The 56,634-nt window shown below is 72.6% G+C and carries 53 protein-coding genes and 2 tRNA genes (2 of these 55 only partly in view); 46 read left to right on the top strand and 9 right to left on the bottom strand.

Annotated elements, in window-relative coordinates:
• On the top strand, positions 1 to 259 hold the 3' portion of the coding sequence (locus ACFVU3_RS18000) for a TIGR02611 family protein (RefSeq protein ID WP_390067166.1). It extends 164 nt beyond the left edge of the window; 259 of the gene's 423 nt are visible here — the last part of the coding sequence; its start codon lies off the left edge, out of view; the stop codon is at positions 257 to 259.
• A gap of 54 nt (positions 260 to 313) precedes the next feature.
• Positions 314 to 388 (top strand) — tRNA-Val (locus ACFVU3_RS17995).
• A 63-nt stretch (positions 389 to 451) separates the two neighbouring features.
• On the opposite strand, the gene ACFVU3_RS17990 is transcribed toward ACFVU3_RS17995, so the two are convergent.
• Positions 452 to 2,878, bottom strand: a complete 2,427-nt coding sequence (locus ACFVU3_RS17990; RefSeq protein ID WP_390067164.1) for an SCO7613 C-terminal domain-containing membrane protein — start codon at positions 2,876 to 2,878, stop codon at positions 452 to 454.
• A gap of 80 nt (positions 2,879 to 2,958) precedes the next feature.
• Here ACFVU3_RS17990 and ACFVU3_RS17985 point away from each other — a divergent pair, with 80 nt between their 5' ends.
• Positions 2,959 to 3,405, top strand: a complete 447-nt coding sequence (locus tag ACFVU3_RS17985) for an SRPBCC family protein (protein WP_390067163.1) — start codon at positions 2,959 to 2,961, stop codon at positions 3,403 to 3,405.
• Positions 3,406 to 3,450: 45 nt separating this feature from the next.
• Positions 3,451 to 3,522 (top strand) — tRNA-Val (locus tag ACFVU3_RS17980).
• A 57-nt stretch (positions 3,523 to 3,579) separates the two neighbouring features.
• Here ACFVU3_RS17980 and ACFVU3_RS17975 read toward each other — a convergent pair.
• Positions 3,580 to 4,308: a 3'-5' exonuclease gene (locus ACFVU3_RS17975; protein WP_390067162.1), complete on the bottom strand. Its 729-nt coding sequence runs from the start codon at positions 4,306 to 4,308 to the stop codon at positions 3,580 to 3,582.
• A 121-nt stretch (positions 4,309 to 4,429) separates the two neighbouring features.
• Between ACFVU3_RS17975 and ACFVU3_RS17970 the strand changes: the two genes are divergently transcribed.
• The 3 genes from ACFVU3_RS17970 to thrS all read left to right on the top strand — a co-directional run bounded on the left by ACFVU3_RS17970 (position 4,430) and on the right by thrS (position 8,394).
• The gene (locus ACFVU3_RS17970) at positions 4,430 to 4,996 is read left to right on the top strand and encodes a DUF4365 domain-containing protein (RefSeq protein WP_390067160.1); all 567 of its coding nucleotides are present in this window, start codon (positions 4,430 to 4,432) and stop codon (positions 4,994 to 4,996) included.
• On the top strand, positions 4,996 to 6,288 hold the full coding sequence (locus tag ACFVU3_RS17965) for a hypothetical protein (protein WP_390067159.1): 1,293 nt from the start codon (positions 4,996 to 4,998) through the stop codon (positions 6,286 to 6,288). Before ACFVU3_RS17970 ends, ACFVU3_RS17965 begins: the two co-directional genes overlap by 1 nt.
• A gap of 129 nt (positions 6,289 to 6,417) precedes the next feature.
• Positions 6,418 to 8,394 (top strand): threonine--tRNA ligase, encoded by a 1,977-nt coding sequence (gene thrS / locus ACFVU3_RS17960; RefSeq protein ID WP_390067157.1) that lies wholly within the window; start codon positions 6,418 to 6,420, stop codon positions 8,392 to 8,394.
• 13 nt (positions 8,395 to 8,407) lie between these two features.
• Here thrS and ACFVU3_RS17955 read toward each other — a convergent pair whose 3' ends face one another.
• Positions 8,408 to 9,112 (bottom strand): potassium channel family protein, encoded by a 705-nt coding sequence (locus ACFVU3_RS17955; protein ID WP_390067155.1) that lies wholly within the window; start codon positions 9,110 to 9,112, stop codon positions 8,408 to 8,410.
• A 65-nt stretch (positions 9,113 to 9,177) separates the two neighbouring features.
• Between ACFVU3_RS17955 and ACFVU3_RS17950 the strand changes: the two genes are divergently transcribed.
• Positions 9,178 to 9,741 (top strand): HIT family protein, encoded by a 564-nt coding sequence (locus ACFVU3_RS17950; protein ID WP_390067154.1) that lies wholly within the window; start codon positions 9,178 to 9,180, stop codon positions 9,739 to 9,741.
• A gap of 49 nt (positions 9,742 to 9,790) precedes the next feature.
• Here ACFVU3_RS17950 and ACFVU3_RS17945 read toward each other — a convergent pair whose 3' ends face one another.
• Both ACFVU3_RS17945 and ACFVU3_RS17940 read right to left on the bottom strand, forming a co-directional pair.
• Complete coding sequence (locus ACFVU3_RS17945; RefSeq protein WP_390067152.1) at positions 9,791 to 11,449, bottom strand: hypothetical protein; 1,659 nt, start codon at positions 11,447 to 11,449, stop codon at positions 9,791 to 9,793.
• 175 nt (positions 11,450 to 11,624) lie between these two features.
• Positions 11,625 to 13,832, bottom strand: coding sequence for an elongation factor G-like protein EF-G2 (locus ACFVU3_RS17940; RefSeq protein ID WP_390067151.1), 2,208 nt, complete (start codon positions 13,830 to 13,832; stop codon positions 11,625 to 11,627).
• Between the two features lie 265 nt (positions 13,833 to 14,097).
• Between ACFVU3_RS17940 and pgsA the strand changes: the two genes are divergently transcribed.
• The 16 genes from pgsA to ACFVU3_RS17860 all read left to right on the top strand — a co-directional run bounded on the left by pgsA (position 14,098) and on the right by ACFVU3_RS17860 (position 29,850).
• Complete coding sequence (gene pgsA / locus ACFVU3_RS17935) at positions 14,098 to 14,763, top strand: phosphatidylinositol phosphate synthase (RefSeq protein WP_390067149.1); 666 nt, start codon at positions 14,098 to 14,100, stop codon at positions 14,761 to 14,763.
• Positions 14,760 to 15,665, top strand: a complete 906-nt coding sequence (locus ACFVU3_RS17930; RefSeq protein WP_390067147.1) for a phosphatidylinositol mannoside acyltransferase — start codon at positions 14,760 to 14,762, stop codon at positions 15,663 to 15,665. The genes pgsA and ACFVU3_RS17930 overlap by 4 nt, the downstream gene beginning before the upstream one ends.
• Entirely contained in the window at positions 15,662 to 16,816 is a 1,155-nt protein-coding gene (locus ACFVU3_RS17925) for a glycosyltransferase family 4 protein (protein WP_390067145.1), read from the top strand. The genes ACFVU3_RS17930 and ACFVU3_RS17925 overlap by 4 nt, the downstream gene beginning before the upstream one ends.
• A 75-nt stretch (positions 16,817 to 16,891) precedes the next feature.
• Entirely contained in the window at positions 16,892 to 17,527 is a 636-nt protein-coding gene (locus ACFVU3_RS17920; RefSeq protein WP_390067143.1) for an MBL fold metallo-hydrolase, read from the top strand.
• Positions 17,528 to 17,538: 11 nt separating this feature from the next.
• Complete coding sequence (locus ACFVU3_RS17915; protein ID WP_390067141.1) at positions 17,539 to 18,081, top strand: hypothetical protein; 543 nt, start codon at positions 17,539 to 17,541, stop codon at positions 18,079 to 18,081.
• A 135-nt stretch (positions 18,082 to 18,216) separates the two neighbouring features.
• On the top strand, positions 18,217 to 19,125 hold the full coding sequence (gene pdxS, locus ACFVU3_RS17910; RefSeq protein ID WP_383457307.1) for a pyridoxal 5'-phosphate synthase lyase subunit PdxS: 909 nt from the start codon (positions 18,217 to 18,219) through the stop codon (positions 19,123 to 19,125).
• 6 nt (positions 19,126 to 19,131) lie between these two features.
• Positions 19,132 to 19,722, top strand: coding sequence for a pyridoxal 5'-phosphate synthase glutaminase subunit PdxT (gene pdxT, locus ACFVU3_RS17905; protein ID WP_390067140.1), 591 nt, complete (start codon positions 19,132 to 19,134; stop codon positions 19,720 to 19,722).
• A gap of 63 nt (positions 19,723 to 19,785) precedes the next feature.
• Positions 19,786 to 20,538 carry a YebC/PmpR family DNA-binding transcriptional regulator gene (locus tag ACFVU3_RS17900; RefSeq protein WP_200428255.1) on the top strand — a complete coding sequence of 251 codons (753 nt, stop codon included), beginning with the start codon at positions 19,786 to 19,788 and terminating at the stop codon, positions 20,536 to 20,538.
• A 133-nt stretch (positions 20,539 to 20,671) separates the two neighbouring features.
• On the top strand, positions 20,672 to 21,202 hold the full coding sequence (gene ruvC, locus ACFVU3_RS17895) for a crossover junction endodeoxyribonuclease RuvC (protein ID WP_376602404.1): 531 nt from the start codon (positions 20,672 to 20,674) through the stop codon (positions 21,200 to 21,202).
• On the top strand, positions 21,199 to 21,831 hold the full coding sequence (gene ruvA / locus ACFVU3_RS17890) for a Holliday junction branch migration protein RuvA (protein ID WP_390067138.1): 633 nt from the start codon (positions 21,199 to 21,201) through the stop codon (positions 21,829 to 21,831). The genes ruvC and ruvA overlap by 4 nt, the downstream gene beginning before the upstream one ends.
• 38 nt (positions 21,832 to 21,869) lie before the next feature.
• Positions 21,870 to 22,949: a Holliday junction branch migration DNA helicase RuvB gene (ruvB, locus tag ACFVU3_RS17885; RefSeq protein ID WP_390067137.1), complete on the top strand. Its 1,080-nt coding sequence runs from the start codon at positions 21,870 to 21,872 to the stop codon at positions 22,947 to 22,949.
• A gap of 202 nt (positions 22,950 to 23,151) precedes the next feature.
• A complete protein-coding gene (yajC, locus tag ACFVU3_RS17880) occupies positions 23,152 to 23,595 on the top strand; it encodes a preprotein translocase subunit YajC (RefSeq protein WP_390067285.1) in 444 nt (147 codons plus the stop codon).
• Positions 23,596 to 23,742: 147 nt separating this feature from the next.
• Positions 23,743 to 25,518 (top strand): protein translocase subunit SecD, encoded by a 1,776-nt coding sequence (secD, locus tag ACFVU3_RS17875; protein ID WP_390067136.1) that lies wholly within the window; start codon positions 23,743 to 23,745, stop codon positions 25,516 to 25,518.
• A 1-nt stretch (position 25,519) separates the two neighbouring features.
• Complete coding sequence (gene secF, locus ACFVU3_RS17870; RefSeq protein ID WP_390067135.1) at positions 25,520 to 26,599, top strand: protein translocase subunit SecF; 1,080 nt, start codon at positions 25,520 to 25,522, stop codon at positions 26,597 to 26,599.
• A complete protein-coding gene (locus ACFVU3_RS17865; protein ID WP_390067134.1) occupies positions 26,596 to 27,147 on the top strand; it encodes an adenine phosphoribosyltransferase in 552 nt (183 codons plus the stop codon). The genes secF and ACFVU3_RS17865 overlap by 4 nt, the downstream gene beginning before the upstream one ends.
• Before the next feature lie 252 nt (positions 27,148 to 27,399).
• Entirely contained in the window at positions 27,400 to 29,850 is a 2,451-nt protein-coding gene (locus ACFVU3_RS17860) for a RelA/SpoT family protein (RefSeq protein WP_390067133.1), read from the top strand.
• A 75-nt stretch (positions 29,851 to 29,925) separates the two neighbouring features.
• Here ACFVU3_RS17860 and ACFVU3_RS17855 read toward each other — a convergent pair whose 3' ends face one another.
• Together ACFVU3_RS17855 and ACFVU3_RS17850 are read right to left on the bottom strand one after the other, a co-directional pair.
• Entirely contained in the window at positions 29,926 to 31,155 is a 1,230-nt protein-coding gene (locus tag ACFVU3_RS17855) for a DUF349 domain-containing protein (protein WP_390067132.1), read from the bottom strand.
• 227 nt (positions 31,156 to 31,382) lie between these two features.
• Positions 31,383 to 32,135: a peptidylprolyl isomerase gene (locus tag ACFVU3_RS17850; protein ID WP_390067131.1), complete on the bottom strand. Its 753-nt coding sequence runs from the start codon at positions 32,133 to 32,135 to the stop codon at positions 31,383 to 31,385.
• Positions 32,136 to 32,289: 154 nt separating this feature from the next.
• Here ACFVU3_RS17850 and ACFVU3_RS17845 point away from each other — a divergent pair, with 154 nt between their 5' ends.
• From ACFVU3_RS17845 to rpsD, 5 genes are all read left to right on the top strand, one after another.
• Positions 32,290 to 33,000 carry an MBL fold metallo-hydrolase gene (locus tag ACFVU3_RS17845; protein ID WP_390067130.1) on the top strand — a complete coding sequence of 237 codons (711 nt, stop codon included), beginning with the start codon at positions 32,290 to 32,292 and terminating at the stop codon, positions 32,998 to 33,000.
• 10 nt (positions 33,001 to 33,010) lie between these two features.
• Positions 33,011 to 34,273, top strand: coding sequence for a histidine--tRNA ligase (gene hisS / locus ACFVU3_RS17840; protein ID WP_390067129.1), 1,263 nt, complete (start codon positions 33,011 to 33,013; stop codon positions 34,271 to 34,273).
• Positions 34,274 to 34,418: 145 nt separating this feature from the next.
• Entirely contained in the window at positions 34,419 to 35,051 is a 633-nt protein-coding gene (locus ACFVU3_RS17835) for a vitamin K epoxide reductase family protein (protein ID WP_390067128.1), read from the top strand.
• Positions 35,052 to 35,096: 45 nt separating this feature from the next.
• Complete coding sequence (locus tag ACFVU3_RS17830; RefSeq protein ID WP_390067283.1) at positions 35,097 to 36,446, top strand: replication-associated recombination protein A; 1,350 nt, start codon at positions 35,097 to 35,099, stop codon at positions 36,444 to 36,446.
• 356 nt (positions 36,447 to 36,802) lie between these two features.
• Positions 36,803 to 37,417, top strand: a complete 615-nt coding sequence (gene rpsD / locus ACFVU3_RS17825) for a 30S ribosomal protein S4 (protein ID WP_043228069.1) — start codon at positions 36,803 to 36,805, stop codon at positions 37,415 to 37,417.
• Between the two features lie 31 nt (positions 37,418 to 37,448).
• Here the strand turns inward: rpsD and ACFVU3_RS17820 are convergent, their stop codons facing one another.
• Complete coding sequence (locus tag ACFVU3_RS17820) at positions 37,449 to 39,608, bottom strand: ATP-binding protein (protein ID WP_390067127.1); 2,160 nt, start codon at positions 39,606 to 39,608, stop codon at positions 37,449 to 37,451.
• A gap of 168 nt (positions 39,609 to 39,776) precedes the next feature.
• Between ACFVU3_RS17820 and ACFVU3_RS17815 the strand changes: the two genes are divergently transcribed.
• The 14 genes from ACFVU3_RS17815 to nusB all read left to right on the top strand — a co-directional run bounded on the left by ACFVU3_RS17815 (position 39,777) and on the right by nusB (position 53,196).
• Positions 39,777 to 40,214 carry a DUF948 domain-containing protein gene (locus ACFVU3_RS17815; protein ID WP_390067281.1) on the top strand — a complete coding sequence of 146 codons (438 nt, stop codon included), beginning with the start codon at positions 39,777 to 39,779 and terminating at the stop codon, positions 40,212 to 40,214.
• Between the two features lie 6 nt (positions 40,215 to 40,220).
• Positions 40,221 to 40,571, top strand: coding sequence for a DUF6167 family protein (locus ACFVU3_RS17810; protein WP_390067125.1), 351 nt, complete (start codon positions 40,221 to 40,223; stop codon positions 40,569 to 40,571).
• Entirely contained in the window at positions 40,571 to 43,240 is a 2,670-nt protein-coding gene (alaS, locus tag ACFVU3_RS17805; RefSeq protein WP_390067123.1) for an alanine--tRNA ligase, read from the top strand. The genes ACFVU3_RS17810 and alaS overlap by 1 nt, the downstream gene beginning before the upstream one ends.
• Before the next feature lie 2 nt (positions 43,241 to 43,242).
• The gene (gene ruvX, locus ACFVU3_RS17800) at positions 43,243 to 43,707 is read left to right on the top strand and encodes a Holliday junction resolvase RuvX (protein WP_390067279.1); all 465 of its coding nucleotides are present in this window, start codon (positions 43,243 to 43,245) and stop codon (positions 43,705 to 43,707) included.
• Positions 43,708 to 43,808: 101 nt separating this feature from the next.
• Entirely contained in the window at positions 43,809 to 45,590 is a 1,782-nt protein-coding gene (gene mltG / locus ACFVU3_RS17795; protein WP_390067122.1) for an endolytic transglycosylase MltG, read from the top strand.
• On the top strand, positions 45,574 to 46,416 hold the full coding sequence (locus tag ACFVU3_RS17790) for a shikimate dehydrogenase (RefSeq protein WP_390067120.1): 843 nt from the start codon (positions 45,574 to 45,576) through the stop codon (positions 46,414 to 46,416). The genes mltG and ACFVU3_RS17790 overlap by 17 nt, the downstream gene beginning before the upstream one ends.
• Before the next feature lie 179 nt (positions 46,417 to 46,595).
• Complete coding sequence (gene aroC, locus ACFVU3_RS17785; RefSeq protein ID WP_390067118.1) at positions 46,596 to 47,780, top strand: chorismate synthase; 1,185 nt, start codon at positions 46,596 to 46,598, stop codon at positions 47,778 to 47,780.
• The gene (locus ACFVU3_RS17780; RefSeq protein ID WP_390067116.1) at positions 47,777 to 48,295 is read left to right on the top strand and encodes a shikimate kinase; all 519 of its coding nucleotides are present in this window, start codon (positions 47,777 to 47,779) and stop codon (positions 48,293 to 48,295) included. Before aroC ends, ACFVU3_RS17780 begins: the two co-directional genes overlap by 4 nt.
• On the top strand, positions 48,292 to 49,389 hold the full coding sequence (gene aroB, locus ACFVU3_RS17775; RefSeq protein WP_390067114.1) for a 3-dehydroquinate synthase: 1,098 nt from the start codon (positions 48,292 to 48,294) through the stop codon (positions 49,387 to 49,389). Before ACFVU3_RS17780 ends, aroB begins: the two co-directional genes overlap by 4 nt.
• Positions 49,386 to 49,838: a type II 3-dehydroquinate dehydratase gene (aroQ, locus tag ACFVU3_RS17770; protein WP_390067112.1), complete on the top strand. Its 453-nt coding sequence runs from the start codon at positions 49,386 to 49,388 to the stop codon at positions 49,836 to 49,838. Before aroB ends, aroQ begins: the two co-directional genes overlap by 4 nt.
• 225 nt (positions 49,839 to 50,063) lie before the next feature.
• On the top strand, positions 50,064 to 50,957 hold the full coding sequence (locus tag ACFVU3_RS17765) for an AAA family ATPase (RefSeq protein ID WP_390067110.1): 894 nt from the start codon (positions 50,064 to 50,066) through the stop codon (positions 50,955 to 50,957).
• Between the two features lie 79 nt (positions 50,958 to 51,036).
• Positions 51,037 to 52,140 carry a M24 family metallopeptidase gene (locus ACFVU3_RS17760; protein WP_390067277.1) on the top strand — a complete coding sequence of 368 codons (1,104 nt, stop codon included), beginning with the start codon at positions 51,037 to 51,039 and terminating at the stop codon, positions 52,138 to 52,140.
• A gap of 49 nt (positions 52,141 to 52,189) precedes the next feature.
• Positions 52,190 to 52,756 (top strand): elongation factor P, encoded by a 567-nt coding sequence (gene efp / locus ACFVU3_RS17755; RefSeq protein WP_189849825.1) that lies wholly within the window; start codon positions 52,190 to 52,192, stop codon positions 52,754 to 52,756.
• A 2-nt stretch (positions 52,757 to 52,758) separates the two neighbouring features.
• Positions 52,759 to 53,196 (top strand): transcription antitermination factor NusB, encoded by a 438-nt coding sequence (gene nusB, locus ACFVU3_RS17750; protein ID WP_390067108.1) that lies wholly within the window; start codon positions 52,759 to 52,761, stop codon positions 53,194 to 53,196.
• 209 nt (positions 53,197 to 53,405) lie between these two features.
• Here nusB and bldD read toward each other — a convergent pair whose 3' ends face one another.
• The gene (bldD, locus tag ACFVU3_RS17745) at positions 53,406 to 53,906 is read right to left on the bottom strand and encodes a transcriptional regulator BldD (RefSeq protein WP_015032294.1); all 501 of its coding nucleotides are present in this window, start codon (positions 53,904 to 53,906) and stop codon (positions 53,406 to 53,408) included.
• Between the two features lie 257 nt (positions 53,907 to 54,163).
• Here bldD and pyrR point away from each other — a divergent pair, with 257 nt between their 5' ends.
• From pyrR to ACFVU3_RS17730, 3 genes are all read left to right on the top strand, one after another.
• Positions 54,164 to 54,724, top strand: coding sequence for a bifunctional pyr operon transcriptional regulator/uracil phosphoribosyltransferase PyrR (gene pyrR / locus ACFVU3_RS17740; RefSeq protein ID WP_387277851.1), 561 nt, complete (start codon positions 54,164 to 54,166; stop codon positions 54,722 to 54,724).
• A gap of 84 nt (positions 54,725 to 54,808) precedes the next feature.
• Positions 54,809 to 55,795, top strand: a complete 987-nt coding sequence (locus tag ACFVU3_RS17735) for an aspartate carbamoyltransferase catalytic subunit (RefSeq protein ID WP_390067106.1) — start codon at positions 54,809 to 54,811, stop codon at positions 55,793 to 55,795.
• Positions 55,796 to 55,797: 2 nt separating this feature from the next.
• A protein-coding gene (locus ACFVU3_RS17730; RefSeq protein WP_390067104.1) for a dihydroorotase crosses the window boundary here: on the top strand, positions 55,798 to 56,634 show its 5' portion. Its footprint extends 450 nt past the window's final position; only the first 837 of its 1,287 coding nucleotides appear in the window; the start codon lies at positions 55,798 to 55,800; the stop codon falls past the right edge of the window.

Raw genomic sequence — 56,634 nt, 5'->3', positions numbered from 1 at the left:
CATGCTCGTCTTCCCCGGGCCGGGCTGGCTCGTCATCTTCGCCGGCATGGCGATCTGGGCGACCGAGTTCGTCTGGGCGCAGATCGTGCTGCGCTGGACCAAGCGCAAGGTCACCGAGGCCGCCCAGCGCGCCCTCGACCCCAAGGTCCGGCGCCGCAACATCACCCTGACCGTCATCGGCCTGGTGATCATCGCCGCGCTGCTCGGCTGGTACCTGTGGAAGTTCGGCATCGTCATGCCCTGGAAGATCGACGAATGACCCGGAGGTGGTTCGGGAGCCCCGCTGACATGCGGTAATGTTTGCGGTGCGCCCGGGCGATTAGCTCAGTGGGAGAGCACTTCGTTCACACCGAAGGGGTCACTGGTTCGAACCCAGTATCGCCCACCACCCGGCACGAGGGCCCGGAGACGATCACCGTCTCCGGGCCCTCGGCGCGTTCCCGGCCACGGCTCACCGCATCCGGGCCAGCCGCTCCCGAAGCCGCCGCGCCTCCCGCAGCCGGCGCTCGTACGTCGCCCCCACCGCCAGCAGCAGCAGACCCGCGGCCGCCGGCGGCAGCCAGCGCGGCAGCGCGCCGGCCAGCTGCACCACGTACGGCGCCAGCTCGTGCAGCCCCACCAGGGCGAGCACCGCCCCGCCCAGCAGCAGCGGCGCCCGCAGCCGGAACCGCGCCCCCAGCAGCGTCACGGCCAGCGCCCCCGTCCCCAGGAGCAGCGGACGCGCCCAGGACGGGTCCGACCAGACCGCCGCCAGGCTCGGCAGCAGCGTCGCCGCCAGCCCCGGGCCGTACGCCGCCCAGGACGAGGCCGCCGGATCCCGGCGCCGCCGCAGGAGGCCCACCACCAGCGCCGGCACCGTCACCGGCAGCGTGTACGCCTCCGGGACCGTCACCCCCCAGACCGCCAGCCGCACCCACGCCGCGGCCAGGAGCAGCGCCCCCGCCGCCCACGAGCCCGCCCGCCTCCGCTCCGGCCGCAGCGCCGTCGCCGCCGCAACCAGACCGGCCGCCGCCAGCGCCAGGGCGAGCACCGCGGGACGCGGCACCGTCAGGGCCACGCCCACCGCGCCCACCGCCACCCCGGTCACCTCGACCGCCGCCGACCGGAACCGCGCCGCCAGGGCCGCCGTGCCCGCCGGGACGAGCAGCAGCAGGAGCCCGGCCGCGGCCGGGGCGAGCCCCGCCGCCGCGGCCCCGGCACCCACCAGACCCGCCGCCGCGAGCACCGCCGCTCCGGCCGCCGCCCCGCGGACCGCGCCGGCGGCCGCCGCGGCCACCGCCGCGAACAGCCCGAGCAGCACCCCCAGCACCGCGAAGGTCGCCGCCCGCGCGTCCAGCGCGAGGAGCAGGGCGGAGACCGCCGACGCCGTCCCGGCCGCCAGCCCCGTCCAGGCGAACAGCGCACCCGGCTCCACCGGCGCCGCCGGAGCACCGACGGTCCAGGGCGCGCCCACGGCGCCCACCGGACGCTCCGCCACGGGCGCGGGCTCCGGCAGGCCGCGCGCCGGCGCCCCCGGCCGCACCGCGAGCGCCAGCGCCGCGCCCGTCGCCACCAGCCGGACCGCGAGCCCCGCCCCGTACGGCAGCTCCAGGACGACCGGCAGCGCCATGAGCAGCGCCCAGCCCAGCACCACCGCACCCCACCGGCCCCACAGCCGCCCGGTCGCCGCCGCGGCGCCCGCGCCGAGCAGCAGCGTCAGCGCCGCCGTCGCCGGAAAGCCGCCCGGCACCGGCTCCGCGTGCGCCCCGGACCAGACGCCCGCGCTCCGGTCCGCCGGCCCCAGCAGACCGCCCAGCACCGGCGGCAGCGCCCACACCACACCGAGCGCCGCCACCCCGCCCCCGGCGAGCCCGAACCCGGCCCGGACCCCGGCCGGGACCCGTACGCCCGGGACCGGACGCCACAGCGCCGCCAGGGCCACTCCGCAGACCGCGTACACCGGCACCGTCCAGTCCGCCGGCAGCGCGGCCCGCAGCGGCCCGCCCACCGCCGCCACCACCGCCAGACCGGCCACCGCCCCCAGCGCGGGCGCCGCCGGACGGGCCGCCCGCACCGCCACCGCCGCGCCCAGGCAGAGCGCGGCGCAGCCGGCCAGCAGCGGCGCGCCGGTCCACGGGCTCGCCACCGAGAACCAGCCGCCCGTCAGCAGCGCCCAGGCCGTCAGGACGACCGCCGACGCACCCGCCGTGATCCGCACCGCGCGCCCCGCCGGCCGCGCCAGCGCCGGCAGGTCCGCCGCCGCCGTCAGCACCGCCGCCCACGCCACGGCCGCCGGGCCGCCCCCGGCCGCCACCACGCCCAGCGGCAGCGGCAGCTGCGCCGCGGCCACCGCCGCCGGGAACGGCAGCCGCAGCCCCCGCAGCAGCCCGCCGTACGCCGCCCACAGACCCGCCAGGACCGCCGAGGCCGCCGCCGCGTACCCGGTCCCGTCCGTCCCCGGCAGCGCCACCCGGTGCAGGGCGTACGCGTCCAGGACCGTCAGGACGAGCCCCAGCGCGCCCACCGCCTCCGCCGTCGACCCCAGCCCCCGGCGCAGCAGCACCGCCGGCGCGGCCAGCGCCGCCGACGTCACCACCAGCAGCACCGCCGACCGCCCCGCGATCCCCATCGAGCCCCAGCTCACCAGCGTGAACGCGAGCGCCGCGATCACCAGCAGCGTCCCGCCCAGCGTCAGCAGCACGTTCTGCGCCCCGCGCGGCGAGGTCTCCGCCCGTACCGCACCGGCCCGCGGCGGCGCGGCCGGCCGGCCGGCGGGGGAGTACAGCACCCCCAGCAGCCAGGCCCGCCGGGCCAGCAACTCGGCGCGGCGCGCGTCGAGTCGGGCCAGCTCGTGATCGACGAGCCGCAGCTCCTCGACAGGGGGCAGGTTCATGTCCATGACCGGAGTGTCGCGCCGGGCCCGCACCGCGGGAATGCGCGCTGCTACTCAGATCCCGCCCGAGTACCCACACTGGACCCATGGACTGGTGCCGGTACCGCTTCCGCAGCGTCTGGCGGCTCGCCGCCCCGCCCTCCCGCGTCTACGCCGTCCTCGCCCGCGCCGAGGAGTACCCCCGCTGGTGGCCCCAGGTCCGCGCCGTCGTCCCGCGCGACGGCACCACCGGCGCCGCCCGCTTCCGCTCGCTCCTGCCCTACGACCTCCACGTCACCGCCCGCGCCCTGCGCCAGGACCCGGTGGCCCGTGTCCTGGAGGTCCGGCTCGACGGAGACCTGGAGGGCTGGGCCCGCTGGACCCTCACCGCCGACGGCGCCGGCACCCACGCCCTGTACGAGCAGGAGGTCGAGGTCCGCGCCCGGCTGCTGCGCCTCCTCGCCGTCCCCGGCCGCCCCTTCTTCCGCGCCAACCACGCCCTGATGATGCGCGGCGGACGGCGCGGGCTGGCCGCGCTCCTGCGCTCCCGATGAATTTGGAACCCGGCCCGGAAGCCCTGTATGGTTCAACCCGTTCCCGGGCGATTAGCTCAGCGGGAGAGCACTTCGTTCACACCGAAGGGGTCACTGGTTCGATCCCAGTATCGCCCACCGGGAGAGGCCGGTCCGTCATCGCGACGGACCGGCCTCAGCCGTTTCCGGCCGGTCTCACGCGGCCTTCCGCAGCTCCGGACGGAGCGGCCACGCGGGATCCACCAGCTCCGGCGTCCCCTGCCGGGTGAACCACGCCTGGAGGCCCCGCGCCTGCGCCGCGTGCCACACCGCCTGGAGGGTGTGCAGCTCCGCCGGCGACAGCCGCTCCAGCCGGGACGCGAACCGCCGGCCGACCGCCCGCACGACCTCCATCGCGGCCGTGGCGTCCGCCGCCGCGTCGTGCGCCCCCGCCAGCTCCACCTCGTAGTGCGCGCACAGGTCCGTCAGCGTCCGGCGGCCCTTGCGGTACCGGTCCAGATGCTTGTCCAGGACCCGCGGATCCAGCACGCACAGCGAGGTGTGCTCCAGGTACCGGCCCAGCGACGACGCCCGGTGGCGCCTCAACTCGCGGTCCAGGATGGTGAGGTCGAACGGCGCGTTCATCACCACCAGCGGCCGGCCGGCCGCGTTCTGCTCCGCCAGGGCACGCCCCAGCTCCTCCATCACGGGCGACGGCCACCGGCCGTTGCGCTGGAGGTGATCGTCCGTCAGTCCGTGCACCGCCGTGGCGCCTTCCGGCACCGGAACACCCGGATTGACCAGCCACCGGGTCACCCGGGGCCGCGCCCCGGCCGCGTCCTGGACGACGAGCGCGGCGGACACGATCCGGTCCTGCTCGACGTCCACTCCGGTGGTCTCCGTGTCGAAAGAGGCCAGGGGCCCTTCGTACCAGTTCGTCGTCATACCCGAACTCCTCGCACCCGCGCGGCAGATGGCCAACCCCCTGCCCCGAAGCGGTGATACCCGGACTGTTTGCGCCGTACGCGGACCGGTCACAACACTGGTGACGGGGAAGGACGTTCACATGGCGCTCGCCCAGCCCGAGTCGGGAGGGCTGCCGCCCCAGCGGGCGGCCCCGGCACGCGGCTCACTCGCCACCACCGCCTGCATGGAGACCCTCCAGGTGGGATACCTGCACGCCGTCGCCGCCGCGGCGGGCTGCGCGCTCGCGCAGCCCTTCCCGGACAACGGCGTCGACTGGCACGTGAGCCACGGCTCGCCCGGACACACCGTCGACGACGAGGTCACCATCAAGGTGCAGCTCAAGTGCACCTACCAGCTGCCACCGCACCCGACGGGGAGCACCTTCCCCTTCACCCTCGACAACGACCACCTGGTGAAGCTCGCCCGGACCCCCGTGGCCGTGCACAAGATCCTGGTCGTGATGATCGTCCCGAGAGACCCGGAGGACTGGCTGAGAGCGGGCCACGACCGGCTCGACCTGCGGCACTGCTGCTACTGGATGAACCTGGCCGGGCATCCGGTCACCGGACGCCGCCGGACCACCGTGCGCGTCCCCACGGCGCGGATCTTCGACGACCGGGCGCTCTGCGAGATCATGACCCGGGTCGGCCGGGGAGGGAGACCTTGATGCACCGACCGATCGACGAACCCGGACACGGGAAGGGGGACGGGGCCGGGCGCGGCCCCGTCCCCGTACCGCCGCCCTACCGTCCCCACCCGGTGCCCGCCCCCGACGCCGCCGGTCCCTGGACCGCCGGCGACGGCGTGCCCGACCCCGGCCGGGTGGACCCGCGCGTCCTCGGCGCCCTGCTCGCCCGCCACGGCTGGCAGCGCCGCGGCGGGGCCGCCGGCCGGTACGGCCGCTGGACCCCGCCCGGGAGCGCGCCCGGACGGGGCGGCACCAGCCTCCTCGTCCCCGACAGCCTCGCCTTCCCCGACAGCGAGGACCTCATCGGCGAGGCCCTCACCGCCCTCGCCCGCAGCGGCACCCCCTCCGCCCGCGAGGTCCTCACCGGCCTCGCCGTCCCCAGCGACGAGATCCGCTGGTGGCGCGAGGTGCCCCCCGGTCCGGCCGGCACCGTGCCCTGGCCCGTGCAGGAGCAGCTCCGCTCCGCCGCCCACAAGATCCTCCTCGCCGGCGCCCTCGCCGTGCGCGGCCGGGCCGGCTACCACGGCTCCCGGCACCGCGCCGCGGCCCGGGCCGCCCTCGAACCCGTCGTCGTCGGCACCGACCCCGGCGGGCGGGCCCTCACCGCCTTCCTGCCGGTCCCGCCCGGCCGCCCCGTCGCCGTCCGGCTCTACCACGCCCTGCACGCCGCCCGGGAGGCCGTCGACTACCAGCGCGCCACCGGCGGCATGGACGCCTTCGACTCCGCCGTCGAGGCCGGGGTCAGCCGCGAACTCACCGAGGCGCTCGTCGCCCTCGTCCGCGGTACGGAAGGCGTCCGCATCGCCCTCGAATGGGCGCCGGCCGCCGGCATTCCGCACGGGTGCGCCGCCCGCCCCGAGCCCGTCGAGTTCTCGCCCGGCGATCTGCCGGCGCTGCGCGAGGCGAGCGCCCGCTACCTCACCGACGAGCCCTCCGTCCCGGTCCGGATCACCGGCGCCGTCGTCCGGCTCCGCCGCTCCGGGCCGCGCGGCGAGGGCACGGTCAAGCTCCGGGTGCTCGGCGGCGCCGACGTCGGCCACGTCCGGGTCGCCCTCGACGAGGAGGCGTACCGCACCGCCGGCCACGCCCACCTCGTCGGCCTCCCCATCCGGGTCGTCGGCCGGCTGGAGAGCCGCGGCGGCTTCCGTCGCCTCGCCGACCCCTCCGGAGTGGTCCCGGTGCAGGTGGACGAGGCGGAGCGGGACCGGCTGATGAAGTCCCTCCACGAGAACCTCGATTTCTTCGAGGAGGCGTGCGGCCCGGGGGAGTGAGCGTCGGGCGCGGTGGGTGGGGCTCCCCGGGCCCCCGTAAGATCGAGGCTGACGCGGCACCTCGTCTCTGCCGCGCGCCACCGACGCCGGCACCTCGTGTCTGCCGGCGCCCCGATGCATGGAGTACCCGTGTCCGAAGTCCGTGTGACCGTCCCGACCGCCTCAGGACCCGAGGAGAGGACGGTGAGCGCGGGCACCACGGCCGGCGCCCTGTTCGCCGACGACCGCACCGTCATCGCCGCCCGCGTCGCGGGCGAGCTGAAGGACCTCTCGTACGAGCTCGCCGAGGGCGACGTCGTCGAGGGCGTCGAGATCGGCTCCGAGGACGGCCTGAACATCCTGCGCCACTCCACCGCGCACGTCATGGCCCAGGCCGTGCAGGAGCTCTTCCCCGAGGCCAAGCTGGGCATCGGCCCGCCGGTCCGCGACGGCTTCTATTACGACTTCGACGTCGAGAAGCCGTTCACGCCCGAGGACCTCAAGGCCATCGAGAAGAAGATGCAGGAGATCCAGAAGCGGGGGCAGAGGTTCGCCCGCCGCGTGGTCTCCGACGAGGACGCCCGCGAGGAGCTCGCCGAGGAGCCGTACAAGCTGGAGCTCATCGGCATCAAGGGCTCCGCGTCGACCGACGACGGCGCGAACGTCGAGGTGGGCGGCGGCGAGCTGACCATCTACGACAACCTGGACGCCAAGACCGGCGAGCTGTGCTGGAAGGACCTCTGCCGCGGTCCCCACCTGCCCACCACCCGGAACATCCCGGCGTTCAAGCTGATGCGGAACGCGGCCGCCTACTGGCGCGGCAGCGAGAAGAACCCGATGCTCCAGCGCATCTACGGCACCGCCTGGCCGTCGAAGGACGAGCTGAAGGCCCACCTCGACTTCCTCGCCGAGGCCGAGAAGCGCGACCACCGCAAGCTCGGCAACGAGCTCGACCTCTTCTCCATCCCGGACGAGATCGGCTCCGGCCTCGCCGTCTTCCACCCCAAGGGCGGCATCATCCGCCGGGTCATGGAGGACTACTCGCGCAAGCGGCACGAGGAGGAGGGCTACGAGTTCGTCTACTCGCCGCACGCCACCAAGGGCAAGCTGTTCGAGAAGTCGGGCCACCTGGACTGGTACGCCGAGGGCATGTACCCCCCCATGCAGCTCGACGAGGGCGTGGACTACTACCTCAAGCCCATGAACTGTCCGATGCACAACCTGATCTTCGACGCGCGTGGCCGCTCCTACCGTGAGCTGCCGCTGCGCCTGTTCGAGTTCGGCACCGTGTACCGGTACGAGAAGTCGGGCGTCGTCCACGGTCTGACCCGGGCCCGCGGCTTCACCCAGGACGACGCGCACATCTACTGCACCAAGGAGCAGATGGCGGAGGAGCTCGACAAGACCCTCACCTTCGTCCTGAACCTGCTGCGCGACTACGGTCTGACCGACTTCTACCTGGAGCTGTCCACCAAGGACCCGGAGAAGTTCGTCGGCTCGGACGAGATCTGGGAGGAGGCCACCGCGGTCCTCCAGCAGGTCGCCGAGAAGCAGGGCCTGCCGCTCACCCCCGACCCGGGCGGCGCCGCCTTCTACGGCCCGAAGATCTCGGTGCAGGCGCGGGACGCCATCGGCCGCACCTGGCAGATGTCGACCGTGCAGCTCGACTTCAACCTGCCGGAGCGCTTCGACCTGGAGTACACCGCCCCCGACGGCACCAAGCAGCGCCCGGTCATGATCCACCGCGCGCTGTTCGGCTCGATCGAGCGGTTCTTCGCCGTGCTCCTGGAGCACTACGCGGGCGCGATGCCGCCGTGGCTGGCCCCGGTCCAGGCGACCGGCATCCCGATCGGTGACGCGCACGTCGACTACCTGCACGAGTTCGCCGCCAAGGCGAAGAAGCAGGGCCTGCGGGTGGAGGTCGACTCCTCCTCCGACCGGATGCAGAAGAAGATCCGGAACGCGCAGAAGCAGAAGGTCCCCTTCATGATCATCGCGGGTGACGAGGACATGGCCGCCGGCGCCGTCTCCTTCCGCTACCGCGACGGTTCGCAGGAGAACGGCATCCCCGTCGACGAGGCGATCGCCAAGCTCACCAAGGTCGTCGAGGAGCGCGTCCAGGTCTGACGACCCGCGCCGCTCAGGAGGCCCCCGGGGGATCCCCCGGGGGCCTCTCCCCGTTCCCGGGCCGTTCGTCCTCCCGGGTGAACGCCTGGATCAGCCACGACGAGAAGGAACCCGTCACGGCGCCCAGCAGTGCCAGGCCGCAGGCCATCAGGCCGACCGCGACCACCCGGCCGACCGGGGTCACCGGGGTCACGTCGCCGTAGCCGACCGTCGCCAGCGTGGCGCAGGCCCACCACACGGAGTCGCCGAAGGTGACGATCGTGGCGCCGGGGGCGTCCGCCTCGTGGTGGTAGACGGTGAGCGCGGCCGTGAAGCCGAGCAGGGAGACCGAGAGTCCGGAGTAGACCATGACGCGGGCGTAGAGGCTGAGCCGCGGCTGCCCCCGGCGGCGCTGGACCCGGTCGTAGAGGGTCACCATCCGGACCGGGCGCAGCAGCGGCAGGAGCAGCACGACCGTGTCCAGGAGGTGGGTGCGGACGAACCGGAGGGGGTGGAGGCCGCTGAGCCGCATCCGCACCGCGTAGTCGGTGATGAAGACCGCCCAGGCGCCGAGGACGACCCCGACGCAGAGATCCACCCCGAGCCGCGGCAGGTGGTCCCGGGCGAGGACCCGGACCGCGTAGCCGGCGAGGTAGGCGATGGAGGCCACGGCCAGCGGCAGCTCCATGCGGCGGTCCCAGCGTTCCTGGCGGGGCGGTTTCGGGGGCCTGGCGCTCATCGGATCAGGATCACCCGGGGCGGCTTCGCTCGCCCCGGCGACACGTTCCGAACGGGCGACGCAATATGCTGCACAGCATGACGACTGAGCCGGAGCAGCAGATCGGAGTGGGGGCGCCGGACGCGTTCCAGCGCCTGTGGACGCCTCACCGGATGGCGTACATCCAGGGCGAGAACAAGCCGACCGGGCCGGGGGCCGACGACGGCTGTCCGTTCTGCTCGATCCCCGCGAAGTCGGACGAGGACGCGCTGGTGATCGCCCGTGGCGCGAGCGTGTACGCGGTCCTCAACCTGTACCCGTACAACGGCGGGCACCTCATGGTCGTCCCGTACCGGCACGTCGCCGACTACACCGACCTGGACGCGGCGGAGACGGCCGAGCTGGCCGACTTCACCAAGCGGGCGATGATCGCCCTGCGGGCGGCGTCCGGGGCGCACGGTTTCAACATCGGCATGAATCAGGGCGCCGTGGCCGGTGCGGGGATCGCCGCGCACCTGCACCAGCACGTGGTGCCGCGCTGGGGCGGCGACACCAACTTCATGCCGGTCGTCGGCCACACCAAGGTGCTGCCGCAGCTGCTCGCCGACACCCGGAAGATGCTGGCCGACGCCTGGCCCGCCACCGTCTGACCTTCCTCGTCCGTACGGCCCCGGGGCGCGCGCCCCGGGGCCGTCGGCGTCAGGCGTCGTAGACGTCGGCCTTCTTCGGTCCGGGGTCCTGCACGCCCCCGCCGAGGATCAGGGAGCGGTTGGTGAAGCGCTCGGTGTCCACGTTGTGCTCGTCGAGGAACCGGATGGTCGCCGTGTGGACCGCGCGGAGCACGGGCGTGGCCATGCGGATGGCGTCGTCGGCCATGAAGCGGTTCTTCCAGAGCGGGCCGGCCCAGACGTGCCGGAGGCCGAAGGGCTCGGGCAGGTTCATCTTGCCGCCGAGGAACTCCAGGACCGGCGGGTACCAGGTGAGCGGGGCGCGGACGGCGAGCCGGACGATGTCGTCGGTGCCCAGCAGCGGCTGCGGGATCTCCTTGGTCTCCCAGAAGCGGACGGTCTTGGAGACCTCCTTGGTCTTCGCCTTGGGCTTGGTGGTGAACAGACCGTGGACGGGGCCGAGCGCGTGGCCCGTGACCTCGATGCGCAGGGTGTGGTGGAGCGAGGTGACGGTGACCATCATCGTCAGCACCACGTTCCCGTCCCAGAGCGTGAACTGGACGCCCAGGTAGTGGCGGTTGCCGGCGCCGAACTGCTGCTCGTTGCAGATCCGCTGTATCTCGTGCGGCTTGACCTGGAAGTGGACGATGTTGTCGCCCTCGGGGCGGGCGACCTCGTCGGCGCCCTCGCCGACCGGGGAGACGATCCAGTGCTTCACGGTCGGCTTGGGGAAGCCGGTCTTCAGCGAGCCGCGCTCCAGCAGGGTGAGCTGGTCGTGGATCTTGCGGACCAGGTCCCAGGCGCGGAAGTCGTGCATCTCGCGGCCGTCCACGGGGACCAGCTCCTCGGCCAGGGTCCAGCTGCCCCAGCGGGTGCCGAGGCCGAGGACGCCCTTGGGGCCGGCGTAGAACACCATGTTGGACTGCTGCTCGGCGGAGAGCTTCTCCAGGTTGAGCCGCAGCTCCTCGGCCGACTTCTCGCCCGGGTCCGTGGGGACGGACTTGGGGACGTGGGCGCCGACGCCGCCGCCGCTGAGCAGGCCGGTCCAGCGCTCGCGGAGGTCCACGGCGGCGCTGAGGCAGACCCGCCCCGCGAGGTACCAGCCGACGACCGGCGCGACGATCATCGCCCGCAGGTAGTTGGGCAGCAGCCCGTCGAAGGGGAGCCTGAGGAGGACGATCACGGCGCCGATGCCGACCACGAGCAGCAGGGCCGTGCCGAGGAAGCTGGTCCGCTTGTTGTCCGAGCCGGCGGCGGTGCGGCGCAGATGGATCACGCCGAGCCAGAGCAGCAGGCCGGGCAGGAACAGGACGCCGCAGACGAAGGTGATCAGGGTCAGCTTGATGTCGCGGCGGCGGCGGATGTGGGTGGCGGCGAGGCAGTGCTCGACGATCGGCTGCGGTTCGGCGCCGAAGGACTGGATGAGGGGCTTGCGGCCGCCGCCGAGCATGCGGACCTGCACGGCGCGGGAGAACGCCTCGCCGAGGTCGGGGCGGAAGAGTTTCTCCCACTTCCCCTTCTTCAGCGTGGTCTTGTAGTGCTCGTTGTCGGCTTCCTGGATGGTCTCCAGGGGGCTGTCCCGGTACGCGGCCGAGGCCAGGGCGTTCGTCGCCCCGGTCAGCCCGCTGCCGCCCTGGAGCGGGATCTGTGCCCCCGGTCCGAAACCGTCGATCGCCACGTGCGCCCCCATCACCGCGAGTACCTGTGCGGGCTGTTCCCGACTGCCGTGCCCGGCACACCTGCCGAGCTGGGCACCACAGCGTAACCGGGCCGCGTGGTATGCGTCACCGGCTGTGGACAACCGCGACCGGAACCCGTCCGCCCGGTGCGGACCGGACGGACGGCGACCGCTGACGATCCGTCGACTAGGAGCGTTTTCCGGCCTGTTCGCGAAGGCGCTCGGCGAGCTGAGGGGGCATCGGTTCGTGCCGGGCGTAGCTGCGGTCGAAACGGCCCGTGCCGTGCGAGACGGACCGCAGGTCGACGGCGTACCGCCCGATCTCGATCTCCGGGACCTCGGCCCGGACGACCGTGCGGCCGGGCCCGGCCTGGTCGGTGCCGACCACCCGGCCGCGCCGGCCGGACAGGTCGCTCATCACCGCCCCGACGTACTCGTCGGGGACGAGCACCCGCACCTCGGCGACCGGCTCCAGGAGGTGGACGGGGACCTCGGCGGCCGCCTCGCGCAGGGCGAGCGCCCCGGCCGTCTGGAAGGCGGCGTCGGACGAGTCCACCGAGTGGGCCTTGCCGTCCCTGAGGGTGACCCGGACGTCGACCAGCGGGTGCCCCGCGGCGACACCGCGCGCGGCCTGGGCCCGTACGCCCTTCTCGACGGAGCCGATGAACGGGCGGGGCACCGCGCCGCCCACCACCTTGTCGACGAACTCGATGCCGCTGCCCGGCGGGAGCGGCTCGACGTCGATCTCGCAGATCGCGAACTGGCCATGCCCGCCGGACTGTTTGACGTGGCGTCCGCGGCCGGAGGAGGGCGCGCCGAAGGTCTCGCGCAGCGGCACCCGGTACGGGACGGCGTCGACGCGCACCCCGTAGCGGCCGCGCAGCCGCTCCAGGACGACGTCCTGGTGGGCCTCGCCCAGGCACCACAGGACGACCTGGCCGGTGTCCTGGTTCTGTTCGAGGCGGAGCGTCGGGTCCTCGGCGACCAGTTTGGCCAGGCCCTGCGAGAGCCGGTCCTCGTCGGCCTTGCCGTGCGCCTCGACGGCGAGCGGCAGCAGCGGTTCGGGCATGGCCCACGGTGCGATCAGGAGCGGGTCGTCCTTGGCGGAGAGGGTGTCGCCGGTCTCGGCGCGGCCGAGCCGGGCCACGCACGCGAGGTCCCCGGCGACGCAGTGCGCCATCGGCCGCTGCTGCTTGCCGAAGGGGGAGGTGAGGGCGCCGACCCGTTCGTCGACGTCGTGGTCCTCGTGGCCGCGGTCGGCGAGGCCGTGCCCGGAGACGTGCACCGTCTCGTCGGGCCGGAGGGTGCCGGAGAAGACCCGGACGAGGGAGATCCGGCCCTGGTAGGGGTCGGCGGCGGTCTTCACGACCTCGGCGACCAGCGGTCCGTCGGGGTCGCAGGCGAGCGGCGGCCGGGGTTCGCCGGAGGGGGTGGTGACGGCGGGCGGCTCGTGCTCCAGCGGCGAGGGGAAGCCGCGGGTGATCAGCTCCAGGAGTTCGACCGTGCCGAGGCCCTGTCCGCCCCCGTCGGCGGCGGGGGCGGCGGCGAGCACGGGGTGGAAGCCGCCCCGGGCGACCGCCTTCTCCAGATCGCCGACGAGGGTTCCGATGTCGACCTCCTCGCCGCCGAGGTAGCGGTCCATGAGGGTCTCGTCCTCGCTCTCGGCGATGATCCCCTCGATGAGCCGGGCCCGCGCCCCGGCGATCAGGTCGCGGTCGGCGTCGCCGGGCGGGAGTTCCCGCCGCGCGCCCGTGGAGTAGTCGAGGACCCGCTCCGTGAGGAGGCCGATCAGACCGGTCGCGGGGGCGTGGCCGTCGGTGCCCTCGGGGCCGTGGACCGGCAGGTAGAGAGGGAGGACGGCGTCGGGGTCGTCGTGGCCGAAGAGCCCGGCGCAGACCCCGGTGAGCTCCTCGAAGCCGGTGCGGGCGGTGTCGAGGTGGGTGACGACGATCGCCCGGGGCATGCCGACGGCCGCGCACTCCTCCCAGACCATCCGGGTGGAGGCGGCGACCGCGTCGGCCTCCTGGGCGGCCGAGACGACGAAGAGGGCCGCGTCCGCCGCGCGCAGACCGGCCCTGAGCTCCCCGACGAAGTCGGCGTACCCGGGGGTGTCGAGGAGGTTGATCTTGAAGCCCTCCCAGCCGACCGGGACGAGGGAGAGCTGGACGGAGCGGTGCTGCCGGTGCTCGATCTCGTCGTAGTCGGAGACGGTCGCCCCGTCCTCGACCCGGCCGGGTCTGCCGAGCGCTCCGGCCGTCTGGGCCAGCGCCTCGACCAGCGTCGTCTTGCCCGATCCGCTGTGGCCGACCAGCACCACGTTCCGTACCTCCGAGGGCCGGTCGGCCGTCGGTGCCCTGCCGGCGGCTCCGGCGGGGGTGTGCGCCTTGTCGCCCATGGTGGTCCTCCCGGCTGCGAGGCGGTGAGGGGTGAGCGGGCGCGGGGGAGCGGCGTCGCGGCGCCGTTCCGGCGGAGCCCGCGGGGTGCTCCTTCGAGCTTTGCACCGACACCGGGACGCGTCCATACGTCGTACAGCGGTGGGTCCCCAGGGGTACGCCGACGCGACGGGGCGGGTGCGCTCCCGTACGGCGCCACGCGCGTGGCTACGATGGGTGAGCCGGTGGTCATAGGACCGCGCGGCCCGCCGAAACCTCGGGAAGGCCATGCTGAACAAGTACGCGCGTGCGTTTTTTACGCGTGTCCTCACACCGTTCGCCGCGTTTCTGCTCCGCCGGGGGGTCACCCCCGACGCCGTGACGCTGATCGGCACGGCGGGAGTGGTCGCCGGTGCGCTGGTCTTCTTCCCCAGGGGCGAGTTCTTCTGGGGCACGATCGTGATCACGCTCTTCGTCTTCTCCGACCTCGTCGACGGCAACATGGCCCGGCAGGCCGGCATCTCCAGCCGCTGGGGCGCCTTCCTCGACTCGACCCTCGACCGGGTCGCCGACGGGGCGATCTTCGGTGGCTTCGCCCTCTGGTACGCGGGCAAGGGCGACGACAACGTGCTGTGCGCGGTGGCGATCTTCTGCCTGGCGAGCGGCCAGGTGGTCTCGTACACCAAGGCGCGTGGTGAATCGATTGGCCTGCCGGTCGCGGTGAACGGCCTGATCGAGCGGGCCGAGCGCCTGGTGATCTCGCTGGTCGCGGCCGGCCTCGCCGGCCTGCACGCCTTCGGCGTGCCCGGCATCGACGTGCTGCTGCCGATCGCGCTGTGGATCGTCGCCGTCGGCTCGGCGGTGACCCTGGGACAGCGGGTCGTGACGGTACGCAGGGAGTCCGCGGAGGCGGATGCCGCCGCGGCGGCCGGGGGAAGCGGGGCGGCATCGTGAGCACGCTGAAGGACAAGGTCGCCGACGGGCTGTACGGCCTCGGCTGGGCGACCGTGAAGAAGCTCCCGGAGCCGGTGGCCAAGGCCCTCGGGCGGAAGATCGCCGACACCGCCTGGAAGCGGCGCGGCAAGGGCGTGCTGCGCCTGGAGGCCAACCTCGCGCGCGTGGTGCCGGACGCCACGCCCGAGCGGCTCGCCGAGCTGTCGAAGGCCGGCATGCGCTCGTACATGCGCTACTGGATGGAGTCCTTCCGGCTCCCCACATGGAGCAGCGAGCGGGCCGCGAACAGCTTCGCGATCAAGGGCGAGCACGTCCTGAAGGACGCCATAGCCTCGGATCGCGGAGTGATCCTCGCCCTGCCGCACATGGGCAACTGGGACCTGGCCGGGGTGTGGGTGACCCGCGCCCTCGGCACGCCCTTCACCACCGTCGCCGAGCGGCTCAAGCCCGAGTCGCTCTACGACCGCTTCGTCGCCTACCGCGAGTCCCTCGGCATGGAGGTGCTGCCGCACACCGGCGGCGCCGCCTTCGGGACCCTCGCCCGGCGGCTGCGGGCCGGCGGTCTGGTCTGCCTGGTCGCCGACCGCGACCTGTCCGCCTCCGGCGTCGAGGTCTCCTTCTTCGGCGAGGCCACCCGGATGCCCGCGGGACCGGCCATGCTCGCCCTCCAGACCGACGCGCTCCTGCTGCCGGTGACCCTCTGGTACGACGACACCGACGTCATGAAGGGAGAGGTGCACGCGGCCGTGGAGGTACCCGCGTCAGGCACCCGCGCCGAAAAGGCGTCCCTCATGACACAGACCCTCGCCGACACCTTCGCCGGGGCGATCGCGGACCACCCGGAGGACTGGCACATGCTCCAGCGCCTCTGGCTGGCCGACCTGGAGGAGCGCACACCGTGAAGATCGGGATCGTCTGCCCGTACTCCTGGGACGTACCGGGCGGCGTCCAGTTCCACATCCGCGACCTCGCCGAGCACCTGATCCGGCTCGGCCACGAGGTCTCCGTCCTCGCCCCCGCCGACGACGACACGCCGCTGCCGCCGTACGTGGTCTCCGCCGGCCGGGCCGTGCCCGTCTCGTACAACGGCTCGGTGGCCCGGCTCAGCTTCGGCTTCCTCTCCGCCGCCCGGGTCCGCCGCTGGCTGCACGACGGCACCTTCGACGTCGTCCACATCCACGAGCCGACCTCGCCCTCCCTGGGGCTGCTCACCTGCTGGGCGGCGCAGGGCCCGATCGTGGCCACCTTCCACACCTCGAACCCGCGCTCGCGGGCGATGATCGCCGCCTACCCGATCCTCCAGCCGGCGCTGGAGAAGATCAGCGCCCGGATCGCGGTCAGCGAGTACGCCCGCCGGACGCTGGTGGAGCACCTCGGCGGCGACGCGGTCGTCATCCCCAACGGCGTCGACGTCGACTTCTTCGCGGGCGCCGAGCCCAAGGCCGAGTGGCAGGGGGAGACGCTCGGCTTCATCGGGCGGATCGACGAGCCCCGCAAGGGCCTGCCGGTCCTCATGAAGGCGCTGCCGCAGATCCTCACCGAGCGGCCGGGCACCCGGCTCCTCGTGGCGGGACGCGGCGACGAGGAGGAGGCGGTGGCCTCGCTGCCGCCCGAGATGCGCTCCCGGGTGGAGTTCCTCGGCATGGTCAGCGACGAGGACAAGGCGCGGCTGCTGCGGAGCGTCGACGTGTACGTGGCGCCCAACACGGGCGGCGAGTCCTTCGGCATCATCCTCGTCGAGGCGCTGTCGGCCGGCGCGCCGGTCCTCGCCGCCGACCTGGACGCCTTCGCCCAGGTCCTCGACCAGGGCGCGGCGGGCGAGCTCTTCGCCAACGAGGACGCGGACGCGCTGGCGAAGGCGGCGATCCGGCTGCTCGGCGATCCCGCGCGGCGCGCGGAGCTGAGCGCGCGGGGCTCGGCGCACGTGCGGCGCTTCGACTGGTCCACGGTCGGCGCGGACATCCTGGCCGTCTACGAGACGGTCACCGACGGCGCGGCGGCGGTCGACACGGACGAGAAGGCGGGCGGCCTCCGGGCGCGGCTGGGGCTGTAGCCCGCTGCGGGCACCCGTTCCGCCCTGGGCGGAACGCACGCCCCCGGCGGGGGCGCGCGGGCGCAACCTGGTCGCATGATCCACGTCACCCGGCTCGACCTCGGCCGCTTCACCCGCCCCGCCCACGAGTGGGGCGGGCCCCACGCGCGCGTGGAGTCCGCCTTCGCCTACCTCGTCCGGCACCCCGGCGGCACCGTCCTCTTCGACACCGGCATGGGCGAGGGCTCGCCCGAGACCGACGCCCACTACGCGATCGAGCGCCGGCCGCTCACCGTCCGCCCCGGCGAGGCGGACGTCCTGGTCAACTGCCACCTCCACTTCGACCACATCGGCGGCAACCAGCGCTTCCCCGGCACCCCCGCCCTCGTCCAGCGCGGCGAGCTCGCCACCGCGCGGGCCGGCGGCTACACCCTCGACTCCCTCCTCCCCGGCGTCGCCTGGAGGGAGATCGACGGCGAGCACGAGCTCGCGCCCGGGATCCGGATCGTGCCGACGCCCGGACACGTCGACGGGCACCAGTCGCTCGTCCTCGACCACGGCGACCGCGTGACGGTCCTCGCGGGACAGGCGTACGACACGGCGGGCGACTTCGGGACGCCGTACCGGCCCTGGCTGGACCGGCTCGCCGCGCTCGCGGACGGCCGGCCGGTACGTGTCCTGTTCGCCCACGACCACGCCCTTTGGGAAGGTGTGCTGCCGCCGCCCGGGTAGCCTGTGCGCCCGTGACCGAAACCCTGATCTGGACCGTCGTCGCGCTGATCCTCATCGGCGTCTACCTCAGCTGGACCGCCGGACGGCTCGACCGGCTGCACACCCGCATCGACGCGGCCCGCGCCGCGCTCGACGCCCAGCTGCTGCGGCGGGCCTCGGTCGCCCAGGAACTGGCCACCTCCGGCGTCCTCGACCCGGCGGCCTCGATCGTCCTGTACGAGGCCGCGCACGCGGCCCGGCAGGCCGAGGAGGACCACCGCGAGGTCGCCGAGAGCGAGCTGAGCCAGGCCCTGCGGGCCGTCTTCGGCGAGCCGGAGCAGGTGGAGCTCGTCCGGGAGGCGCCCGGCGGCGAGGAGGCCGCGGGCGAACTGGCCGCCGCGGTCCGCCGGGTCCCGATGGCCCGCCGCTTCCACAACGACGCCGTCCGGGCCGCCCGCGCCCTGCGCCGCCACCGCAAGGTCCGCTGGTTCCGGCTCGCGGGCCACGCGCCCTTCCCGATGGCCTTCGAAATGGACGACGAACCGCCGGTGGCCCTGGCCGATCGTCCTTCCTGAGCCCCTGCGGCCTCGGATTCCCGCGAAAAGGATCCACGTCCTGCACATTGGCCCTTGCTGTGGACCGCTCGTGGATTGTTTCCTCGCTCTAGTCGTCAACGTCCCGTTGAACCCGTTGTCACGAGTGAGGTTTCCGTGTCCAGCTCCACCACCCCCCAGTCCCCCGAGACCGGTACCGCCCGTGTGAAGCGCGGCATGGCCGAGCAGCTCAAGGGCGGCGTGATCATGGACGTGGTCAACGCCGAGCAGGCGAAGATCGCCGAGGACGCCGGCGCCGTCGCCGTCATGGCCCTGGAGCGGGTCCCCGCGGACATCCGCAAGGACGGCGGCGTGGCCCGGATGTCCGACCCGAACATGATCGAGGAGATCATTGGCGCGGTCTCCATCCCGGTGATGGCCAAGTCCCGCATCGGCCACTTCGTCGAGGCCCAGGTCCTCCAGTCCCTCGGCGTCGACTACATCGACGAGTCCGAGGTCCTCACCCCGGCCGACGAGGTCAACCACTCCGACAAGTGGGCCTTCACCACCCCCTTCGTCTGTGGCGCCACCAACCTGGGCGAGGCCCTCCGCCGCATCGCCGAGGGCGCGGCCATGATCCGCTCCAAGGGCGAGGCCGGCACCGGCAACGTCGTCGAGGCCGTCCGCCACCTGCGCCAGATCAAGAACGAGATCGCCAAGCTGCGCGGCTTCGACAACAACGAGCTGTTCGCCGCCGCCAAGGAGCTGCGCGCCCCGTACGAGCTCGTCAAGGAGGTCGCCGAGCTCGGCAAGCTGCCCGTCGTCCTGTTCTCCGCCGGTGGCGTCGCCACCCCGGCCGACGCCGCGCTGATGCGCCAGCTCGGCGCCGAGGGCGTCTTCGTCGGCTCCGGCATCTTCAAGTCCGGCGACCCGGCCAAGCGCGCCGCCGCCATCGTGAAGGCCACCACCTTCTACGACGACCCGAAGATCATCGCGGACGCCTCCCGCAACCTGGGCGAGGCCATGGTCGGCATCAACTGCGACACCCTCCCCGAGTCCGAGCGCTACGCCAACCGGGGCTGGTAAGCACCGATGAGCAGCACCCCCGTGATCGGTGTCCTGGCCCTCCAGGGCGACGTACGGGAGCACCTGATCGCCCTGGCCGCGGCGGACGCCGTGGCCAGGCCGGTCCGGCGGCCCGAAGAGCTCGCCGAGGTCGACGGCCTGGTCCTCCCCGGTGGCGAGTCCACCACCATCTCCAAGCTGGCCGTCCTCTTCGGCCTCATGGAGCCGATCCGTGAGCGGATCGCCGCGGGCATGCCCGTGTACGGCACCTGCGCCGGCCTGATCATGCTCGCCGACAAGATCCTCGACCCGCGCTCGGGCCAGGAGACCTTCGGCGGCATCGACATGATCGTGCGCCGCAACGCCTTCGGGCGGCAGAACGAGTCCTTCGAGGCCGGAGTCACCGTCGAGGGCATCGACACCCCCGTCGAGGGCGTCTTCATCCGTGCCCCGTGGGTGGAGTCCGTCGGCGCCGACGTCGAGGTGCTGGCCGAGCACGAGGGCCACATCGTCGCCGTCCGCCAGGGCCGGGTCCTCGCCACCTCCTTCCACCCCGAGCTGACCGGCGACCACCGGGTCCACGAACTCTTCGTCGACATGGTGCGCACGGATCGGTGACGTGATCCCGGTAGGATCTCTGGGGTTCGTTCAAGAAGTTGGTTACGCGAAGGAGACAGGCAGATGTCCGGCCACTCTAAATGGGCTACGACGAAGCACAAGAAGGCCGTGATCGATGCCAAGCGCGGCAAGCTCTTCGCGAAGCTGATCAAGAACATCGAGGTCGCGGCCCGCACCGGCGGCGCCGACCTGGACGGCAACCCGACGCTGTTCGACGCCGTGCAGAAGGCGAAGAAGCAGTCGGTCCCGAACAAGAACATCGACTCCGCGCTCAAGCGCGGCGCCGGTCTCGAGGCCGGCGGCGCCGACTACGAGACGATCATGTACGAGGGCTACGGCCCGAACGGTGTCGCGGTGCTCATCGAGTGCCTCACCGACAACCGCAACCGTGCCGCCTCGGACGTCCGCGTCGCCATGACCCGCAACGGCGGGTCGATGGCCGACCCGGGCTCCGTCTCGTACCTGTTCAACCGCAAGGGCGTCGTCGTGCTCCCCAAGGGCGAGCGCTCCGAGGACGACGTCCTGGAGGTCGTGCTCGACGCGGGCGCCGAGGAGGTCAACGACCTCGGTGAGTCGTTCGAGGTCATCAGTGAGGCCACCGACCTGGTCGCGGTCCGCACCGCGCTCCAGGAGGCGGGCTTCGACTACGACTCCGCCGAGTCCAGCTTCGTCCCGACCATGCAGGTCGAGCTCGACGAGGAGGGCGCGCGGAAGATCTTCAAGCTGATCGACGCGCTGGAGGACAGCGACGACGTGCAGAACGTCTTCGCCAACTTCGACGTGAGCGACGAGGTCATGGAGAAGGTCGACGCCTGATCGCGGGCCGTTTCACACCGTTCCACCGCAGCGGGCCGACGGGGACACACCCCGTCGGCCCGCTGCGTTGTCGGTGGCAGCGGATAGCCTGCACAAACAGACTTGCGACCGGTCGACGACAGGGAGGGGCGGCGTGCGCGTACTGGGGGTGGACCCGGGACTCACCCGGTGCGGTGTCGGCGTCGTCGAAGGCGTCGCGGGACGACCGCTCACCATGCTCGGCGTCGGCGTGGTCCGCACCCCCGCGGACGCCGACATCGGCCCCCGCCTCGTCGGCATCGAGCGCGGGATCGAGGAGTGGATCGACCGCTTCCAGCCCGAACTGGTCGCCGTGGAGCGGGTGTTCAGCCAGCACAACGTGCGGACGGTGATGGGCACCGCCCAGGCCAGCGCCGTCGCCATGCTCTGCGCCTCCCGGCGCGGCATCCCCGTCGCCCTCCACACCCCCAGCGAGGTCAAGGCGGCCGTCACCGGCTCCGGCCGCGCGGACAAGGCCCAGGTCGCCGCCATGGTCACCCGGCTGCTCCGGCTCGCCGCCCCGCCCAAGCCGGCCGACGCGGCCGACGCCCTCGCCCTCGCCATCTGCCACATCTGGCGCGCCCCCGCCCAGAACCGCCTCCAGCAGGCCGTCGCCCTGCACGCCTCGAAAGGCCGCACGTCATGATCGCCTTCGTCAGCGGCCCGGTCGCCGCCCTCGCCCCCACCACCGCCGTCGTCGAGGTCGGCGGCGTCGGCATGGCCGTCCAGTGCACCCCGAACACGCTCGCGGGGCTCCGCGTCGGAGAGCAGGCCCGCCTCGCCACCTCCCTCGTCGTCCGCGAGGACTCGCTCACGCTGTACGGCTTCGCGGACGACGACGAGCGCCAGGTCTTCGAGCTGCTCCAGACCGCCAGCGGCGTCGGACCCCGGCTCGCCCAGGCCATGCTCGGCGTGCACAGCCCCGACGCGCTCCGCCTCGCCGTCTCCACCGGCGACGAGAAGGCGCTCACCGCCGTGCCCGGCATCGGAAAGAAGGGCGCCCAGAAGCTCCTCCTGGAGCTGAAGGACAAGCTCGGCCAGCCCCTCGGCAGCAGCGGGCTCGTCGGCCAGCAGCGCGCCGTCGCCACCGGTCCCGCCCCCTGGACCGACCAGCTCACCGCCGCCCTCGTCGGCCTCGGCTACGCGAGCCGCGAGGCCGAGGAGGCGGTCGCCGCCGTCACCCCGCAGGCCGAGGCCGCCCTCGCCGAGACCGGCTCCGCGCCCGTGCCCCAGCTGCTGCGCGCCGCCCTGCAGACGCTCAACCGCGCCCGCTGACCGCCCGCAGACCCTCCCGTACGAAGGAAGACACCACCGTGAACTGGGACGACGAGACGGCATCCGCCCACGAGGAGCGGATCGTCGGCGCCGCCGCCGAGGGCGACGACCAGGCCGTCGAGGCCGCCCTGCGCCCCAAGGACCTCGGCGAGTTCATCGGCCAGGAGAAGGTCCGCCAGCAGCTCGACCTCGTCCTCAAGGCCGCCCGCCAGCGCGGCGCCACCGCCGACCACGTACTGCTCTCCGGCGCCCCCGGCCTCGGCAAGACCACCCTGTCGATGATCATCGCCGCGGAGATGAACGCGCCGATCAGGATCACCTCCGGCCCCGCCATCCAGCACGCCGGCGACCTCGCCGCGATCCTCTCCTCCCTCCAGGAGGGCGAGATCCTCTTCCTCGACGAGATCCACCGGATGTCCCGGCCCGCCGAGGAGATGCTCTACATGGCGATGGAGGACTTCCGCGTCGACGTCATCGTCGGCAAGGGCCCCGGCGCCACCGCCATCCCGCTGGACCTCCCGCCCTTCACCCTGGTCGGCGCCACCACCCGGGCCGGACTGCTGCCGCCCCCGCTCCGCGACCGCTTCGGCTTCACCGCCCACATGGAGTTCTACGAGCCGCACGAGCTGGAGCGCGTCGTGACCCGTTCGGCGGGCCTCCTCGACGTGACGATCGACCCCGCCGGCGCCGCCGAGATCGCCGGCCGCTCCCGCGGCACCCCCCGGATCGCCAACCGGCTGCTGCGCCGCGTCCGCGACTACGCCCAGGTGAGGGCCGACGGAGTGATCACCCGCGAGATCGCCGCCGCCGCCCTCGGTGTGTACGAGGTGGACAGCCGCGGCCTCGACCGCCTCGACCGGGCGGTCCTGGAAGCCCTGCTGAAGCTCTTCGGCGGCGGACCCGTCGGCCTGTCCACGCTCGCCGTCGCCGTGGGGGAGGAGCGCGAGACCGTCGAGGAGGTCGCCGAGCCCTTCCTCGTGAGGGAGGGACTGCTCGCCCGTACCCCCCGTGGCCGCGTCGCCACGCCCGCCGCGTGGACCCACCTCGGACTGGTCCCGCCGCAGGCAGCGGGCCCGGCGGGGGCGGGATCGGGACAACAGGGGCTGTTCGGCGCCTGAGGCCGCTGTGACGGGTGGGTGACGGCGCGGAGTATCGCCCGACGAGGAACCACGGTGCCATGCTGGGCGTTGTTCCATCGATGCGGACTCGCCTAGACTCCGCCGATGCCGCCCTTTCTGGACGGCGTACCCACCCCCGAAGATCAGGCCGCGGGTTCTCCGTGACCGTGCGAAGGATTTCCGTCCCGTGAATAACATCGGCATGCTCCTCCCGTTCATCGTGCTCATCGGGGCGATGTTCCTGATGACCCGCTCTGCCAAGAAGAAGCAGCAGCAGGCGGCGGAGATGCGCAACCAGATGCAGCCCGGCACCGGCGTACGCACGATCGGGGGAATGTACGCCACCGTCAAGGAGATCCAGGACGAGACCGTCCTGCTGGAGGTCGCGCCCGGCGTGCACGCCGTCTACGCCAAGAACTCGATCGGCGCGGTCCTCGACGACGCCGAGTACAACCGGATCGTCCACGGTGACACCGACGAGGACGCCGCGGCCGACTCCGGCGCCGTCGTCCCGGACGACGCCTCGTCGCTGACCGACGCGGCCGACAAGACCGACGAGGCCCCGAAGGCCGATCTGACGAAGAAGTCGGACGCCGCCGAGGTCGAGAAGGACGGCAAGGCCGACGGCGAGACCGAGGCGAAGTAAGTCGCACCCGGCACCGCGGCCCCCGCGAACAGGCGGGGCCGCGGCCGGGAACGGTCGGACGTCTGCGGGGGATGGTCCCCACACATACTTCGTGGCCTCCGTGCGCCCACCCGGCGCCCGGACGGTTTGGACAGGGAGAAACGACAGGTGGCAGCACCGAAGAAGGGCCGAGGGCCGGCGGGGGGACAGAGCCGGCCTGGGCGCGCCCTGGCATTCATTCTGATCGCCATGGTCGCGCTCACCGGCGGCATGTTCTGGTCGGGACACACCACCCCGCGCCTGGGCATCGACCTCGCCGGCGGCACGTCGATCACGCTCAAGGCCAAGGCGGAGCCCGGCCAGGAGTCCGCGGTCAACGAGACCAACATGAACACGGCGGTCGGCATCATCGAGCGCCGTGTCAACGGTCTCGGCGTCTCCGAGGCCGAGGTCCAGACCCAGGGCCGCGAGAACATCATCGTCAACATCCCCAAGGGGACGAACGAGAAGCAGGCCCGCGAGCAGGTCGGCACCACCGCCCAGCTCTACTTCCGGCCGGTGCTCACCGTCGCGGCCGCCGCCCCCGAGGCCGCGCCCTCCGCGAACCCCTCGGGCTCGGCCACGCCGAAGCCCTCCGCGTCCGCCTCCGTCGGCGAGAAGAAGTCGGCCACGCCGACCGCGACCGCCTCCACCCAGGGCCGCGCGCTCTCCGAGGCCCTCAAGGCCCCGAACGCCACCGGGACGCCCACGCCCACCGGCAGCGCCACCGGCACGCCGAAGGCGACCGCCACCCCGAAGGCGACCGGCACCCCGCAGGCCACGCCCACCCCGGACGCCGCCACCGCCGCGCTCCAGCAGAAGTTCACCACCCTGAACTGCCTGGACCCCAAGCAGCGCACCGCCGCCGCCGCGGGCAGCAAGCCGGGCGACACCATCGTCGCCTGCGGCAAGAACGCGATCGGCCAGTGGGAGAAGTACCTCCTCGGCCCCGCCGAGGTCGAGGGCCGTGACGTCGACGACGCCAAGGCCGCCATCGACCAGCAGAGCGGCCAGTGGATCGTCGACATGACGTTCACGGACGCCGGCTCGAAGAAGTTCCAGTCGATCACTGGCAAGCTCTCGCAGCAGGCCGAGCCGCAGAACCAGTTCGCCATCGTCCTGGACGGCGAGGTCGTCTCGGCGCCCCGCGTCCAGACCACGCTGAGCGCCAACGCGCAGATCTCCGGCAGCTTCAACCAGCAGTCCGCCCAGGACCTCGGCAACATCCTGGCCTACGGCGCCCTGCCGCTCTCCTTCGACACCCAGAGCGTCGACACCGTCACCGCCGCCCTCGGCGGCGAGCAGCTGGAGGCCGGTCTCATCGCCGGCGCGATCGGCCTGGCGCTGGTCATCCTCTACCTGGTCGTCTACTACCGCGGCCTGTCGTTCATCGCGATCCTCAGCCTCGGCGTCTCCGCCCTGCTCACCTACGTGATCATGGCTCTGCTCGGCCCGGCCATCGGCTTCGCGCTGAACCTGCCGGCCGTCTGCGGCGCCATCGTCGCCATCGGCATCACCGCGGACTCGTTCATCGTGTACTTCGAGCGCATCCGCGACGAGATCCGCGAGGGCCGCACCCTGCGGCCGGCCGTCGAGCGCGCCTGGCCGCGCGCCCGCCGCACCATCCTGGTCTCCGACTTCGTGTCGTTCCTCGCCGCCGCGGTGCTCTTCATCGTCACCGTCGGCAAGGTCCAGGGCTTCGCGTTCACGCTCGGCCTGACCACCCTGCTCGACGTCGTCGTGGTGTTCCTCTTCACCAAGCCGGTGATGACGCTGCTCGCCCGCACGAAGTTCTTCGGCAACGGCCACAAGTGGTCCGGACTGGACCCGAAGCGCCTCGGCGCCAAGCCGCCGCTGCGCCGCGCCCGCCGTACCACCGCCCCCGTCGACCCGAAGGAGGCGTGAGATGTCGAAGCTCGGCGATCTCGGCGCCCGGCTCCACCGCGGTGAGGTCGGTTACGACTTCATCGGGAACCGCAAGATCTGGTACGGCCTCTCCGTCCTGATCACCATCACGGCCATCGTCGCCCTGGCCGTCCGCGGCCTCAACATGGGCATCGAGTTCCAGGGCGGTGCCGTCTTCACCACCCCGAAGACGGACGTCACCGTCAGCCAGGCGACGGAGTACGCGGAGGAGGCGTCCGGCCACGACGCGATCGTCCAGCAGCTCGGCAACGGCTCCCTGCGCATCCAGGTCGGCGGTCTCGACACCGAGCAGTCCGACCAGGTCCGCACCGAGCTGGCCAAGGACCTGAACCTCCCCGAGGACAAGATCGCCGCCGAGCTGGTCGGCCCCAGCTGGGGTGAGCAGATCGCCACCAAGGCGTGGACCGGTCTCGGCGTGTTCATGATCCTCGTGGTGATCTATCTGGCCATCGCCTTCGAATGGAGAATGGCCGTCGCGGCGCTGATCGCGCTGATCCACGACCTCACGATCACGGTCGGCATCTACTCGCTGGTCGGCTTCGAGGTCACGGTCGGCACGGTGATCGGTCTGTTGACCATCCTCGGCTATTCGCTGTACGACACCGTCGTCGTCTTCGACTCCCTCAAGGAACAGACGAAGGACATCACGAAGCAGACCCGCTTCACCTACAGCGAGATGGCCAACCGCTCGATCAACGGCACCCTGGTCCGCTCCATCAACACCACCGTCGTGGCGCTGCTGCCCGTCGCGGGCCTGCTCTTCATCGGCGGCGGCGTCCTCGGCGCCGGCATGCTCAACGACATCTCGCTGTCGCTCTTCGTGGGTCTGGCCGCCGGTGCCTACTCCTCGATCTTCATCGCCACCCCGCTCGTCGCCGACCTCAAGGAGCGCGAGCCGGCGATCAAGGCGCTGAAGAAGCGGGTCCTGGCCAAGCGCGCCTCCGCCGCCGCCCGCGGCGAGGACGGCCCGGACGACGACGGCACCGACGCCGCCGAGGCGGCCGTCGTCGGTCCGCGCGCCGCGGCCCGCCGCGGCCGCGCCCAGGAGCGCCGCGGATGACGGCCGAGGCCCAGGACGTGACCGGCCTGCTGCTCAGCCGGATCCGCGACGTCCCCGACTACCCGAAGCCGGGCGTGCTGTTCAAGGACATCACGCCGCTGCTCGCGGACCCGGAGGCGTTCACGGCCCTCACCGACGCGCTCGCCGCGCTCTGCTCCGCGCGGGGCGCGACGAAGATCGTCGGCCTGGAGGCCCGCGGCTTCATCCTCGCGGCGCCGGTCGCCGTCCGCGCGGGCCTGGGCTTCATCCCGGTCCGCAAGGCCGGCAAGCTGCCCGGGGCCACGCTCCGGCAGGCGTACGAGCTGGAGTACGGCACCGCCGAGATCGAGGTGCACGCCGAGGACCTGGCCGCGGGCGACCGCGTCATGGTCATCGACGACGTCCTCGCCACCGGCGGCACCGCCGAGGCGTCCATCGAGCTGATCCGCCGCGCGGGCGCCGAGGTCGCGGGCGTCGCGGTCCTCATGGAGCTCGGCTTCCTCCCGGGCCGCGTCCGGCTGGAGCCCGCCCTCCGGGGCGCTCCGCTCACCGCGCTGATCACCGTCTGAGACGGTCCGGAGAGAACGACGCATGCGCGCCAGGGGCGCCCCGGGAATTCCCGGGGCGCCCCTGGCGTTCGTCCCGGTACGCCCCTCGATGGGGGCCTCCGCAGGCCGCCGCGCCGGCCCCTCGGTCCCCGTCCGTCCCCCGGGCACGTGAGCACGGGGCGGCATGGCTCGATACGATGGCCTTTCCGGGCCTGACCGGGGGACCCGGACCTCCCCCAGACTCCGTCCGGGGGGACCCCAGAGGAGCGCTCTTTGCCAGACGAGGCCCAGTCACTCTCCGCCGCGCAGCCGGACCCCAAGGCCGACAAGGCCGCGCAGGGACCCGGCACGCCCCAGAACAAGCCCGCGGAGAACAGGCCGAAGCCTGCTGCGCCCGCTCCCGCACCGGCCCCCGCGCCCACCCGCTCCGGCGGGTCCTCCAACCGGGTGCGCGCCCGCCTCGCCCGGCTCGGTGTGCAGCGCTCGTCGCCGTACAACCCGGTCCTCGAACCCCTGCTGCGGATCGTCCGCTCCAACGACCCCAAGATCGAAACGGCCACTTTGCGCCAGATCGAGCGGGCCTACCAGGTCGCGGAGCGCTGGCACCGCGGCCAGAAGCGCAAGAGCGGCGACCCGTACATCACCCACCCGCTCGCCGTCACCACGATCCTCGCCGAGCTCGGCATGGACCCGGCGACGCTGATGGCCGGGCTCCTCCACGACACCGTCGAGGACACCGAGTACGGCCTGGAGGACCTGCGCCGCGACTTCGGCGACCAGGTCACGCTCCTCGTCGACGGCGTCACCAAACTCGACAAGGTCCGGTTCGGCGAGGCCGCGCAGGCCGAGACCGTCCGCAAGATGGTCGTCGCCATGGCCAAGGACCCCCGGGTCCTCGTCATCAAGCTCGCGGACCGCCTGCACAACATGCGCACCATGCGCTACCTCAAGCGGGAGAAGCAGGAGAAGAAGGCCCGCGAGACGCTGGAGATCTACGCCCCGCTGGCGCACCGGCTGGGCATGAACACCATCAAGTGGGAGCTGGAGGACCTCGCCTTCGCGATCCTCTACCCGAAGATGTACGACGAGATCGTCCGGCTCGTCGCCGAGCGCGCCCCCAAGCGGGACGAGTACCTCGCCATAGTGACCGACGAGGTCCAGACCGACCTGCGCGCCGCCCGCATCAAGGCGACCGTCACCGGCCGTCCCAAGCACTACTACAGCGTCTACCAGAAGATGATCGTCCGCGGCCGTGACTTCGCGGAGATCTACGACCTGGTCGGCATCCGCGTCCTCGTGGACACCGTCCGCGACTGCTACGCGGCCCTCGGCACCGTCCACGCGCGATGGAACCCGGTCCCCGGCCGGTTCAAGGACTACATCGCGATGCCGAAGTTCAACATGTACCAGTCGCTGCACACGACGGTCATCGGACCCAACGGCAAGCCCGTCGAGCTCCAGATCCGGACCTTCGACATGCACCGCCGGGCCGAGTACGGCATCGCCGCGCACTGGAAGTACAAGCAGGAGGCCGTCGCCGGCGCCTCCAAGGTGCGCACCGACGTGCCGAGGAACACGGGCAAGGACGACCACCTCAACGACATGGCGTGGCTGCGCCAGCTGCTCGACTGGCAGAAGGAGACCGAGGACCCGGGCGAGTTCCTGGAGTCCCTGCGCTTCGACCTCTCCCGCAACGAGGTCTTCGTCTTCACGCCCAAGGGCGACGTCATCGCGCTGCCCGCCGGCGCCACCCCCGTCGACTTCTCCTACGCCGTCCACACCGAGGTCGGCCACCGCACCATAGGAGCCCGGGTGAACGGGCGGCTCGTGCCGCTCGAATCCACCCTCGACAACGGCGACCTGGTGGAGGTCTTCACCTCCAAGGCGGCCGGCGCCGGACCGTCCCGCGACTGGCTGGGCTTCGTCAAGTCCCCGCGCGCCCGCAACAAGATCCGCGCCTGGTTCTCCAAGGAGCGCCGCGACGAGGCCATCGAGCAGGGCAAGGACGCCATCGCGCGGGCCATGCGCAAGCAGAACCTGCCGATCCAGCGGATCCTCACCGGCGACTCCCTCGTCACCCTCGCCCACGAGATGCGGTACAACGACATCTCCTCGCTGTACGCGGCGATCGGCGAGGGCCACGTCACCGCCCAGTCCATCGTGCAGAAGCTGGTGCAGGCGCTCGGCGGCGAGGAGGCCGCCACCGAGGACATCGAGGAGGCGGCACCGCCGACCCGCGGCCGCTCCAAGCGCCGCTCCAACGCCGACCCCGGCGTCGTCGTCAAGGGCGTCGAGGACGTGTGGGTCAAGCTGGCCCGCTGCTGCACCCCGGTCCCCGGCGACCCGATCATCGGCTTCGTCACCCGCGGCAGCGGCGTCTCCGTCCACCGCAGCGACTGCGTCAACGTCGAGTCGCTGTCCCGCGAGCCGGAGCGGATCCTGGAGGTCGAGTGGGCCCCGACCCAGTCCTCGGTCTTCCTGGTCGCCATCCAGGTCGAGGCACTGGACCGCTCCCGGCTCCTCTCCGACGTCACCCGGGTCCTCTCGGACCAGCACGTCAACATCCTCTCGGCGGCCGTCCAGACCTCCCGCGACCGGGTGGCCACCTCCCGCTTCACCTTCGAGATGGGCGACCCCAAGCACCTGGGCCACGTCCTCAAGGCGGTCCGGGGCGTCGAGGGCGTCTACGACGTCTACCGCGTGACGAGCGCGCGCCGGCCGTAGCCGTAGCCGTACCCACGAGGAAGGGCCCCCGGCACACGCCGGGGGCCCTTCCTCGTACCGCTTCGCCGGCGGGGATCAGCCGCCGAACTCCTGCAGGCCCTTCAGCGCCTGGTCGAGCAGGGCCTGGCGGCCCTCCAGCTCCTTGGCGAGCTTGTCGGCCTTGGCGTCGTTGCCCGCCGCCCGGGCCGCGTCGATCTGCTTGCGCAGCTTCTCGACGGCGTCCTGGAGCTGGCCGGTCAGACCCGCGGCACGCGCGCGTGCCTCCGGGTTGGTCCGGCGCCACTCGGCCTCCTCGGCCTCCTGGATGGCCCGCTCCACCGCCTGCATCCGGCCCTCCACCTTCGGGCGGGCGTCGCGCGGCACGTGGCCGATGGCCTCCCAGCGCTCGTTGACGGCACGGAAGGCGGCACGGGCGGCCTTCAGGTCCGTCACCGGGAGCAGCTTCTCGGCCTCGCCGGCGAGCTCCTCCTTCAGCTTGAGGTTCTCGGTCTGCTCCGCGTCCCGCTCGGCGAAGACCTCGGACCGGGCGGCGAAGAAGACGTCCTGGGCACCGCGGAAGCGGTTCCACAGGTCGTCCTCGTGCTCGCGCTGCGCGCGGCCGGCGGCCTTCCAGTCGGCCATCAGCTCGCGGTAGCGGGCCGCGGTCGCGCCCCAGTCGCTGGAGTTCTGCAGCGCCTCGGCCTCGGCGACCAGACGCTCCTTCGCCTTGCGGGCGTCCTCGCGCTGGGCGTCGAGCTGGGCGAAGTGCGCCTTGCGGCGCTTGGAGAAGGCCGAGCGGGCGTGCGAGAAGCGGTGCCACAGCTCGTCGTCGGACTTGCGGTCGAGCCGGGGCAGGCCCTTCCAGGTGTCCACCAGCGCCCGCAGCCGCTCGCCGGCCGCCCGCCACTGCTCGCTCTGCGCCAGCTCCTCGGCCTCGGTGACCAGCGCCTCCTTGGCGGAGCGCGCCTCGTCGGCCTGCTTCGCCTTCTGCGCCTTGCGCTCCTCGCGGCGCGACTCCACCGACTCCGCGAGCTTGTCCAGGCGGGCCGAGAGCGCGGCCAGGTCGCCGACGACGTGGTGCTCGTCGACCTGGTGCCGGATGTGCTCGATCGCCGTCTGGGCGTCCTTCGCCGAGAGGTCGGTGGTCTTCACCCGCTTCTCGAGGAGGCCGATCTCGACCACCAGGCCCTCGTACTTGCGCTCGAAGTAGGCCAGCGCCTCCTCAGGAGTGCCCGCCTGCCAGGATCCGACGACCTCCTCACCCTCGGCCGTCCGCACGTACACGGTGCCGGTCTCGTCGACACGGCCCCACGGGTCGCTGCTCACAGCGCCTCCTCACCATGATGCCCTCGACGGGTGGTGACCCCCGGGCATCGTCCACAGTTCCTGGGCGGGCCTCGCCCGCCTTCCGCCGCGCGGCCGACGGATCGGACCGCGCTGCACAACGCCAATCTAGGCGAACGGCGGCCCGGCTGTCCGCACTCAGCGCGACCGAAATTCCACGGTCACGTGCGTGCGGACCTCCGGGCCGCCGTCCCGCGGAGCGCCGCGCCTCACTTCTTCGCGACGGTCGCCTTCTCGATGGTGACCGGCTTCTTCGGGGCGCCGTCGCCCTGGCCGCCCTCGACCCCGGCCGCGCCGACCTTCTGCACGGCCTTCAGGCCGGCCGCGTCGATCGTGCCGAAGGGGGTGTACTGCGGCGGCAGCTTCGAGTCCTTGTAGACGAGGAAGAACTGCGAGCCGCCGGTGCCCGGCTGCCCGGTGTTGGCCATGGCGACCGTGCCGGCCTTGTACGTGACCTTGCCGTCGGCGCCCGCCTTGCCCAGGGCGTCGAGGTTCTCGTCCGGGATGGTGTAGCCGGGGCCGCCCATGCCGGTGCCCTCCGGGTCGCCGCACTGGAGCACGAAGATCCCGGCGGTGGTGAGCCGGTGGCACTTCGTCCCGTCGAAGTACTTCTTGTCGGCGAGGTGCTTGAACGAATTCACCGTCCGCGGGGTCTTCGCCGCGTCCATCTCGATGGTGACGTCGCCCTCGTTGGTCTTCAGGGCGAAGGCGTACGCGCCCGCGGCCTCGATGCCCATCTTCGGCTCGCCGGTCGCCGCCTCGTTCTCGGTGTTCTTGGCGTCGTCCCCGAGAAACTGCACCGAGGCGTACACCGCCCCGCCGGCGGCGAGCACCACCGCGAGGGAGGCGGCGATCACGGTGGTGCGGCGCTTGGTCTTGCGCTGCGCCTCCGCCCGTCGCTGCTGCTGGCGCGCGTACTTGTCCCTGGCGAGCTGCCGCCGCCGCTGATCGCTGGTGACCACCGGGTCCGCTCCCTCTCGTTCGTCTGTTCCTGTCCTGGCCGGATGTGCCCGTACCGTATACGGGTTGGCTGTGGAATACGCACCGCCGGTAGGCTCTGATCTGCTGCATTCCGCGAGACAGCGGTCAACCGCCGGACGAGATTGAAGGACGATCGTGCTGATTGCCGGGTTCCCGGCCGGGGCCTGGGGCACCAACTGTTACGTGGTCGCCCCCGCCGCGGGTGAGGAGTGCGTCATCATCGACCCGGGCCACCAGGCCGCCCAGGGAGTCGAGGAGACGCTGAAGAAGCATCGGCTCAAGCCCGTCGCGGTGGTCCTCACCCATGGCCACATCGACCATGTCGCCTCGGTCGTCCCGGTCTGCGGCGCCCATGACGTGCCCGCGTGGATCCACCCCGCCGACCGCTACATGATGAGCGACCCGGAGAAGGCCCTCGGCCGCTCCATCGGGATGCCGCTCATGGGCGAGCTGACCGTGGGCGAGCCGGACGACGTGCACGAGCTCACCGACGGTGCCGCGCTGAAGCTCGCCGGCATGGACTTCTCCGTCGCGCACGCGCCCGGTCATACCAAGGGGTCGGTGACCTTCCGGACGCCGGAGACCACGGAGATCCCCTCCGTCCTCTTCTCCGGCGACCTGCTGTTCGCCGGCTCCATCGGACGCACCGACCTGCCCGGCGGTGACATGGCCGAGATGCTCGCGTCGCTGACCCGCGTGGTCCTGCCGCTCGACAACTCGACCGTCGTCCTGTCCGGCCACGGTCCCCAGACGACCATCGGCCAGGAGCGCGCCACCAACCCGTATCTGCGGCAAGTGGCCTCCGGCCTCGGGAGCGACACCCAGGCTCCCCGACGAGGAATGTGACGAGACTTCCGTGAGCACCTTTCAGGCCCCCAAGGGCACGTACGACCTTATCCCCCCGCGCTCCGCCGTCTTCCTGGCGGTCCGCGACACCATCGCCGGCCAGGTGAGGAACGCCGGCTACGGCTACGTCGAGACCCCCGGCTTCGAGGACGTGAACCTCTTCGCCCGCGGCGTCGGCGAGTCCACCGACATCGTCACCAAGGAGATGTACACCCTCACCACGAAGGGCGGCGACCAGCTCGCCCTCCGCCCCGAGGGCACCGCCTCCGTGCTGCGCGCGGCCCTCCAGGCCAACCTGCACAAGCAGGGCAACCTGCCCGTCAAGCTCTGGTACTCCGGCTCGTACTACCGCTACGAGCGGGCCCAGGCGGGCCGCTACCGCCACTTCTCGCAGGTCGGCGCCGAGGCGATCGGCGCCGAGGACCCGGCGCTCGACGCCGAGCTGATCATCCTGGCCGACCAGGCGTACCGCGCCCTCGGCCTGCGCCAGTACCGCATCCTGCTGAACTCGCTCGGCGACAAGGAGTGCCGCCCCGTCTACCGCGAGGCCCTGCAGACCTTCCTGCGCGGCCTCGACCTCGACGAGGAGACCCTGCGCCGCGCCGAGATCAACCCGCTGCGGGTCCTCGACGACAAGCGGGCCGACGTGCAGAAGCAGCTCGTCGACGCGCCGCTGCTCCGCGACTACCTGTGCGACGCCTGCAAGGCGTACCACGAGCAGGTCCGCGAGCTGATCACCGCCGCCGGCGTGGTCTTCGAGGACGACCTCAAGCTCGTCCGCGGCCTGGACTACTACACCCGGACCACCTTCGAGTTCGTCCACGACGGTCTCGGCTCGCAGTCCGCGGTGGGCGGCGGCGGCCGCTACGACGGCCTCTCCGAGATGATCGGCGGCCCCGCGCTGCCGTCCGTCGGCTGGGCGCTGGGCGTCGACCGGACCGTCCTCGCCCTGGAGGCCGAGGGCGTCACCCTCGACCTGCCCGCCGCCACCAGCGTCTTCGCCGTGGCCCTCGGCGAGGAGGCGCGGCGCGTCCTCTTCGGCAAGGTCACCGAGCTGCGCCGGGCCGGGATCGCGGCCGACTTCTCCTTCGGCGGCAAGGGCCTCAAGGGGTCCATGAAGGACGCCAACCGCTCCGGTGCCCGCCTCGCCCTGGTGGCGGGGGAGCGGGACCTCGCCGAGGGCGTGGTCCAGCTCAAGGACATGGAGTCCGGCGAGCAGCGCGCGGTCGCCCTGGACGAGGTCCTGGACGCCGTGCGGGGCCTGCTGGCCTGACGCACGACCCCCGGAAGGGCCCGGTCCGCACCCGCGGCCGGGCCCTTCCTTATGCCCCGCGAACGGCCGATGGAGTACGCCTTGTTGCAGAATGGCCGGGGCCGCGACGGCGGCGGGCGAGGGACGAGCGAGGAAAAGGACGGGCATGACGAAGGCAGCGGCGGACGGGGCCGTGTCCCGCGGGGACGACGGCACGGCCGGGACCATCGGCGCGAGCAAGGGCCTCGCCTGGCTCCTGGTGATCACCGGAGCGGCCGGGCTGCTCGCCGCCTGGGTCATCACCCTCGACAAGTTCAAGCTCCTGGAGGACCCGAACTTCGTCCCCGGGTGCAGCCTCAACCCGATCGTGTCCTGCGGGAACATCATGAAGAGCGACCAGGCGTCGGTCTTCGGCTTCCCCAACCCCATGCTCGGCCTGGTCACCTACGGCATGGTGATCGCCATCGGCGTCGGCCTCCTCGCCGGCGCCCGCTACCGCCGCTGGTACTGGCTGGGCCTCAACGCCGGCGCGTTCTTCGGCGTCGGCTTCTGCACCTGGCTCATGCAGCAGTCCCTGTACGAGATCAACTCGCTCTGCCTGTGGTGCTGCCTCGCCTGGACCGCCACGATCATCATGTTCTGGTACGTGACCTCGCACAACGTCCGCAAGGGCGTCATCCCCGCCCCGGCCGGCCTGCGGACCTTCTTCACCGAGTTCACCTGGGTCCTGCCCGTCCTGCACATCGGGATCATCGGCATGCTGATCCTCACCCGCTGGTGGGACTTCTGGACGAGCTGACCGCTCCCGCCCGCTTGTCGGTGGCGTGACCTAGGCTTCATGGACGTGGAGCCCGACCTCTTTACCGCAGCCGCCGAAGAACGCCAGGAGAAGGATCCGTCCAGCAGCCCGCTGGCGGTCCGGATGCGCCCCCGCACCCTCGACGAGGTGGTGGGCCAGCGCCACCTGCTCAAGCCGGGCTCGCCGCTGCGGCGGCTCGTCGGGGAGGGCGCCGGCCCCGCCGGCGCCTCCTCGGTGATCCTCTGGGGCCCGCCCGGCATCGGCAAGACCACCCTCGCGTACGTGGTCTCCAAGGCGACCGAGAAGCGCTTCGTCGAGCTCTCCGCGATCACCGCCGGCGTCAAGGAGGTCCGGGCCGTCATCGACGGCGCCCGCCGTGCCTCCGGCGGCTACGGCAAGGAGACCGTCCTCTTCCTCGACGAGATCCACCGCTTCTCCAAGGCCCAGCAGGACTCCCTGCTCCCCGCCGTCGAGAACCGCTGGGTCACCCTCATCGCCGCCACCACCGAGAACCCCTACTTCTCGGTGATCTCCCCGCTGCTCTCCCGCTCCCTGCTCCTCACCCTGGAACCGCTCACCGACGAGGACCTCAGCGGCCTCATGGACCGGGCCGTCACCGAGGAGCGCGGGCTCGGCGGCGCCGTCGAGCTCCGGGACGACGCCCGCTCCCACTTGCTGCGGATCGCCGGCGGCGACGCCCGGCGCGCCCTGACCGCCCTGGAGGCCGCGGCCGGCGGCGCCCTCGCCAAGGACGAGCGGGAGATCACCCTCCAGACCGTCGAGGAGGCGGTCGACCGGGCCGCCGTGACGTACGACCGGGACGGCGACCAGCACTACGACGTCGCCAGCGCCCTCATCAAGTCCATCCGCGGCTCCGACGTCGACGCGGCCCTGCACTACCTGGCCCGCATGATCGAGGCGGGGGAGGACCCCCGCTTCATCGCCCGCCGCCTGATGATCTCCGCCAGCGAGGACATCGGCCTCGCCGACCCCCAGGCGCTGCCGCTCGCCGTCGCCGCCGCCCAGGCCGTCGCCATGATCGGCTTCCCCGAGGCCGCTCTCACCCTCAGTCACGCCACCATCGCCCTCGCCCTGGCCCCCAAGTCCAACGCGGCGACCAACGCGATCTTCGCCGCCCGCGAGGACGTCAGGAGCGGCCTCGCCGGACCCGTCCCGGCCCATCTCCGCGACGGCCACTACAAGGGCGCCGCCAAGCTCGGCCACGCCCAGGGGTACGTCTACCCCCACGACGTGCCCGGCGCGATCGCGAGCCAGCAGTACGCCCCCGACGCCCTCCACGGCAGGCGGTACTACGAGCCCACCCGCTACGGCGCCGAGGCGCGCTACGCGGACGTGGTGGAGAAGGTCCGCGAGCGGCTGAAGGGCGGCGGCTGACCGCCGCCCGGGCCCCCGGCCGGTGGCGCTCCGCGGAGCCGGTACACTGGTCGGGATCGCTGCGTCCCGTGTCCGGCCCCAGGCCGGCGCCACCAGAGCGGGACAGTCAGCAGGAGACCCGGCCCCCGGGCAGGGTTTCCAGGAGCGTCGCGCACCTCGAAGGTGTCGCGTGCCACCCACCACCCCCCGGGTTCCCGGGACCGGCGGTGGGTCGTTCGCGTGCTGCACGTACGTGCCCAGACCGGGAAGCGGCTGCCCGACAGGTCCCTCGCGGACCCGACGGGTTTTCCCGGCTGCGGATGCGACCTCCCTAACCACTGGTGAAGCCGTATTCGTTCAGACAGAGAGGTTGGTTCATGCCGAACCAGGCCCGCCCCAAGGTCAAGAAGTCGCGTGCGCTCGGTATCGCGCTGACGCCGAAGGCCGTCAAGTACTTCGAGGCCCGTCCCTACCCGCCGGGCGAGCACGGCCGCGGTCGCAAGCAGAACTCGGACTACAAGGTCCGTCTGCTCGAGAAGCAGCGTCTGCGTGCCCAGTACGACATCAGCGAGCGCCAGATGGCGCGCGCCTACGACCGCGCCAAGAAGGCCGAGGGCAAGACGGGCGAGGCGCTGGTCGTCGAGCTCGAGCGCCGTCTCGACGCCCTGGTCCTGCGTTCGGGCATCGCCCGCACCATCTACCAGGCCCGTCAGATGGTCGTCCACGGCCACATCCAGGTCAACGGTGGCAAGGTCGACAAGCCGTCCTTCCGCGTCCGTCCCGACGACGTCGTGATGGTCCGCGAGAAGTCCCGCGCGAAGACCCTGTTCCAGGTCGCCCGCGAGGGTGGCTTCGCCCCCGACGGCGAGACCCCGCGCTACCTCCAGGTCAACCTGAAGGCCCTGGCCTTCCGCCTGGACCGTGAGCCGAACCGCAAGGAGATCCCGGTCATCTGCGACGAGCAGCTGGTCGTCGAGTACTACGCCCGCTGATCCAGCGGCCGCAGTACCACCCCCGCGGTGTTCAGCCCGCCGCTTCCCCGCCCTTTCCGGTGGGGGAGCCGGCGGGCTTCCGCGTTCCCGGGACCACCGGCGGACGCGCCGTACGGAACGGCCGCGGCGCCGCGGCCCCCGGCCGCCCGTCCCCGGCCCCGCCGGACCGCTCGGCCACCGCCCGCTCCACCGTCTCGTCCAGCGACAGCCCCCGGCCCAGCCGGACCGCCTCCTCGTACCGCTCGGCGCCCAGCTCCTCCACCGCCCGCCCCGCGCACAGCGCCCGCGGCCCGTCGAAGGAGCCCGATCCGAAGAGCCGGAGCCCCACCGCGTCCCAGACCGGAAGCGCCGCGCCCTGGAGCACCGCCGCCTCCACCGGGTCGCCCTCGCCGACCGTCACGAGCGCCAGCAGCTCCACCGCCAGCACCACCCCCACCAGGTCGCGGAAGAGGTGGTTGATCGACACGCACTCGACCAGCAGCTCCCGCGCCTCCGGCAGCGCGCCCCGCGTCCACGCCGAGAACGCCAGCACGTACAGCGCGTACGCCCGTGACCAGCGCTCCCCGCGCTCCTCGCAGACCTCCCGCACCTCCCGGCAGATCGCCGTCGCGCCCTCCAGATCGCCCTGGAAGGCCCGCGCCATCGCCAGCTCCACCTGGGCCATCAGCACATTGCTGTTCAGCTCGCCCAGCTCCCCGTACGCGTCCAGCGCCCGGCCGAGCAGCTCCTCGGCGCGCGGGAAGTCGTCGGACAGCAGCGCCAGACAGCCCATCCGGTGCGTCGCGTACGCCTCCGCCAGCCGGTTCCGCGACGCCCGGGCCTGCTCCCGGCAGGTGTGCAGCGCGGCCACCGCCGCCGTCGGGTCGCCCTGGAGGATCGCCACGTAGCCGAGCACCCACAGCGCCTTCAGCCGCGCCTCCTCGTGCCCCGAGTCCAGGGCCAGCGCCCGGTCCAGCCAGTGCCGCCCCTCCGAGAGCCGCCCGCACCCGACCCACGCGAACCAGAGCGTGCCCGCCAGGTGCTGGGCGAGGTGGGCGTCGTCCGGCAGCTCCAGGCACACGTCGAGCGCCGCCCGCAGGTTCGGCAGCGCCGCGGCCGTCCGGGCCGCCACCTCCGCCTGCCGGGGGCTGAACCACTCCAGCTCGCACCAGGTCGCCAGGCCCATGTACCAGTCCCGGTGCCGCCGGCGCATCCGCTCGGTGTCCCCGAGCGCCGCCAGCCACTCCGCCCCGTACGCCGCCACCGTGTCGAGCATCCGGTAGCCCGGGCCCGCCGCCGTGTCCTCCCGGGCCACCAGCGACTGGGCCAGCAGACCGCCGAGCAGGTCGAGGATCCCCTCCTGCGGCAGGTCGGGCCCGCCGCACACGTACTCCACGGCCTCCAGGTCGAAGGGGCCGGCGAAGACCGAGAGGCGCGCCCAGAGCAGCCGTTCCTCCGGCGTGCACAGCTCGTGGCTCCAGCCGATGGCGGTGCGCAGCGTCCGGTGGCGGGGGAGGACCCCGCGCCCGCCGTCGCCGAGGAGCCGGAAGCGGTCGTCCAGCCGCGCGAGGAGCTGCTCCACCGAGAGCAGCGGCAGCCGGCCGGCGGCCAGTTCGAGCGCGAGCGGGATCCCGTCGAGCCGCCGGCACAGCTCCCGTGCCGCCGCGTCGTCCGCGAGGGCGGGCGCCCCGGCCCGTGCCGCCCGCTCGGCGAGGAGGGTCAGCGCGTCCGGCCCGCCCATCGGCGCCAGCGTGAGGACGGCCTCGCCGGGCACCCGCAGCGGGCGGCGGCCGGTGGCCAGCACGGTCAGTCCGGGGGCCGCCGCGAGCAGGTCGTGGACGAGCGGGGCGCAGACCTCCACCAGGTGCTCGAAGCCGTCGAGCACGAGGAGCAGCCGGCGTCCGGCGAGGTGCTCCCGCAGGACCTCGCGCGGTCCGCGGAGCGTGTGGTCGGTCGGGCCGAGCGCCTCCACGAGGGCGTGCTCGACCAGCGCCGGGTCGCGCAGCGGTGCCAGCTCCGCGAGCCGTACCTCTTCGCCGTAGCGTTTCTGCACCGCTGCGGCGGCCCTCAGAGCCAGCCGGGTCTTGCCGACCCCGCCCACCCCGAGGACCGTGACGAGGCGTGACTCGGCCAGGAGCGCGGCCAGTTCGGCCTGCTCGTCGGTCCGACCCACGAACCGGTCGAGCTCCGCCGGGAGATTGCTGCGTCGCATGGGACACGGAGCGTACTCATCCGCGCGCGCTCCGTACAATCTGATCGCGTAACTCCCGCCCCACGGGCGGTAATGCGGTACGGCGTGACAGCCCGGGCGCGATAGGGTCGGGGGACGACTTTTCGCATGACCCGAACGACCAACGACGACAGCAGAGAGCGGTGCGGCGTGACCGGTGGAGAGGTTGCCGGGATCCTGGTGGCCGTGTTCTGGGCGATCCTCGTCTCCTTCCTCGCCGTGGTGCTGGCGAGACTGGCGCAGACGCTCCGGGCGACCACCAAACTCGTGGCGGACGTGACCGAGCAGGCCGTTCCCCTGCTCGCCGACGCGTCGGCGACCGTCCGCTCGGCACAGACCCAGCTGGACCGGGTCGACGCCATCGCCTCCGACGTCCAGGAGGTCACCGCCAACGCCTCCGCGCTCTCGACGACCGTCGCCTCCACCTTCGGCGGCCCGCTCGTCAAGGTCGCCGCGTTCGGCTACGGGGTCCGCAGGGCGCTCGGCCGGGGCCGGGACCGCGAGGAAGTGCCGCCCGCCACCGGGCGACGTACTGTGATCGTCGGCCGTACCGTGCCTCTCGCACGGCGCCGGAAGCAGAAGGGCTGAGCCGCGATGTTCCGCCGCACGTTCTGGTTCACGGCCGGCGCAGCCGCCGGCGTCTGGGCCACCACCAAGGTCAACCGCAAGATCCAGCAGCTGACCCCCGAGAGCCTGGCGGCACAGGCCGCGAACAAGGCGGTCGAGGCGGGCCACCGGCTCAAGGACTTCGCCCTCGACGTGAGGGCGGGCATGGTCCAGCGGGAGGCCGAGCTGGGCGAGGCGCTCGGCCTCGACGCCTCGCCCCCCGCGGACCGGGAACTCCCGGAGCCCCGCCGCCGGGCCGCCCTCGGCCCCACCCAGCACAAGACCACGACCACGTTTTCGTCGCGCACGATCTCGTACAACCGGAATGAGGACCACTGATGGAGTCGGCTGAAATCCGCCGCCGCTGGCTGAGCTTCTTCGAGGAGCGCGGGCACACCGTCGTCCCTTCGGCGTCGCTCATCGCGGACGACCCGACTCTGCTCCTCGTCCCCGCCGGCATGGTGCCCTTCAAGCCCTACTTCCTGGGTGAGGTCAAGCCGCCCTTCACGCGCGCCTCCAGCGTGCAGAAGTGCGTCCGCACCCCGGACATCGAAGAGGTCGGCAAGACCACCCGCCACGGCACCTTCTTCCAGATGTGCGGCAACTTCTCCTTCGGCGACTACTTCAAGGAAGGCGCCATCAAGCTCGCCTGGGAGCTGCTGACCTCCCCGGTGGAGCACGGCGGCTACGGGCTGGAGCCGGAGAAGCTCTGGATCACCGTCTACCTGGAGGACGACGAGGCCGAGCGCATCTGGCGCGACGTCGTCGGCGTCCCCGCCGAGCGCATCCAGCGCCTCGGCAAGAAGGACAACTACTGGTCCATGGGCGTCCCCGGCCCGTGCGGCCCGTGCTCCGAGATCAACTACGACCGCGGCCCCGAGTTCGGCGTCGAGGGCGGCCCGGCCGTCAACGACGAGCGGTACGTGGAGATCTGGAACCTCGTCTTCATGCAGTACGAGCGCGGTGAGGGCTCCGGCAAGGAGGACTTCCCGATCCTCGGCGAGCTGCCGTCGAAGAACATCGACACGGGCCTCGGCCTGGAGCGCCTGGCGATGATCCTCCAGGGCGTCCAGAACATGTACGAGACGGACACCCTCAAGGTCGTCATCGACAAGGCCACCGAGCTCACCGGCGTCGCCTACGGCAAGGCCCACGACAGCGACGTCTCGCTGCGCGTGGTCGCCGACCACATGCGCACCTCGGTCATGCTCATCGGCGACGGCGTCACCCCGGGCAACGAGGGCCGCGGCTACGTGCTGCGCCGCATCATGCGCCGCGCCGTCCGCAACATGCGCCTGCTCGGCGCCACCGGCCCGGTCGTCGGCGCGCTCGTCGACACGGTCATCACGACCATGGGCGAGCAGTACCCGGAGCTGGAGACCGACCGCAAGCGGATCGAGACGGTCGCCCTCGCCGAGGAGGCCGCGTTCCTGAAGGCCCTCAAGGGCGGCACCAACATCCTCGACACCGCCGTCACCGAGACCAAGGCCGCCGGCGGCACGGTCCTCGCCGGCGAGAAGGCGTTCCTGCTCCACGACACCTGGGGCTTCCCGATCGACCTCACCCTGGAGATGGCCGCCGAACAGGGCCTCGCCGTGGACGAGGACGGCTTCCGCCGCCTGATGAAGGAGCAGCGGGACCGCGCCAAGGCCGACGCCAAGGCCAAGAAGACCGGCCACGCCGACGTCTCCGCCTACCGTGAGATCGCCGACACCTCCGGCGCCACCCAGTTCACCGGCTACACCAACACCGAGGGCGAGTCCACGGTCGTCGGCCTGTTGGTGAACGGCGTCCCGTCGCCGGCCGCCTCCGAGGGCGACGAGGTCGAGGTCGTCCTCGACCGCACCCCCTTCTACGCCGAGGGCGGCGGTCAGATCGCCGACCAGGGCCGCATCCGGCTGCACTCCGGCGCCGTCATCCAGATCCGCGACGTGCAGCAGCCGGTCCCCGGCGTCTCCGTGCACAAGGGTTCGGTGCAGGTCGGCGAGGTGACCGTGGGCTCCACCGCCTACGCCACCATCGACGTCCGCCGCCGCCAGGCCATCGCCCGCGCCCACTCGGCCACCCACCTGACCCACCAGGCGCTGCGCGACGCCCTGGGCCCGACGGCCGCCCAGGCCGGTTCGGAGAACCAGCCCGGCCGCTTCCGCTTCGACTTCGGTTCGCCGAACGCCGTACCCGGCACGGTCCTCATGGACGTCGAGCAGAAGATCAACGAGGTCCTCTCGCGCGAGCTGGAGGTCCACGCCGAGGTCATGCCGATCGACGAGGCCAAGCGGCAGGGCGCCATCGCCGAGTTCGGCGAGAAGTACGGCGAGCAGGTCCGCGTCGTCACCATCGGCGACTTCTCCAAGGAGCTGTGCGGCGGCACGCACGTCAAGAACACCGCGGCCCTGGGCCTGGTGAAGCTGCTCGGCGAGTCCTCCATCGGCTCCGGCGTGCGCCGCATCGAGGCCCTGGTCGGCGTCGACGCGTACCACTTCCTCGCCAAGGAGCACACGGTCGTCGCCCAGCTCCAGGAGCTGGTCAAGGGCCGCGCCGAGGAGCTGCCGGAGAAGATCTCCGCCATGCTCGGCAAGCTGAAGGACGCCGAGAAGGAGATCGAGAAGTTCCGCGCGGAGAAGGTCCTCCAGGCCGCCTCCGGTCTGGTCGACTCCGCCAAGGACATCCGGGGCCTCGCCCTCGTCACCGGCCAGGTCCCGGACGGCACCGGCGCCGACGACCTGCGCAGGCTGGTCCTCGACGTGCGCGGCCGGATCCCGTCCGACCGCCCGGCCGTCGTGGCCCTGTTCACCACGGCCAACGGCAAGCCGCTGACGGTCATCGCCACCAACGAGGCCGCCCGCGAGCGTGGCCTCAAGGCCGGCGAGCTGGTCCGCACCGCCGCCAAGACCCTCGGTGGCGGTGGCGGCGGCAAGCCGGACGTCGCCCAGGGCGGCGGCCAGAACCCGGAGGCCGTCGGCGAGGCCATCGCCGCCGTCGAGCGCCTCGTGGTGGAGACGGCGTGACGATGCGCCGCGGCCGCCGCATCGCGGTCGATGTCGGGGACGCCCGGATCGGGGTCGCCTCGTGCGACCCCGACGGGGTCCTCGCCACGCCGGTGGAGACCGTGCCGGGACGTGACGTCCCGGCGGCCCACCGGCGGCTCCGCCAGATCGTCGAGGAGTACGAGCCGATCGAGGTCGTCGTGGGCCTGCCCCGCTCGCTCAGCGGGCGGGAGGGTCCGGCGGCCACCAAGGTCCGGGCCTTCGCCAGGGAGATGGCGCGCGGGATCGCCCCGGTGCCCGTCCGTCTGGTCGACGAGCGGATGACCACCGTGACCGCGACCCAGGGGCTGCGGGCCTCCGGCGTGAAGTCCAAGAAGGGGCGGTCCGTCATCGATCAGGCCGCCGCTGTGATCATCCTTCAGAACGCTCTTGAGTCCGAACGGGTATCAGGTAATCCGCCCGGCGAGGGCGTCGAAGTGGTCATCTGATCGCGATACGGTAACGTTCCGCGCGATGCGGCCGTGTTCGAACAGCTGCCGCACTACGTAGAGGCGGATCGTCCGGAAGCCTCGCGGCTGTTTGGGGATCGATGACTGAGTATGGCCGGGGCCAGGGCTCCGAACCGTGGCACCCCACGGACCCGCTCTACGGGGACCAGGGGTGGGAAGGTCAGCAGCAGTACCAGCAGCCGCAGCAGCCGACGCCCTACGCGCAGGACGGCCAGGCGTACCAGGACCCGTATGCCCAGCAGGGCTACGGGGCCGACCCGTACCAGCAGCAGGCCGCGTACCCGCAGCAGCAGTATCCGCAGCAGGGCTACGCCGACCCGCACGCGCAGCAGTACGTCGACCAGGGGCAGCTCCACGGCGGGCAGCAGGGGTACGACCAGACCGGCTGGAACCAGCCGTACGACACGCCCGGGCAGCCCGGACAGACGTACGACGGCACCTATGACGGCACCTACGACGGCAACTGGGAGACCGGCCAGGCCGCCATGGCCTACAACGCGCCGCCCGCCGACCCGTACGGCGGCCAGCAGCCCGACCTCTACGGCACCCCCGAGGCGTACCCGCCGCCCCAGCCGCCCGGCCGCCGGCAGCAGCTGCCGCAGCCGGTCGTCGACTGGGAGCCGGAGCCCGAGCCCGAGCCGGCCCGCCGGGAGCCGGAGGAGTCGCACCCCTTCTTCACCGGCGACGACGAGGACGACCACGAGGACGACGAGCCCGTCGGCCGCCGGGGCCGGGGCGGCCGCGGCGACGACCGCGACCGCGAGCGCCGCGGCAAGGAGAAGAAACGCAAGGGCAAGAACGGCGTGGCCTGCCTGGTCGTCGCCGCGGTCCTCGTCGGCGGCGTCGGCGGCATCGGCTACTTCGGCTACCAGTTCTGGCAGGGACAGTTCGGCGAGGCGCCCGACTTCGCGGGCACCGGAACCGGCGAGGTGCAGGTCGAGATCCCCAAGGGCGCGTTCGGCAACGAGATCGGCAACATCCTGAAGCAGGCCGGCGTCGTGAAGAGCGTCGACGCCTTCGTCTCGGCGCAGAACAAGAACGCCAAGGGAAACTCGATCCAGGCCGGCGCCTACACGCTGAAGAAGGAGATGTCGGCGGAGAGCGCGGTCGCTCTGATGCTCGACCCGGCGAGCCAGGCCAACCTGATCATCCCCGAGGGCAAGCGCAACATCTGGGTGTACGAGCAGCTCGACACCCGCCTCGGCCTCGAACCCGGCACCACGAAGGAGATCGCCTTCGAGAAGGCCGACTCCCTCGGCCTGCCCGCGTGGGCCAAGGGCCACGACAAGCTCAAGGACCCGCTGGAGGGCTTCCTCTTCCCGGCGAGCTACCCGGTGGCGAAGGGCTCGAAGCCCGAGGCCGCCCTCAAGAAGATGGTCAGCCGCGCCAACCAGGAGTACCTGAAGCTGGACCTGGAGGGGCAGGCGAAGCGGCACGGGGTCGAGAACGCCTGGGAGCTCCTCACCGTCGCGAGCCTCGTGCAGGCGGAGGGCAAGACGCACGACGACTTCCGCAAGATGGCCGAGGTCATCTACAACCGCCTCCAGCCGGACAACACCGAGACGAACCGGAAGCTCCAGTTCGACTCGGCCCTGAACTACCTGAAGGGCCAGTCCGAGATCAAGATCTCGGAGCAGGAGGCGAACTCCAACCAGGACCCGTACAACACGTACACCCAGGTCGGCCTCCCGCCCGGTCCGATCAGCAACCCCGGCGTCGAGGCCCTGGCGGCCATGCTCGATCCGACGAAGGACGGCTGGATGTACTTCGTGGCGACCGACGGCATGAGCAAGACCGAGTTCGCCAAGACCTACGCCGAATTCGAGAAGCTCAAGGACAAGTTCAATGCCAACACGAACTAGCGGCACGGGCCGCCGCGCCGCCGTCCTCGGCTCACCGATCGCCCACTCGCTCTCCCCGGTCCTGCACCGGGCCGCCTACGCCGAGCTCGGCCTCGACGACTGGTCGTACGAGCGCTTCGAGATCGACGAGGCGGCGCTCCCGGGCTTCGTCGAGGAGCTCGACGGCTCGTGGGCGGGCCTCTCGCTGACGATGCCGCTCAAGCGGGCGGTCATCCCGCTGCTCGACGAGGTCAGCGGCACGGCCGCCGCCGTGGAGGCGGTCAACACGGTGGTCCTCCGCGAGGACGGCCGCCGGTTCGGCGACAACACCGACATCCCCGGCATGATCGCCGCCCTGCGGGAGCGGGGCGTCGAGAAGGTGGAGTCCGCGGCGATCCTCGGCGCGGGCGCCACCGCGTCCTCCGCGCTCGCCGCGCTCGCCCGCGTCTGCGCGGGCCCGGTCACCGCGTACGTCCGCAGCGACGCCCGGGCGGAGGAGATGCTCGGCTGGGGCGACCGCCTCGGCGTGGACGTCCGCACCGCCGCCTGGGACGACGCGGCGGCGGCCTTCGAAGCCCCGCTGGTGGTCGCCACGACCCCGGCCGGCACCACCGACGCCCTCGCCGCGGCGGTCCCCGGCCGCCCCGGCACCCTCTTCGACGTCCTCTACGACCCCTGGCCCACCGCCCTCGCGGCCGCCTGGTCCGACCGCGGCGGCGAGGTCGTCGGCGGCCTGGACCTCCTCGTCCACCAGGCCGTCCTCCAGGTCGAGCAGATGACGGGCGTCCCGAAGGCCCCGCTGGCCGCCATGCGCGCCGCCGGCGAGGCCGCCCTCGCCGCGCGCTGACCCGCGCGCCGGACCGCCCCGACCGCGCGCCCCGCCGTCCAGAACGGCGGGGCGCGCGTCCGATAGCTGGACCGGAGGCCGGGCTCACGCCCCGGACGTGGGAGGATCGGGGGGTGGCGGGTCCGGGCCGCGCGTCCGGGCCTGTCGTCGCAGTGCCCAGGCGAGCATGAGGAGCATCGTTGAGCAGGTTGCGTTGGCTGACCGCTGGGGAATCCCACGGACCCGCGCTGGTCGCGACGCTGGAGGGTCTTCCCGCCGGCGTCCCGGTCACCACTGAGCTGGTGGCGGACCACCTCGCGCGGCGGCGCCTCGGCTATGGGCGCGGCGCCCGGATGAAGTTCGAGCAGGACGAGATCACCTTCCTGGGTGGCGTCCGGCACGGGCTCTCCCTCGGGTCGCCGATCGCGGTGATGGTCGGCAACACCGAGTGGCCCAAGTGGGAGAAGGTCATGTCGGCCGACCCGGTCGACCCCTCCGAGCTGAAGGAGACCGGCCGCAACGCGCCGCTGACCCGGCCCCGGCCCGGTCACGCCGACCTGGCCGGCATGCAGAAGTACGGCTTCGACGAGGCCCGGCCGATCCTGGAGCGCGCCAGCGCCCGCGAGACCGCCGCCCGCGTCGCCCTCGGTGCCGTCGCCCGGTCCTTCCTCAAGGAGGCCGCGGGCATCGAGATCGTCAGCCACGTCGTCGAGCTGGCCGCCGCGAAGGCCCCGTACGGCGTCCACCCGACCCCCGCCGACGTCGAGAGGCTCGACGCCGACCCGGTCCGCTGCCTCGACGCCGACGCGTCGAAGGCGATGGTCGCCGAGATCGACCAGGCCCACAAGGACGGCGACACCCTCGGCGGCGTCGTCGAGGTCCTCGCGTACGGCGTGCCCGTCGGCCTCGGCTCGCACGTGCACTGGGACCGCCGCCTCGACGCGCGGCTCGCCGCCGCGCTCATGGGCATCCAGGCCATCAAGGGCGTCGAGGTCGGCGACGGCTTCGACCTCGCCCGCGTGCCCGGCTCGCAGGCCCACGACGAGATCGTGCGGACCGACGACGGCATCAAGCGCACCTCCGGCCGCTCCGGCGGCACCGAGGGCGGTCTCACCACCGGTGAGCTGCTGCGCGTCCGCGCCGCCATGAAGCCGATCGCGACCGTCCCGCGCGCGCTCGCCACCATCGACGTCGCCACCGGCGAGACCGCCGCGGCCCACCACCAGCGCTCCGACGTCTGCGCGGTGCCGGCCGCCGGCATCGTCGCCGAGGCCATGGTCGCGCTCGTCCTCGCCGACGCCGTCGTGGAGAAGTTCGGCGGCGACTCGGTCCCCGAGACCCGCCGCAACGTCCAGGGCTACCTCGACAACCTGCGCATCCGGTGACCGCCGGCCCGCTGGTCGTCCTCGTCGGCCCGATGGGCTCCGGCAAGTCCACGGTGGGCGCGCTCCTGGCCGCACGGCTCGGCGCGCCCTACCGGGACACCGACGCCGACATCGTCGCCGCCGAGGGCCGCGAGATCTCCGACGTCTTCGTCGAGGACGGCGAGGAGCACTTCCGCGCCCTGGAGAAGGCCGCCGTCGCGCGGGCCGTCGCCGAGCACGAGGGCGTCCTCGCCCTCGGCGGCGGCGCCGTCCTCGACGCCGACACCCGCGCCCTGCTGGCCGGGCTGCCCGTCGCGTACCTCTCCATGGACATCGAGGAAGCCGTCCGGCGGGTCGGCCTCGGTGCCGCCCGCCCGCTGCTCGCGGTCAACCCGCGGCGGCAGTGGCGCGAGCTGATGGACGCCCGCCGCCACCTGTACGAAGAAGTCGCCCGCGTCGTGGTCGCCACCGACGCGCGCACCCCCGAAGAGGTCGCCGAGGCGATCCTCGACGCACTGGAGCTGAAGGACGCATGACCACGGACCAGGAAGTGACCCGCATCCACGTCGGCGGAAGCGCGGGCACCGATCCGTACGAGGTGCTGGTCGGCCGGCAGCTGCTCGGCGAACTGCCCGCCCTCATCGGCGACCGGGCCAAGCGCGTCGCCGTCATCCACCCCGAGGCGCTCGCCGGGACCGGTGAGGCGCTCCGCGAGGACCTCGCGGAGCAGGGGTACGAGGCCGTCGCCATCCAGGTGCCGAACGCCGAGGAGGCGAAGACCGCCGAGGTCGCCGCCTACTGCTGGAAGGCGCTCGGCCAGACCGGCTTCACCCGCACCGACGTCATCGTCGGCGTCGGCGGCGGCGCCACCACCGACCTGGCCGGCTTCGTCGCCGCGACCTGGCTGCGGGGCGTCCGCTGGGTCGCCGTGCCGACCACCGTCCTCGGCATGGTCGACGCGGCCGTCGGCGGCAAGACCGGCATCAACACCGCCGAGGGCAAGAACCTCGTCGGCGCCTTCCACCCGCCGGCCGGCGTCCTGTGCGACCTCGCCGCGCTGGACTCGCTGCCCGTGCACGACTTCGTCAGCGGCCTCGCCGAGATCATCAAGACCGGCTTCATCGCCGACCCGGTGATCCTCGACCTCATCGAGGAGGACCCGCAGGCGGCCCGTACGCCCGCCGGCCCGCACACCGCCGAGCTGATCGTCCGCTCCATCCAGGTCAAGGCCGACGTGGTCTCCGGCGACCTGAAGGAGTCCGGCCGCCGCGAGATCCTCAACTACGGGCACACCCTCGCGCACGCCATCGAGAAGAACGAGCGGTACAAGTGGCGCCACGGCGCCGCTGTCTCCGTCGGCATGGTCTTCGCCGCCGAGCTGGGCCGGCTCGCCGGCCGCCTCGACGACGCCACCGCCGACCGGCACCGCGCCGTCCTGGAGTCCGTCGGCCTGCCGCTCACCTACCGCGGCGACCAGTGGCCCAAGCTCCTGGAGACGATGAAGGTGGACAAGAAGTCCCGCGGCGACCTGCTGCGCTTCATCGTCCTCGACGGGCTCGCCAAGCCGTCCGTCCTGGAGGGCCCGGACCCGTCCGTCCTCATCGCCGCCTACGGGGAGCTCTCGGCATGAGCGCGCCGCGCCGCGTCCTGGTGCTGAACGGGCCGAACCTCGGCCGGCTGGGCTCGCGCGAGCCCGACATCTACGGCGCCACCTCCTACAAGGGACTCGTCGAGTCCTGCCGGGAGCTCGGCGCGACGCTCGGCTTCGACGTCGAGGTCCGCGAGACCAACGACGAGGGGGAGATGATCCGCTGGCTGCACGAGGCCGCCGACGGACGCGTGCCGGTCGTGCTCAACCCCGGTGCGTTCACGCACTACTCGTACGGGATGCGGGACGCGGCCGCGCAGCGCACCGCCCCGCTGATCGAGGTGCACATCTCGAACCCGTACACCCGCGAGGAGTTCCGGCACACCTCGGTGGTGGCCGCGGTGGCGACCGGCACCGTCGCCGGCTTCGGCATCGGCTCGTACCGGCTCGCCCTGCGCGCCCTCGCCGAGGAGCTCGACCAGCGGGTCTGAGCGGGCCCCCGGACCCCGGGGCGGCCGCCACCCGGCGACCGCCCCCTTCGGGACGCCCGGGTCCGGGCGGGCCGGGCACTTTCGGTAGGGTCCCGCCCGTTCCCCGAGCGGGGGGACGGGGCGGTAACGTTTTGGCATCCCCGGGCGACCGGAGCGGGGCCGACCGCGGCACCGGACCGGCCGCCCACACCGACGCACCAGGCCGACGAGACGGAGTGGCACCGGATGCAGCACGCAGTGGGGGGACCGCTGCCACAGCCCGAGCAGCCGGGCCGGGTGCCCGGCCCGGCCCCGGCCGGTGGTCATGGCCCCGTACCCCCGCCCCCGCAGGCCGCGCCCTACCCGGCGCCGCCGTCCGGCGCGCCCGGCGGGCGGCTCGGCGTGCACCCGGCCGTCCAGCCCGGCCCGCCGCCCCCCGCCCAGGGACCCGGCGGCGCGGGCTGGGGCACCGCCCCCGGAGCCGTACCGCCGCCCGCGCCCGCGGCCCTGTCCCCGCACCTCACCGGCGCCGTGCCGCTGGCCCCCCCGATGCCGCTCTACGAGCAGGGGTCCGGCACCGGCACCGCGACCCTCGCCGTCCTCCTCATCGGACCGGCCGGCGCGGGCAAGACGACGGTGGCCCGGCACTGGGCGCGCCGCCGGCCCGTTCCCACCGCCCACATCAGCCTCGACGACGTACGCGAATGGGTCTGCTCCGGCTTCGCCGACCCGCAGTCGGGGTGGAACGACCACTCCGAGGCGCAGTACCGGCTGGCCCGCCGCACCTGCGGCTTCGCCGCCCGCAACTTCCTCGCCAACGGCATCTCCTGCATCCTCGACGACGCCGTCTTCCCCGACCGGCCCGTCGTCGGCCTCGGCGGCTGGAAGCGGCACGTCGGCCCCGGCCTGCTGCCGGTGGTCCTCCTGCCCGGCCTGGAGGTCGTCCTGGAGCGCAACGCCCAGCGCTCCGGCAACCGGCGGCTCTCCGACGAGGAGGTCGCCGCGATCCACGGCCGGATGGCCGGCTGGTACGGCTCCGGCCTGCCGATCATCGACAACTCCGCGCTCGACGTGGAGGCCACCGCACGCCTCCTCGACGAGGCCCTGGCCCGGGCGATAGCCGCGCCGCCGGCCGGCTGAACCGGCGGGCGTTCCCCGGTCGGACGCCGCCGACAGGCCGGGGCGGTGCCGCGCTCGTAGGCTCGAAGACATGTCACAGGTGTATGCGGACCGCCGGGTCAGACTGCGCGACCGGGTCGCGGCAGCGGGCAGCGCGGCGGCCCTGGTGTCCCGCCCCGCCAACGTCCGCTATCTCGCCGGCGGCGCCCCGCCCGGAGCCGTCCTGATGGTCGGCCCTGAGCCCGGCGCCGACGTGCTGATCCGGCCCGCCGCGAGCGAGGGCGAGCCCCTCGACGGGCGGCTGGACGAACTGCTCCGGCAGCAACAGCTCCCGCTCGGCGGCGGGGATCCCGCCGTCGCCGCCGCCGAGCTGGCGCGCCGGTCCGGCGCCGACGGGCTCGCCGTCGAGGAGCACGACCTGACGGTGGCCCGTCACCGCAGCCTCGGTGCCGCCGCCCCCGGGCTGCGCCTCGCCGACCTGGCCTGCGCCGTCGAACAGCTGCGGGTGGTCAAGGACGAGGACGAGATCGCCTGCCTGCGGATCGCCGCCGAGATCGCCGACCAGGCCCTCGGGGAACTCCTGGAGTCGATCCTCGTCGGCCGCACCGAACGCCACCTCGCCCTCGAACTGGAGCGGCGGCTCGTCGACCACGGCGCCGACGGAGCCGCCTTCCCGACCTCCGTCGCCACCGGCCCCCACTCCGGGCGGCGCGGCCACCGCCCCACCGACCGCCGGGTCGAGGAGGGCGACTTCCTGTCGGTCTGCCTCGGCGCGGACTACCGCGGCTACCGCTGCGAGATCGGCCGGACCTTCGTCATCGGCACCGCGCCGGCCGACTGGCAGATCGAGCTGTACGAGCTCGTCTTCGCCGCCCAGAGGGCCGGCCGGGAGTCCCTCGTGCCGGGCGCCGGGTACCGTGACGTGGACCGCGCGGCACGCCAGATCCTGGACGCGGCGGGGCACGCGGCGACCGCCGTACCCCTCACCGGACACGGTGTGGGGCTCGAAATCGACGAGGACCCGCAGTTGTCCCCCTCGGCCATGGGTAAACTGGACGCTTGTGTGCCGGTCACCGTCGAACCGGGGGTCCACCTCCCGGGCCGGGGCGGGGTCCGGATCGATGACACGCTCGTCGTGCGCCAGGAGGCGGACGGCGGACCCGAGCTACTCACCATCACGACCAAGGAGCTGCTCGCCCTCTAGGCGGGATTCCGGCTCCCCGGTCCACGTCAGTCCAGGAGATTCCGCAACCGTGGCTTCCACGAACGACCTCAAGAACGGCATGGTGCTCAAGCTCGACGGGGGCCAGCTCTGGTCCGTCGTCGAGTTCCAGCACGTCAAGCCCGGCAAGGGCCCGGCCTTCGTGCGCACCAAGCTCAAGAACGTGCTGTCCGGCAAGGTCGTCGACAAGACCTTCAACGCCGGCGTGAAGGTGGAGACCGCGAACGTCGACAAGCGCGACATGCAGTTCTCCTACATGGACGGCGACTACTTCGTCTTCATGGACCTGGACACCTACGACCAGCTCCACATCGACCGCAAGGTCGTGGGCGACGCCGCCAACTTCCTCATCGAGGGCTTCACCGCCCTGGTCGCGCAGAACGAGGGCTCCGTGCTCTACGTCGAGCTCCCGGCCGCCGTCGAGCTGGTCATCGCCGAGACCGAGCCGGGCGTCCAGGGCGACCGCTCCACCGGTGGCACCAAGCCCGCCAAGCTGGAGACCGGCCACGAGATCCAGGTCCCGCTCTTCATCACCACCGGTGAGAAGGTCAAGGTCGACACCCGCACCAGCGACTACCTCGGCCGGGTGAACAGCTAACCGTGGCCGCCCGGAGCAAGGCCCGCAGGCGGGCCTTCCAGATCCTGTTCGAGGCCGACCAGCGCGGCACTTCGGTGCAGGAGGTCCTCGCGGACCAGATCCGGCTCCACCGTGCCGACGAGCGCCAGCCCGCGGTCGGTGACTTCACCATGCAGCTGGTCGAGGGGTACGCGCGGTACGTCGCCCGGATCGACGAACTCATCGCCACCTACGCGGTGGACTGGGACCTCGACCGGATGCCGGCCGCCGACCGCAGCATCGTGCGCCTCGGCGCGTACGAGCTGATCTGGGAGGACGGCACCCCCGACGCGGTGGCGATCGACGAGGCGGTGCAGCTCGCCAAGGAGTTCTCCACGGACGACTCCCCGTCCTTCGTCAACGGTCTCCTCGGGCGCTTCAAGGACCTGAAGCCCCGGCTGCGCCGGGACGTGGACGCCTAGTCCCCGTACGGCCCGTCGAAGGGGCCCGCGGCACCTCGGTGCCGCGGGCCCCTTCGCGTGTCCGCGCGTGCTTCTCCTCACGTTCTCCCCGTGTTCCGCCGAACGGGTGAGGGGAGGGGTGGAGGAGGCGGAAAAGCGCCGGGCCCGTGGCGTCGGATGACGTCCACGGGCCCGGCGGCACGTTTCTGCAATGCGGAGATCGGAGGAGGTCAGTTCTCCTCGTGGGCGACCGCGCGGCGCGCGTCCGCGTCCAGCACGCCCCAGCTGATGAGCTGCTCGGTCAGGACCGAGGGGGACTGGTCGTAGATGACGGCCAGGGTGCGCAGGTCGTCCTGGCGGATCGACAGCACCTTGCCGTTGTAGTCGCCGCGCTGCGACTGGATCGTCGCGGCGTAGCGCTGGAGGGGGCCCGCCTTCTCCTGCGGGACGTGGGCGAGGCGCTCCAGGTCCAGGACCAGCTTCGGCGGGGGCTCGGCGGCACCGCCGGGGGTCGTACCGGGCAGCAGCTCCTGCACCGGCACGCCGTAGAAGTCCGCCAGCTCGGCGAGGCGCTGCACGGTCACGGCGCGGTCGCCGCGCTCGTACGAGCCGACCACGACGGCCTTCCAGCGGCCCTGGGACTTCTCCTCCACGCCGTGGAGGGACAGGCCCTGCTGGGTGCGGATGGCGCGGAGTTTGGCCCCGAGCTGCTTTGCGTATTCGCTGGACATAACGCTCCCGGACGCTGTGACGACATGCGGCTGCGCCGCGCGGCTGGTAACTCACTGTGAGGTTACGCAGCGTTACTCTTTCCCGTCAAGCCGAAAGGGGCTCGCCACCCCCTCCCGGGGGACGGTCCGCCGCAGGTCGGAGCGGGGGAGGGGAGGACCGGGGAAAGCCCGTACGAGTCCCCCTGCTAAAGTGGACGCCGTACATCCGACGTCCTTTAAGAGCCGTCCCGTGAGGCGGAGAAGGAGGTCCGTTTTTCATGGACACGCAAGCGCACACCGATGAGGCGCGGCCCGTACTGGAGGCCCCCGACATCGCCCGGGTCCTGACCCGGATCGCCCACGAGATCGTCGAACGCGCCAAGGGCGCCGACGACGTGGTCCTCCTCGGCATCCCCACCCGCGGCGTCTTCCTCGCCCGCCGGCTGGCCGAGAAGCTCGAATCGATCACCGGCACCGAGGTCCCGGTCGGTTCCCTCGACATCACCATGTACCGCGACGACCTGCGGATGAAGCCGGCGCGTGCCATCGGCCGCACCGACATCCCCGCGGAAGGCGTCGACGGCCGCCTCGTCGTCCTCGTCGACGACGTCCTCTTCTCCGGCCGCACCATCCGCGCCGCCCTCGACGCCCTCGGCGACATCGGCCGCCCCCGCGCGGTCCAGCTCGCCGTCCTCGTCGACCGCGGCCACCGCGAGCTGCCGATCCGCGCCGACTACGTCGGCAAGAACCTCCCCACGTCGCTGCGGGAGACGGTCAAGGTCCAGCTCGCCGAGGAGGACGGTCGCGACACCGTGCTGCTCGGCGGCAAGTCCGCCTAGCCGGACAGGCCACCCCGCGGGACCACGGCACCTCCGTGTGCCCCCGCATGCCCTCATGCCTCCCCACCCCGGAGAGAAACCCCGATGATGCGTCACCTCATCTCGGCCGCCGACCTCACCCGCGACGACGCCGTCCTGATCCTCGACACCGCCGAGGAAATGGCCCGGGTGGCCGACCGGCCCATCAAGAAACTGCCGACCCTCCGCGGCCGGACCATCTGCAACCTGTTCTTCGAGGACTCCACCCGGACCCGGATCTCGTTCGAGGCCGCCGAGAAGCGCCTCTCCGCCGACGTCATCAACTTCGCGGCCAAGGGCTCCAGCGTCTCCAAGGGCGAGTCGCTGAAGGACACCGCGCAGACCCTGGAGGCGATGGGCGTCGACGCCGTCGTCATCCGGCACAGCGCCTCCGGCGCCCCCTTCCGCCTCGCCACCTCCGGCTGGATCGACGCCCCCGTCATCAACGCGGGCGACGGCACCCACCAGCACCCCACCCAGGCCCTCCTGGACGCCTTCACCATGCGCCGCCGCCTCGTCGGCCGCGACGCCGGTCTCGGCAAGGACCTGGCCGGCCGGCGGATCACGCTCGTCGGCGACGTCCTGCACAGCCGGGTCGCCCGCTCCAACGTCGACCTGCTGCACACCCTCGGCGCCGAGGTCACCCTGGTGGCCCCGCCGACCCTCGTCCCCGTCGGCGTCGAGACCTGGCCCTGCGAGGTCTCGTACGACCTCGACAGCGTGCTGCCGAAGTCCGACGCGGTGATGATGCTGCGTGTGCAGCGCGAGCGGATGAACGCCGCCTTCTTCCCGACCGAGCGCGAGTACTCGCGCCGCTACGGGCTCGACGGCGAGCGGATGGCGAAGATGCCCGAGCACGCCATCGTCATGCACCCCGGCCCCATGGTCCGCGGCATGGAGATCACCGCCGAGGTGGCCGACTCCGACCGCTGCACGGTCGTCGAGCAGGTCGCCAACGGCGTCTCCGTCCGGATGGCCGTCCTCTACCTGCTGCTCGGCGGCTCCGAGCCCGCCGTCGCCCCCGCCACCACCCGTACCGAGGAGAGCAAGTAAAGATGAGCAAGATCCTTATCCGTGGTGCGAAGGTGCTGGGCGGCGAGCCGCAGGACGTCCTCATCGACGGCGAGACCGTCGCGGAGGTCGGGACCGGCCTCTCCGCCGAGGGCGCGACCGTGATCGAGGCCGACGGCCAGATCCTCCTCCCCGGCCTCGTCGACCTCCACACCCACCTGCGCGAGCCCGGCCGCGAGGACTCCGAGACCGTCCTCACCGGCACCCGCGCCGCCGCCTCCGGCGGCTACACCGCGGTCTTCGCCATGGCCAACACCCACCCCGTCGCCGACACCGCCGGCGTCGTCGAGCAGGTCTACCGGCTCGGCAAGGAGGCCGGCTACTGCGACGTGCAGCCCATCGGCGCCGTCACCGTCGGCCTGGAGGGCAAGAAGCTCGCCGAGCTCGGCGCCATGCACGACTCCGCCGCCGGCGTCACCGTCTTCTCCGACGACGGCAAGTGCGTCGACGACGCCGTGATCATGCGCCGCGCCCTGGAGTACGTGAAGGCGTTCGGCGGCGTCGTCGCCCAGCACGCCCAGGAGCCCCGCCTCACCGAGGGCGCCCAGATGAACGAGGGCGTCGTCTCCGCCGAGCTCGGCCTGGGCGGCTGGCCGGCCGTCGCCGAGGAGTCGATCATCGCCCGCGACGTCCTCCTCGCCGAGCACGTCGGCTCCCGCGTCCACATCTGCCACCTCTCCACCGCCGGCTCCGTCGAGATCGTCCGCTGGGCCAAGTCCCGCGGCATCGACGTCACCGCCGAGGTCACCCCGCACCACCTCCTCCTCACGGACGAGATGGTCCGCACGTACGACCCGGTCTACAAGGTCAACCCGCCGCTG

Source organism: Streptomyces sp. NPDC058052, assembly GCF_042885515.1.
GTDB lineage: Bacteria > Actinomycetota > Actinomycetes > Streptomycetales > Streptomycetaceae > Streptomyces.
Note: the sequence above shows the minus strand (reverse complement) of the source record. Positions and strands in the feature narration are given on the sequence as shown.

Coding starts and splice junctions, on each gene's coding strand:
- ACFVU3_RS17990 (WP_390067164.1), bottom strand. CDS start 2,878: ATGGACATGAACCTGCCCCCTGTCGAGGAGCTGCGGCTCGTCGATCAC.
- ACFVU3_RS17985 (WP_390067163.1), top strand. CDS start 2,959: ATGGACTGGTGCCGGTACCGCTTCCGCAGCGTCTGGCGGCTCGCCGCC.
- ACFVU3_RS17975 (WP_390067162.1), bottom strand. CDS start 4,308: ATGACGACGAACTGGTACGAAGGGCCCCTGGCCTCTTTCGACACGGAG.
- ACFVU3_RS17970 (WP_390067160.1), top strand. CDS start 4,430: ATGGCGCTCGCCCAGCCCGAGTCGGGAGGGCTGCCGCCCCAGCGGGCG.
- ACFVU3_RS17965 (WP_390067159.1), top strand. CDS start 4,996: ATGCACCGACCGATCGACGAACCCGGACACGGGAAGGGGGACGGGGCC.
- ACFVU3_RS17955 (WP_390067155.1), bottom strand. CDS start 9,112: ATGAGCGCCAGGCCCCCGAAACCGCCCCGCCAGGAACGCTGGGACCGC.
- ACFVU3_RS17950 (WP_390067154.1), top strand. CDS start 9,178: ATGCTGCACAGCATGACGACTGAGCCGGAGCAGCAGATCGGAGTGGGG.
- ACFVU3_RS17945 (WP_390067152.1), bottom strand. CDS start 11,449: ATGGGGGCGCACGTGGCGATCGACGGTTTCGGACCGGGGGCACAGATC.
- ACFVU3_RS17940 (WP_390067151.1), bottom strand. CDS start 13,832: ATGGGCGACAAGGCGCACACCCCCGCCGGAGCCGCCGGCAGGGCACCG.
- pgsA (WP_390067149.1), top strand. CDS start 14,098: ATGCTGAACAAGTACGCGCGTGCGTTTTTTACGCGTGTCCTCACACCG.
- ACFVU3_RS17920 (WP_390067143.1), top strand. CDS start 16,892: ATGATCCACGTCACCCGGCTCGACCTCGGCCGCTTCACCCGCCCCGCC.
- pdxT (WP_390067140.1), top strand. CDS start 19,132: ATGAGCAGCACCCCCGTGATCGGTGTCCTGGCCCTCCAGGGCGACGTA.
- ACFVU3_RS17900 (WP_200428255.1), top strand. CDS start 19,786: ATGTCCGGCCACTCTAAATGGGCTACGACGAAGCACAAGAAGGCCGTG.
- ruvA (WP_390067138.1), top strand. CDS start 21,199: ATGATCGCCTTCGTCAGCGGCCCGGTCGCCGCCCTCGCCCCCACCACC.
- yajC (WP_390067285.1), top strand. CDS start 23,152: ATGCTCCTCCCGTTCATCGTGCTCATCGGGGCGATGTTCCTGATGACC.
- secF (WP_390067135.1), top strand. CDS start 25,520: ATGTCGAAGCTCGGCGATCTCGGCGCCCGGCTCCACCGCGGTGAGGTC.
- ACFVU3_RS17865 (WP_390067134.1), top strand. CDS start 26,596: ATGACGGCCGAGGCCCAGGACGTGACCGGCCTGCTGCTCAGCCGGATC.
- ACFVU3_RS17835 (WP_390067128.1), top strand. CDS start 34,419: ATGACGAAGGCAGCGGCGGACGGGGCCGTGTCCCGCGGGGACGACGGC.
- rpsD (WP_043228069.1), top strand. CDS start 36,803: ATGCCGAACCAGGCCCGCCCCAAGGTCAAGAAGTCGCGTGCGCTCGGT.
- ACFVU3_RS17820 (WP_390067127.1), bottom strand. CDS start 39,608: ATGCGACGCAGCAATCTCCCGGCGGAGCTCGACCGGTTCGTGGGTCGG.
- ACFVU3_RS17810 (WP_390067125.1), top strand. CDS start 40,221: ATGTTCCGCCGCACGTTCTGGTTCACGGCCGGCGCAGCCGCCGGCGTC.
- alaS (WP_390067123.1), top strand. CDS start 40,571: ATGGAGTCGGCTGAAATCCGCCGCCGCTGGCTGAGCTTCTTCGAGGAG.
- ruvX (WP_390067279.1), top strand. CDS start 43,243: ATGCGCCGCGGCCGCCGCATCGCGGTCGATGTCGGGGACGCCCGGATC.
- mltG (WP_390067122.1), top strand. CDS start 43,809: ATGACTGAGTATGGCCGGGGCCAGGGCTCCGAACCGTGGCACCCCACG.
- ACFVU3_RS17790 (WP_390067120.1), top strand. CDS start 45,574: ATGCCAACACGAACTAGCGGCACGGGCCGCCGCGCCGCCGTCCTCGGC.
- aroB (WP_390067114.1), top strand. CDS start 48,292: ATGACCACGGACCAGGAAGTGACCCGCATCCACGTCGGCGGAAGCGCG.
- aroQ (WP_390067112.1), top strand. CDS start 49,386: ATGAGCGCGCCGCGCCGCGTCCTGGTGCTGAACGGGCCGAACCTCGGC.
- ACFVU3_RS17765 (WP_390067110.1), top strand. CDS start 50,064: ATGCAGCACGCAGTGGGGGGACCGCTGCCACAGCCCGAGCAGCCGGGC.
- bldD (WP_015032294.1), bottom strand. CDS start 53,906: ATGTCCAGCGAATACGCAAAGCAGCTCGGGGCCAAACTCCGCGCCATC.
- pyrR (WP_387277851.1), top strand. CDS start 54,164: ATGGACACGCAAGCGCACACCGATGAGGCGCGGCCCGTACTGGAGGCC.
- ACFVU3_RS17735 (WP_390067106.1), top strand. CDS start 54,809: ATGATGCGTCACCTCATCTCGGCCGCCGACCTCACCCGCGACGACGCC.